This window comes from Frisingicoccus caecimuris (assembly GCF_004340975.1).
Taxonomy (GTDB): domain Bacteria; phylum Bacillota; class Clostridia; order Lachnospirales; family Lachnospiraceae; genus Frisingicoccus; species Frisingicoccus caecimuris.
Genome location: NZ_SLXA01000001.1, coordinates 56982 through 114652 on the forward strand (window position 1 = coordinate 56982; position 57671 = coordinate 114652).

Consider the following 57671-nt stretch of genomic DNA (forward strand, 5'->3'; position numbering starts at 1 on the left):
CCCTCCGGTGACCCAAGAACCACAGCCTGAATAATATCATGGCGGGATTCTGTGCCATTTGGAACCACATCAAAGCCAAGTTTCTCATAAATATTGGCTGCAAAAATGGCCCCTTTCAGGGCTCCGGCAACAACCTGAGGCGCCAGAAATAATCCCTGATAGAAAGATCGATTGACACCAAGACTGGCTCCAAGCTCTTTTCCAAGTCCAGGAGCTGTCAGTCGGTAAGCTGCCCGTTCCACGCATTCTTTTTTCCCGACAATATATCCGCCGATCGGTGCGAGACCACCGCCCGGATTTTTGATGAGTGAACCGACACACATATCCGCACCCACATCGGTCGGCTCAATTTTTTCTACAAATTCACCATAACAATTATCCACCATACAGATAATATCCGGTTTAATAGATTTTACAAAACGAATCAGCTCGCCGATCCGCGCCACGGATAACGTCGGTCGGGTCTGATAGCCTTTGGAACGCTGAATCGTTACCAGTTTTGTCCGTTCATTGATTGCTTTGCGGATATTTTCAAAATCAAAATCCCCATTCGGAAGCAAATCCACCTGGCGATAAGTCACCCCATATTCGGCCAGAGAACCTGTCTGAGGGCGGATACCGATAACGCCTTCCAAAGTATCATAAGGCTTGCCGACTGGTGAAAGCAATTCATCCCCAGGTCGAAGATTTCCGGACAGGGCAATCGTCAGCGCATGAGTTCCGCAGGTGATATGCGGACGTACGAGGGCGTCCTCTGCATGAAAAATATGCGCATAGACTTTTTCCAGCGTATCACGGCCAAGGTCATCATAACCATAACCGGAAGATGGCTGAAAATGAGCCTCACTTACTTTATTTGCCTGCATGGCCATGACCACTTTTAACTGATTATATTCTGCCACGGTATCAATGGCTTTAAACCTTTCTTCCAGACTTTTTTCAATACTTTCACAAAAGTCATAGACTTCCGGCATGATTCCGGCTGCTTTATACATTTCTCTCATTTTTGCAAACTCCATTCTCTATCGATTGTATTTAATATTTCTTTTAATATTTCCTCATCTGAGGATACAAGGCTCTTATCCAGCCACCGGACGTTCCGTTCCCGTCGGAACCAGGTAAGCTGTCGTTTGGCGAAATGCCGCGTATCCCGTTTCAAAACATAGATCGCTTCATCCAGGGTACATTTTTTTTGCAGATAAGGAATCAATTCTTTATATCCGAGTCCCTGCATGGAGACTAAAGAACTATCATACCCCTTTTTCAGAAGATTGTCTACCTCTGAAATAAGCCCGTGGTCAATCATCTGGTCAATACGTTTTTCAATGCGTTCATACAGAACCTGCCGGTCATGAGTCAGTACAAAATAGAGAAAATCATAAGGAGATTCCTTGTGACGCTCTGTTTCATTGTGGGTGGAAATCTTCTCGCCGTGCAGCTGGTAATATTCCAGCGCACGAATCACTCGTTTGACATTATTAGCATGAATCTGTTCAGCAGATTCCGGGTCCACTTCTCTCAGCTTTTCGTGGAGAAAAGCGGCACCTTTTACTTCGGCAAGTGTTTCCAGTTCTTTTCGAATCGAAGAATCCGAATCTTCTTCAGAAAAATCGATGTCATATAGAAGGGCCTGAATATAAAATCCGGTACCCCCCACCAGAATTGGAATACGCCCCCGACTGTAAATATCTTCTACGGCGGATTTTGCCAAATCTTTAAACATGGCAACGTTAAACGCCACATCGGGCTCAAGAATATCGATTAAATGATGGGGCACGCCATCCATTTCTTCCGAACGTATTTTGGCCGTACCAATATCCATATATTTATAGACCTGCATAGAATCGGCAGAAATGATCTCTCCACCGATGGATTTTGCCAGGGCTATGGATAATTCTGTTTTTCCGACAGCTGTCGGTCCTGTTAATATAATTAAAGGTTTCATATGATAATTCCATTCATTATACAATTCGTTTAAAACGTTTTTCAAGTTCTGTTTTTGTCATGGATATGATCGTCGGACGGCCATGGGGACAGGTATACGGGTTTTCGGCTCTCAAAAGTTCCTCGATCAGAGCGTCCGCTTCTTTTGATGATATGCGCATATTTCCCTTCACTGCAGCTTTGCAGGCCATCGTCGCGATTTTATCTCCTATCACATCGGTGCGCATTCTTTCAAACTCTCCTGCCAGTTCATCGAGAAGTTCGATGACCATTTCTTTTCCCGTAAAACCATACAAATCTGACGGTACTCCCCGGAGAGCATATTCTTTACCTCCAAAAGATTCAAACTCAAAACCCATTTTTTTAAATTGGTCCATGTATCGGTTCAGCAGATCCATCTCCGTCATGGATAAAGTGAGAATAATCGGTGGCTGGATCAGCTGTGTCATCGGTTGATTTTCTTTAAAACGCTTCATCAATTTTTCATAAAGCACTTTTTCATGGGCTGCATGCTGATCAATAATAAAAAGTTTCCCGTCATATTCTACGATCCAATAGGTATCAAAAACCTGTCCGATCAATTTGTGGCGCACCCGAGCTTCTTTTGTTAATAGACCGGTCTCAAATAATTCATACTGCTGTGGCTTATCTTCTACTGTCGAAACTCTCAGCGCTTCCAGACGCTTCTTTTCAAAAGGTTCCGGCAGTTTTTCTTCTGTCTCCTTTAACTCCGGCCGGATATCCGGTTTTGGGGTCGGTGTGACTTTCGGCTGTGTGACAGTCTGTGCGGCCGATCGTTCGGTTGGATGCTCGATCAGCCCCGATGTTGATCGTATAACTGGTCGTTCTATTGGCTTGGAAAGTGGTTTTGGAACGACTGCCACAGCCTGTTTAGGTTCAGACGGTTTGACTTCAGGAATCAGTTCTCTGCCAAAAAGTACTTGCCGAAGAGTTTCGTAAATAAATTTATACAGTTCCTGCCCATGGCTGAAACGCACTTCCATCTTGGTCGGATGGACGTTCACGTCCAATTCCGCCGTATCCAGAGTAAAATGGAGTATGGCAAAAGGAAATTTATGGACCATAGTAAATGTCTTATAGGCATCCTCGACAGCCTGTGTGATGACAGGACTTTTAATATACCTTCCGTTAATAAAATAATTTTCGTAAGAACGATTTCCACGACATATGATAGGCTTCCCGATAAATCCGGTCATACGGACCCCCTTCTGTCCGGCCTCAACCGGAAGCAGATTTGCTGAAATATCTCTTCCATATATATGGTAAAGAATATCCTTTAGCCGTCCGTTGCCTGACGTATGCAGGCGATTCTGACGGTTATTGATAAATTTGAATGAGACTTCCGGATGAGACATGGAAAGTCTGACCATCAGATCACTGATATAACCGGCTTCCGTTATATTCGATTTTAAAAACTTCCGTCTGGCCGGAGTGTTATAAAATAATTGACGCACAATAAAGGTTGTTCCGTCCGGACAGCCGATATCCTCCATGGATTTTTCCACACCGCCATTAATCTGATATCTGCAGCCAGTCATGGCATGGGCTGTTTTCGTCAGAAGCTCCACCTGAGCCACTGCAGATATGCTGGAAAGAGCCTCCCCCCGGAATCCAAGGGAATGAATTGTCTGTAAATCCTGAGCGGAACGGATTTTACTTGTAGAATGGCGGAGAAAAGCCATGGAAATATCATCTTTTTCCATACCACTGCCGTTATCCGTAATACGAATCAGCGAGGTCCCGCCATCCTGAATTTCCACAGTTACTGCCGTGGCTCCGGCATCGATGGCATTTTCTACCAGCTCCTTGACAACAGAGGAGGGTCGTTCCACGACCTCCCCGGCCGCTATTTTATTAATGGTTTCCCCATCTAATACCTGTATTTTTCCCATTTTATCACCGTTTCTTTATTTCGTCCTGATATTGATATAAAAGATTTATCGCTTCCAGTGGCGTCAGTCTTGCCAGATCCAATGCAGCAATCTGAGCAATGACCATCTGATCCGGGGAGGCTGCCTCCTCAACAACCTTTGGCGTTTCCTCCGGCTCGGACAGACAGGCCCCTTCCTCACTGGCAATTTCTCTGGCTTTGGCCGCAATATCTGCATCGATCAACTGCAGGACGATTTCTTTGGCCCTGTCCGTAACGGAAGCGGGGATACCCGCCAGCCTGGCCACCTGGATTCCATAACTTTTATCAGCGCCGCCCTGTATGATCTTTCGGAGGAAAATAATATCATCCCCCTGTTCTTTGACAGCAATACAGTAGTTATTTACGCCTGAAAGTCTTCCTTCCAGTTCGGTCAGCTCATGATAGTGGGTTGCAAAAAGGGTTTTTGCCCCCAGTTTTTTCTTATCACTGATATGTTCCACAACGGCCCAGGCAATACTCAAGCCATCAAAGGTTGACGTTCCCCGGCCAATCTCATCAAGAATCAGCAGGCTGTCCTTCGTTGCATTCCGGAGAATGTTGGCTACTTCGTTCATCTCCACCATAAAGGTACTCTGACCGCTGGCCAGATCATCTGATGCGCCGACACGGGTAAAAATCCGGTCCGAAATGCCGATATTCGCACTGGCTGCCGGCACAAAGGAACCCATCTGGGCCATCAGTACGATCAGAGCTGTCTGACGCATGTAAGTAGATTTTCCAGCCATATTAGGTCCGGTGATAATGGATACACGGCGTTGATTATTGTCGAGAAATGTATCGTTTGGTACAAAGGCATCATTCGGAATCATCTGTTCCACCACCGGATGCCGTCCATCTTTGATATCTATAATACCATTCTCGTTAATCTGAGGCCGGACATAGTGATTCCGTTCAGCAACGTAGGCCAGAGATGCATAGACATCCGTTTTTGCCAGTGCTTTAGCCGTTTGCTGAATCCGTTTGACTTCGCCGCCAATCCGGTCACGAATCATGGCAAATAAATCGTATTCCAGAGAAAATAATTTCTCTTCCGCCCCCAGAATCATATCTTCCAGTTCCTTTAATTCCGGTGTGATATAGCGCTCGGCATTGGCCATGGTCTGTTTTCGTGTCCAATCTTCCGGTACCAGTTCTTTATAGGAATTGGTAACTTCAAGATAATAGCCGAATACTTTATTGAATTTAATTCGAAGATTTTTAATTCCCGTTTCTTCCCGCTCTGTCTGCTCCATTTGGGCCAGCCATTGTTTTCCTTCGGTCTTGGCATTTCGGTATTTATCTACAGTTTCATTATACCCGGTCTTGATAATGCCGCCTTCTTTAATTGAAATCGGCGGTTCCTCTTCGATGGCAGTTTCAATTAATTTTGTAATGTCTTCAAGTCCATCCAGACTTTCATAAATTTCCTTCAGATCAGCCGTTTTCATATTACGGAGCAGATATTTGATCGGAGGGATCATGGAAAGTGAATTTTTAAAAGAAATCAAATCTCTTGGATTCGCGGATTTATAACTGATCTTACTCATCAGTCGTTCCAGATCATAGATCGCATTCAAATATTCGCGGATTTCATCCCGTGTAATGACATCTTCGTTTAATTCATCAAGGCTTTCCAATCGTCGTTCGATCAAATCTTTTTGGAGGAAAGGCTGTTCAATACAATTTCTTAAAAATCGGGCGCCCATAGCCGTTTTTGTTTTATCCAGCACCCAAAGGAGGGAGCCGCGCTTCTGTTTTTCACGTAATGTCTCCAGAAGTTCCAGATTTCTTCGAGTGGCCGTATCCAGGACCATAAAGCGTTCCGTGTGATAAGGAGTGATTTTTGTCATCTGAGGCAGAGCATTTTTCTGGGTTTCATATAAATATTGTAAAAGCATGCCTGCGGCAATGGTTCCCGTAGGATAATCGGAAAGTCCGAGTCCATCCAGCGATGCCACATGAAAATGTTCCTTTAATTTCTGAATACATAAGGCTTCATCTGAATACCAGCTTTCCAGGGCGGATACAGATATTCGCATTTTTTCTCCGACGTCTTCCAGATCAATACCGCACATCGGAAAATAATCATTATAGACAATTTCCGCCGGCGCATATTTTGTGATTTCATCCAGCACTTTTTTATCCGAATCCACTTCCGTCATATAGTAATCTCCGGTGGAAATATCTGCGACGCTGACGCCAAATCGCTCATCCATATAAAAAAGACACATCAGATAATTATTTTTCGTTTCATCCAGAGACTGTATACTTAAGTTTGTTCCCGGTGTGACAATCCGGATAACTTCACGTTTAACAATTCCTTTGGCAGTTTTCGGATCTTCCATTTGCTCACAGATAGCCGCCTTATATCCTTTTTCAATTAATTTACTCAGATAACCATCCAGCGCGTGATAAGGGATACCACACATCGGTGCCCGCTCTTCCTGTCCACAGTCTTTTCCTGTCAATGTGATTTCCAGTGCTTTTGATGCAATGATCGCATCATCAAAAAACATTTCATAAAAATCACCCAGGCGATATAATAAAATGCAGTCTTTATACTGTTTTTTCGTTTCCACATATTGCTGCATCATAGGTGTTAATGGTGCCATTCTTCTCCTCCGGTTTCTATAATTCTTATAACATCTTATCTTTTTCAGAAAATAATGTCAACCAAATCCACTCTCTTTCGATAAAATTCATCATCATCTGTAAAAAATGAAATTAATTTTTCTTATTCCCCACTTTTTTTGAAAAAATATTGATTTTTTATTGAAAAAAGGCTATGATAACCATAGTTTTCCATTTTTTTGACCATATTTAACCCACTGGAGTGTTTTTAGCCAGAAATGTTTAAAGCGGGGAAAGGATATAAAATGATTTTACAATTGATTAAAGAAGAAGATATCGCTGAGGTTCTCGAAATCTATGCGCCTTATGTTCAAAATACGGCGATTACATTTGAATATGAGGTGCCGTCTCTGGAAAGTTTTGCAGAGCGTGTCCACCACTATACAGAACAGTATCCATGGATTGTCGCAAAAGACCATGGCAAAATCGTAGGCTATGCCTATGCCTCCCTTTATCGCAGCCGCGAAGCCTATCAGTGGTGCTGTGAACTTTCAGTCTATCTCCGCCCGGAGGTTCAGGGAAAGGACCTTGGCCGCACACTTTACTCCGCATTGATGGACTTACTGACACTTCAGGGCTACTACATGGTTTATGGTGTGATCACACTGCCAAACGAAGCCAGTCTTGCGCTGCATAATCAGCTCGGTTTCTCCATGGACGGTATTCAGGAAAATTGCGGCTTTAAATTGGGAAGCTGGCATCATACAGCGACCATGTCAAAGCCACTGCGAGATTTTGACCCTCCCCTCTCCGAACCGAAATCTATTCACGAACTTTCGAGCGATGTGATCGATGCTATTCTCAGTAAAGGGCCGCTGCATCTATGATTTTAAAGCCATAAAAAAGACCGCTGTTCTATAAATCCTTCATATCTATAGAGCAGCGGTTTTTTTCAGTTCGTATCTTTATACGTTAAACAGTAAATCGCCGTAGGTTGGGAAAGGCCATACGGATTTATCTACAAGCATTTCCAGAGCATCGGCTGGCTCACGCAGTTCAGACATTGTTGTAAATACTTCATCACGATAAGCAATAGCCTGAGCTTTCGGCTCTTCAATGGAAGCCGCCTTATCTGTTGCAGCTTCCAGTTTTTCCAGAGCGGCATTCATAGCTACCAGATTCTTGGAAATATCAGCAAGAGACGCTTCCTGTACGGAGGCATCCGCACCAACAGCTTTTACAGCGGCTACGGACTGGGCCACAGTCGTTGTATATTTGATGACTGCAGGGATGATTTCTTTCTTAGTCATATCGATCATCGTTCTTGCTTCGATATTAATCGCCTTTGCATAAGTTTCATAACCTACTTCCTGACGGGAAGTTAATTCTACACGTGTCATGACTTTATGCCTTTCAAACAATTCAACAGCATATTCTTCAGTCAGACATCCGAGAGCATCTACCATGTTCTTGATGTTTGGAAGTCCTCTCCGTTCTGCTTCTTCCACCCATTCTTCGGAATATCCATTACCGTTAAAAATAATACGGATATGCTCACCGATCCATTTTTTTGTCAGATCATGCGCCGCCATGATCGGATCATCGGAGGCTTCCAGAACATCTGCAGCCTGACGGAGCGTCTCAGCAACAATTGTATTTAAAACTGTATTTGGGTCAGCGATGGATGCTGTGGAACCTACCATACGAAATTCAAATTTATTTCCTGTAAAAGCGAATGGTGATGTACGGTTACGGTCTGTTGCATCTTTCATAAAAGATGGTACTGTGGAAACACCGACATCCAGTTTTCCACCAACCTTGCTGGAAGTTGCTTCACCCTTTTCACAAAGCTGATTCAACACATCTTCCAACTGTTCTCCAAGGAAAATAGAGATGATAGCCGGGGGAGCTTCGTTGGCACCAAGACGATGATCATTGCCAGGGTTTGCGGCAGATTCGCGGAGCAGCGGTGCATATTCATCAACAGCCTTCAAAATAGCAGATAAAATCAAAAGGAACTGTTTGTTCTGATGTGGTGTTACACCCGGGTCTAAAAGGTTTACACCAGTATCTGTAGACATAGACCAGTTATTGTGTTTACCGGAGCCATTAATACCTGCAAATGGTTTTTCGTGAAGCAGGCATACAAGATTATGACGAAGCGCTACTTTTTTCATGGTTTCCATGATTAACTGGTTATGATCTGTAGCAATATTGGTTGTATTATAAATCGGAGCCAGTTCATGCTGTGCCGGAGCAACTTCATTATGCTGTGTTTTTGCCGTAACGCCGAGTTTCCAAAGTTCTTCATTTAAATCATTCATATAGGAAGATACACGCTCTTTGATGCTTCCGAAATAATGGTCATCCAGTTCCTGTCCTTTCGGAGCCGGAGCACCGAACAATGTACGTCCTGCAAAAATTAAGTCTTCACGCTGATTGTATGTATCTCTGTCTACAAGGAAGTATTCCTGTTCCGGGCCCACACTTGTTGTAACTTTTTGAGCTTCTGTATCGCCGAAAGCACGAACGATACGAAGGGCCTGAACACTTAAAGCTTCCATGGAACGGAGCAATGGGGTCTTTTTATCCAGAGCTTCACCGGTGTAAGAACAGAAGATAGTCGGAATGCAGAGTACCGTACTTCCACTTGGTGTTTCATGGACAAAGGCCGGAGATGTACAATCCCATGCTGTATAGCCTCTGGCTTCAAATGTTGCGCGAAGTCCACCGGAAGGGAAAGAGGAACCATCCGGTTCACCTTTAATCAATTCTTTTCCTGAGAACTCAAGAATGACACCGCCATCGTCTGTAGGTGAAATAAATGCATCGTGTTTTTCAGCGGTAATTCCTGTCAAAGGCTGGAACCAGTGAGTATAATGGGTAGCACCTTTTTCAATTGCCCAGTCTTTCATCGCATTGGCAACAACTTCGGCCACATGGCTGTCAAGTTCTCCGCCTACGGAAATAGTCTGTTTTAATTCTTTGTAAATTTTCTTCGGGAGTCTTTCTTTCATGGTTGCGTCATCAAAAACGTCTGAACCAAAAATTTCCGCTACATCAATTTTTTTTACCATTGATAATTCCTCTCCTCTATCATTTTTTTGATTCTAAGTAAAAAAAGGTGCTCTCCACGAATAGAGAACACCTTTGCTCGACTTCGTGTATAGATTAGCATACTCCGGCGAAAAAATAAATATATTTTTATAAAAAAATTGATTTTTGTTAATTTCTCATAATTCCGTCGGAAGGGCCATTCAATTTTTCGTGAAATTTTCAGGTTCACCCATATAATAAAAATTCTTACAGGATGTCAGACGAACAGGGATGAGTTTGCCGATCATGGAGACATCACCTTCAAAATGAACGACGGTATTATTGCTTAAGCGTCCTGTGACCAGCCTTTTATCCTGACGATTGATTTCTTCCACAAGGACCTCCTGAACCGTACCTTCATGGCGGCTGCATACCCGTGAGGCAATGGTCTGAACTTCTTCCAGAAGCCGGTTAAACCTGTCTTTCACTTCTGCTTCAGACACCTGGTTTTCCATCACCGCCGCCGGAGTACCGGTGCGTTTGGAATAAATAAAGGTATAGGCGCTGTCATAACCGACTTTGCGTACCACGTCCATCGTTTCGAGAAAATCTTCCTCGGTTTCTCCCGGAAAACCAACAATAATATCTGTTGTGAGGGATATGTCGGGACAGGCTGCCCGCAATTTATCTACCAGAAGAAGATAATCTTCTTTTGTATATTTTCGATTCATTTTCTGTAAAATCTTTGTGCTTCCGGATTGAAGAGGCAGATGGAGATGACGGCAGATCTTTGGCTCTTCAGCCATGACCTGAATGAGTTCGTCGGATAAATCCTTCGGATGGGACGTCATAAAGCGTATCCGGAGCAGACCAGGGATGCGGCAGATTCTTCGAAGAAGTTCGGCAAAGCTGACCGGTGTCTCCAGATTTTTTCCATAGGAATTCACATTCTGTCCGAGAAGCATAACTTCGACAACACCGTCGGCCACGGCGTTTTCAATTTCCCGGATAATATCTTCCGGCTGGCGGCTCCGCTCCCGTCCCCGCACATATGGTACGATACAGTAGCTGCAAAAATTATTACAGCCATACATGATATTAACGCCCGTTTTAAAAGCGTATTTTCGGTCATTCGGCAAATCTTCCACGATTTGTTCCGTATCCTTCCAGATATCGATGACCATCTGGTTTTCTGTAAGCCGCCGGTAAATCAGCTCGGCGAACTTAAAAATATTATGCGTTCCGAAAATCAGGTCCACATGACGATAGCTTTTCTTTAGCTTTTCTACCACTTCCGGTTCCTGCATCATACAGCCGCACAAAGCGATCAGCATGGATGGATTTTTCTTTTTTATCTGCTTCATTTGACCAAGGCGTCCATAAACACGCAGATTGGCATTTTCTCTTACTGTGCATGTATTGTAAATAACAAAATCTGCATTTTCTGAGTCAATCATTTCATAGCCGATTTTTTCAAGAATTCCTGTAAGTTTTTCTGAATCTCTGGCATTCATCTGACACCCAAAGGTGACTACCGAAGCTGTCAGTGGCCTTCCAAGCTCTTTCACCTGTTTCTCTACCCACTGGCGGCACTGTTCCATATAATAATATTGGCGTTCTGCTTCCGTAAGATTTTCTGTTAACATAGTTCCCCCTGTGTATATTATGGCCGGATCTGGCCATTGCCATAAATAATATATTTTGTCGTTGTCAGTTCCTTCAATCCCATTGGTCCCCGGGCGTGAAGCTTCTGGGTGCTTATACCGATTTCAGCCCCAAATCCAAATTCAAAGCCATCGGTAAAACGTGTGGATGCATTGACATAGACTGCCGCCGCATCCACCTCATCAAGGAATCGGCGGGCATGCTCATAATCCTTTGTTATAATGGCCTCTGAATGTTTGGTGTTATATTTATTAATGTGAGCAATGGCTTCGTCAAGATTTTCGACAACCTTTGCCGAAAGTATATAGTCCAGATATTCCCGTCCCCAGTCCTCCTCAGTCGCCGGTACGATCTGACCGTTTAACCGGCAGCAGTTTTCATCACCGCGGATTTCCACATGTTTTCCGAAAAGCCGTTCACAGATGGCCGGAAGCACCTGTTCCACAATATCTTTATGAATCAACAGAGATTCACATGCATTGCATACGCCGGTCCGCTGTGTTTTTGCATTATCTATAATATTCACAGCCATCTCAATGTCCGCACAATCATCCACATAAATATGACAGTTGCCTGTGCCCGTTTCGATGACAGGCACTGTACTGTTTTCCACAACCGTCCGAATCAGTCCGGCGCCGCCTCTCGGAATTAGAACATCCAGATATTCATTCATCTGCATGAGCTTCTTCGCCGTTTCTCTGTTTGTATCTTCCACAAGCTGGATCGCATCCGGCGTCACACCACAGAAATCAAGCATATGACGAATGACAGATACGATAGCTTTATTCGAATGGATGGCGTCACTGCCGCCCTTTAAGATAACCGCATTGCTTGTTTTAAAACAAAGGCCGAAGGCGTCCGCCGTTACATTTGGACGGGATTCATAAATAATACCGATAACGCCCAAAGGTACGCGTTTCTTTCCGATTTCAAGACCGTTTGGCCGGATTTTTGCTTCCAGAATTTCCCCGATCGGATCTTCCAGAGCGATTAAGGAAATTAATCCCTCAGCCATAGAATGGATGCGCTGTTCGGTCAATGCCAGCCGGTCCACAAGGGATTCTGTCATTCCCTTTTCCCGGGCAATGCGTACATCTTCTCTATTTGCCTTTAAAATTGCTTCACTTTCAGCCACAAGACCGTCGGCTACAGCCCGGAGACATTCATTTTTTTTCGTTGAGTTTAATTTAAGCAGTTCCCTCTCTGCCTGTTTTGCCTGAATTCCCAATGTTTCCAATGTCATTTTCCACTCATCCTTTCCATTAATTTTGTTTCTGTAGCAATATAATCCAGCGGATAATCAACGGTTTCACAAGGCACTTGCTCCAGCATTTGGAAGTCAAAAGCCACACCACAGCTATGTAAAGGACAACCGGACAGATATCGGTCATAGTAGCCTCCGCCGTATCCAAGACGGTAAAACCGTCTGTCAAAAGCCAGACCTGGAACGATGATAAGACCTGACTGACAGAAATTCATCGGCAGACAGTCCGGTCCCGGTTCCAAAATTCCCATATACCCCTCAACAAGCTGTTCCATAGATTCTATTCGATAAAATTCCATTCGTTCTTTTGAAAGCACTTTGGGCAGTGCCAGTATTTTCCCATCAGCCAGAATCCGGCGGTTAACCTCCCGCGTATCCACTTCACTTCGAAAGCTGGAATATGAATAGACTACCGGAGCCTGACGGAAAATATCATGCTGGCAAAGCCGGTCAAATATGCGCTGACTCGACCGAAGTATTTCTCCGTAATTCAGCCGGTTCCGGCAACGACTCATCTCTTTTCGTAATGCCTTTTTATCAAGCATTTTTTTCTCAGTTTCCATACTTCTCCTGATGTTTTTTCTTTAAATCAACAATGGTGCCGTCGGGCTGCTGAATCTTGATCGTATCCAACTGGCCTTTCAGATTGTTCCGCACCGATTCCAGAAAAGCACTGCGAAGGGCCGCCTGCTCTCTTCGCTCTTCTGTAGTCAATCCTTCCGGCGTTTTAGATTTTTTATAGAGTTCATTAATTCGTTGAATATCTTTCTCTGTCACTAATGTCGTTCCTCCTCAATATATCGTTTTAAATCAAAATCCTCATTCTTATGTGCTAAAAACAGTGTGCCAATGGATTCGCCGTAGACGATGCCATGGATACTGCGGAAATCTTTTCCGTTTGCAATGATCATATCGCATCCCGCATCGGTGGCGATCCGTGCCGCATCGATTTTTGTCACCATACCTCCGGTACCGAAATCACTGCCGGAGCCTTTAGCCATATTGTACAGGCTTTTATCGATTTTTGGAACACATTCAATAAATTTTGCTTCCGGATTTTTGTTTGGGTCGTCTGTATATAAACCATCAATATCCGACATAAGGATGAGCAGATCCGCACCGGTCAATGCAGCTACCACCGCGGACAAGGTATCATTGTCTCCAAATTCAATCTCATCGGTAGATACGGTATCGTTTTCATTGACAATCGGGATAACTCCCATTTTAAGCAACTGGTCAAAGGTATTTCTCGCATTAAAAACACTTTTTTCCCGAATGATCGTATGTTTTGTCATCAATATCTGAGAACTGACCTGATGGTATTCATTAAATAAACGCTGATACAGACCAATCAGAGCGCCCTGACCAACGGAGGCACAAGCCTGTTTCATGGGTAATGTGGAGGGACGTTCATTTAACCCAAGCACTTTTCTTCCGGCGCCGATGGCTCCGGAGGAAACAAGGACAACTTCCTTTCCCTGGTTCCGCAAATCACATAAAATGCGTACCAGCTGTTCCAGTTTAAATAAATCTGTTAATCCGGTTTCCTCATGGACAAGAGACGATGAACCGACCTTGACCACAATACGTTTTTTCTGCTTCAAAGAAGCTCTGTCACACATATTTGATTCCTCCACTTATCTTTTCTTCTGTTCCTTATATGACTCGTCCATCGGACGGTAAACTTTCCTTATGGCCTCGGCAATCCGAAGACCATCCATGGCTGCCGATGTAATACCACCGGCATACCCGGCACCTTCACCACAGGGATAGATCCCTCGGATTTCCGATTGGAGTTCCCCGTCTCTTTCCATGCGTATCGGAGAGGAAGTCCGGGTTTCTACGCCAGAAAGAATAGCATCTTTCCGGTCATATCCCTGAATCTTATCCCCAAAGGCTTCGATAGCTTCTTTGAGGCTTTCACAAACATAAGTTGGAAGGCACCGATTCAGATCGGCAAAAGTAGTCGCTCCCTTATGTACCGGTCTTACTTCACCAAAATCCTGAGAAACCCTGCTTTCGCAAAAATCACCATATAACTGAACAGGAATCCGGCCTTTTCCTTCCGTGTAAGCCCGCTGTTCCCAAAATCGCTGAAACTCCACACCGGCCATCACATCATCCGACGGAAAATCTTCGGGTGTCACCGTAACAATGACCGCGCTGTTGGCGTTTCCCGAATCCCGTCCATGGTAACTCATTCCATTGACCACACAGCCGCCTTCCTCAGATGAAGCGTTGACCACATATCCGCCGGGACACATACAAAATGTATAGACACCTCGCCCGTTGGAGGCAGTATACGTCAGTTTATAGGCAGCACTGCCTAAAATATCATCTCTGTCCATACCATATTGGGACTGGTTGATCATCTCTTGCGGATGTTCAATCCGGACGCCGATGGCAAAGGATTTTGCTGTCATTGGCAGGCCCCGTTCTTTAAGCATCTGAAATGTATCTCTGGCGCTGTGTCCTACGGCCAGCACAAGACATTCACAATCTATCCAGCTATGATCATTGACACAGACAGACGTGAGCCGCCCTTTTTCTGTACGTATGTCTGTCAGTTTGGATTCAAAACACACCTTACCGCCAAGAGCGATGATTTCTTCACGCATCGCTTTGACGATATGACACAGCACATCCGTGCCGATATGGGGTTTATTTACATAGAGAATCTCAGGTTCTGCTCCAAATTCCACAAAAAGCTCAAGTACCTTTCGATGACGGCCAAAAGGGTCCTTTACCAGAGTGTTTAACTTTCCGTCTGAAAAGGTTCCGGCGCCGCCTTCTCCAAACTGAACATTGGTGTCCGGCTGAAATTCTCCAGTTTCCCAAAACCGCCCTACCACATCCTGACGCCGCTCAACATCCATGCCCCGCTCTAAAAGAATCGGCCGATAGCCATAGCGAGCCAGCATCAATGCACAGAATAGTCCGGCCGGACCACTGCCTGTAATAACGATCGGATGCTTCAGCAAACCCTCGCCGGCTTTCGGAAATTCATACGCTTTATATTCAATCTTTTGTATATTTTTATTTCGATTCCGTTTAAGAAAAGCATTTTCATGCTTTAATCTAACATCCACCGTATATACGGACATGATCTCATGTTTTTTTCGGGCATCGATGGATTTTTTATAAATTCTCCAGGACAGCATTTCCTGCTCCTGTATATGTAATTTCTTTAAAAGCGTTGTATATATTTTACTGTCCCCATCCCTGTAGGGAATTTTAATCTGTCCGATACGAAGCATGACATTCCTTTCCGGCAGCACTACCGGCCAGACAGCCGGTGGCCCATGCCCATTGAAGATTATATCCGCCGCAGATACCGTCCGCATCCAGCAGCTCGCCGATAATATATAAGCCGGGATGGATCAGAGATTCACAGTTTTCCGGTCGTATTTCCGCCAGATCCACACCCCCAGCACATACCTGAGCCTGAGCAAAGCCCCTGCTTTCAATGATTGTTGCCGGAAAATGCTTGCATATTTCTGCCAGATACTCCATCTTCGGCAGTCTGCTCCCCTGTCCGCCGGCTAACTTGATACATTCGTGTATGAGCTTGCGATTTAAAAGTCCGGTCTCAAACACTTCACCAGGGCGCCCCTGGAAATGATTTTTCCGATCTCTTAAAAACTGTACCAGCTGCTCTTTCGTCCAATCTGGAAAGAAATCTAACATACAGACGACTTTACGCCCATAAAGCAGGCCATAGGCCGCCTGTCCGCTGAGCTGGAACACGGGAATTCCTGAGATACCATAATCTGCCAGCTGCACCTCTCCCCGATGCGCATCAACCATTTTGCCATCAATAAATAAACTTACTGAGGCCTCTGACCGTATTCCGGTCAACGCCTTATAGACTCTTTCCTTCGCCTTAAGCCCTGTCAGCGCCGGGACGACGGAGATCACAGAATGACCAAGGTTCTCTGCAAGGCCATAGCCGCTGCCATTGGAACCAAGCTTTTCCGAAGCTTTTCCGCCGCAGGCCAGAATAAGCCGACGACAATGAAAGGTTTCTCTTTCGGATATCACCTGGAAGCCTTTGCCTTTTGTCTTTATATTCTGAACATCCGTGTCCGTCAAAATGGTTACATGGAGACGTTCTAATTCGAAGCGCAGCGCATCCAACACCGATGCGGCCTGCATGGAATTCGGATAGACATATCCATCCTTCTCTTTTGGAAGGATTCCAAGTTCCATAAAGAAATCTTCGACTGCCTTTTCATCAAAACGATGCAGGATAGTTTTGACAACTGACGGCTTTTGGCTGTGATAACATTCACCGTTCATCCATCTATTTGTATAATTGCATTTTCCATTGCCCGTAGCCAGCAGCTTTTTACCTGCTCTTGGCATTCGTTCCAAAATAAGGACCGACGCGCCCTGTCGGGCAGCACAAATGGCGGCAGCCATACCCGACGCGCCGCCGCCGATGATAATAATGTCTGATTTCATCAAAAAAATCTCCTGAATCTGATATTAATAAACATCCGTATCCCATGATACCATGTTTTTACGATTCGGAAAAGACTCTTATTTCTTAACTGGAATAGTTTTGTAAAAAACTATACAGCTCGGTCTCATCCTTCATTTCCTTTCCGGAAAGAATTTCACACCGCAGATCAATAGGCAGATCCCCAAGTTTAATGTCCGGGTATTCAAAAACTGTTTTACGGTCACTATAGTAGATCACGATACGTCCCTGACGATAAATGACATAGTATTTTTGATAATTCTCGTCAGGATAATAGGTTTTTCTGAGAACAACTTCATTCGTAGAGTAAGACTCGATATCAAAGCTGACAAGTCCGTTTTCCAGTTCGTTTAATGGCAGATCTGTCATATAATCGTTTAATTTGGACAATAGCTCTTCCCTTTCCAACCCCAGATACATGGCCGGCATGGGACTCTCATCCATCACTTTTTCTCCGGTTTTCAAATTCAATGTCTCCGTTACAAGACGTGTTTCCGGTAAAATAAAATTCTCTTTTCCTGCGGTCACAGGAAGTACCTCCGGCATTTCGTCGGTCCGAACCTCCGACAATGGCCAGGCAAAGCATAAATAGCCACCGCCATAAGAGAGGGCAATGACAAGCAGCCACAAGAATAGGCAGATACATTTTCTCTTCATGGTTTCACCCCTTTGAAAAAAGTATCTGCCTTTTTCTGATTTTTATTCACTTTTACTTCTATAAAAGATGCATCCGATATAAAAACCGTACAATGGCATCCCCCTTCGGGAAAGCATACAGCTCTTCTTCAGTCACACCATGGGTGATGACCATCAGAGCCGCATAAATAACAACAGCGACCAGCACAGCGATCAATGTGGAAACCGTATTGGAATGGATTAAATATAAACATCCCCGATACACAAAATAAGTACCTGCTCCCATCACCGCTGAGGCTATAGCAGGAGCACCGGCCATCTTAACTATATCCAGCCGGTAATTGACCAATTTTGCCAGTGAACGCAGATTCAGCACGCACATGCTGAAGGAAAATACAATATTTCCGTAGATCAATGCAAAAATATGTAAGTCGGCAAAGGCCAGAAGCACAACGGTAAAGACGACATGAATTCCCAGCGAAATAGCTGCATTGATCACCGGAACGCGCATGTGGTTACTGGCCTGTAAAATGGTTGACGTCAGTGTTGATAATGCATAAAAGATAATGGTCACTGCACCAACAGTCAGCATACGTCCCGGAAGGGTTGTTGCATCCCGGAACAGCATCTGCATGATCGGACCGCCCATGACAGCCACCCCCACCGCACACGGCACGGCGATCAGCATGGTCAGTCGAATGACCGTATCCATCTGCTCCCGAACCTGTTCATGACGGTTCAATGCGATAGCGCCAGCGATTCCCGGCATCATAGCCACTGTCAGAGCAGAAGTGATACCAAGAGGCAGGTTGATCAAAAGCTGATATTTGGAACTGTAAATTCCATAAAGTGAGCTGATAAAAGATGATTGATATCCAATGATCTTTAAAATGTTACTGAACAAGGCTGAATCCAACAGACTGCTGATCTGATAGATAGAAGATGTCAGCACCAGAGGAATAATGGTCAGGCCAATCATCCGATAAATTGTTTTGTTTTCCAGAAGTTTCTGAGTCGGATCTTTTTTCATCCGCCGTGCCAGCTGAGGCCGATAAGATGAATAGACCAGATACAGGAACACGAGGCTGGAAACAGCTCCCATGAAAGTACCGAGTGTACCTCCGGCGGCGCCAAAAGCCGCCCCTCTGGAAATCAAAATAGCTGCGGCGGCCACGGATACGACCGCATTAAACAACTGTTCAACAACCTGTGAGAAGGCTGTCGGGGCCATATTTCCAAGTCCCTGGGTATAACCTCTGAATACCCCCATCACCGCACAGACAAAGACTGTTGGAGCCAGAACCCGAAGCGCCGGAGCCACTTCTGTAATGCCCCCGAACATGACCATTGATATCCAGCGGGCACCGACAAATGTGAAAAGTGCCAATGTTCCGCTTAAAACTGCTGCAAAGATAATGGAACACTTAAATATAGCCTGTGCATTTTTATACTCATGCCGCGCCACCCTGGCTGCCGTCAGTTTCGATACGGCGACCGGAACCGCATTGGTTGCGAGAATGACAAGAATCTGGTATACCTCAAAAGCAAATCCATAATATCCCATTCCCTCATTTCCCACAATATTTGTCAGTGGAATTCGATAAACAATACCAATCAAACGCACGATAAGCGAAGCGATCGCCAAAACACTTCCCTGGACGATCAGATTTCTGCCAGCGCGTTGTTTACTGTTGCCCATAGCACACCTCTTTCATGATGTCTTTTTTAGGTCCCTTTTATTTTGACTCACAGGTGACCGATAATTCCGAAGGCACTACGGCGATATAGGATTTTCCGACATTTAAATAAACCGGGGTGCCATCTTCATAATAATAAGCCGTCCGGTCGCCCTCTGTCTCACGTTCCCATGTGATCTTAACGGCTTTTCCGTCGGTGATCATAAGACCGCTGCCACTGCCGATGAGTTTGTAATCCTGATGATCCTCACCGCTGATAACACTTCTTTCAGCATACTGAATGATCAGATTTTTAAATGTGAGCTGTTTATTATTTTCCACATCGATATGGGGTTCACCATACTGGAAACGATAGTATAAGCCGTCCTCTTCATTGTATTCAAACCATGGGTTATTGACATTAAACGGCATAGTCACTTTTTCAGCCGTATCACCTGTTTCAGGCACAATATCCTCGTCATTGAAGTTTAAACGGCCTTTGTAGTTTTCCGGATAATCCCTGCTGATCCCTGTGGCTTCCAATCCGGCCAGGAGCCCGTCTTTCGAAGAATAGACGTTATGTGGAGCTTCCCTGTCGCCTGTACGGTAAAATACGGCTTCACTGTAGCCAGACAGACCACTGATCGTCGGATATCCCTGATTGATCCGTTCTTCCGCAAAGATAGACTGTCCGAAATGAGTATAAATCGCATCATCATCCTGAGCCAGATCCATATAATAATGGCGGGCGCTTCGGATCGAACCCACTTTATTCAGATCTTCTATATTCTGAAATTCGCACATTAAACGGGTGATCCCTGATTCCACCAGGCATTCATACATGATCTCCGCCTGACTGATTCCGCTCTGCGGAATCGCTTCCTGGATATTATTGATCATAATAGCAAATGGTCGCTGTGAACCGATCGCCTCATCGACCGTTTCACCGGTCAGATAGCTATACATCTGTCCTTCCGCCAGTTCTGGTCTCGCCTTTTTTGTTTTCTGAACAGATTCAGTTTCAACAGACGTCGTCTGTGTTTCTGTTTCGGTTGCTGCAGTTGTTTCTGTCTTGCTGCCGCAGGCTGTCAGGCCGAGAAGCATACTCAGGCCAAGTATTGCAATAATTCCTCTTTTTTTCATAATAGACACACTCCTTTATCTGTTGTATTTAACGATATAAGCCCAGGGACGCCAAAATCGTCTCCTGCTTTTCTTCCATGTCAATGCGCTCTTTCTCTTCCATGTGATCATATCCGAAAAGATGGAGCATACTGTGGGCTGTCAGAAAGCCCAATTCCCGTTCTTTGGAATGGCCATAGGTTTCAGCCTGCTCAATGACCTTTTCTACGGAAATAATAATATCGCCGAGAATCAATTCCCCCGAATCCGGATCAAAACAATCTTCGGCAGACATGGTCTCCACCACAGAAAAATCGCCCGGCGTTTCGTAAGAGATCATCGGAAAAGACAACACATCGGTCGGTCTTGCCAGATTCCGATATTCTTCATTGATCACCGCAATTGACGCATTATCTGTTAAAATCACATTCACTTCCGCTGCATAGGGACATTGGTGAATCTCCAAAGCCTTATCGATCACTTTTGTAATGACCGGTTCAACATCGAAGCCAAGCGAAAGCTCTGTTTCATATTCTATATGAATTGCCATAATTTATCAACTCCTTTTCGACTTTTTCAGACGAGAAGCTCTCTGTGCCCTCTGTTCATACTCATCATAGGCCTTTACAATTTTCTGTACCAGCGGATGCCGTACCACATCTTTACTGGAAAGCATACTGATACCGATATCATCAATATTCTTAATAACCTTTAAGGCCACATCCAGTCCCGAACTCTGTCCGGCCGGCAGATCTTTCTGACTCAGGTCCCCGGTGACGATCACCTTTGAACCAAAACCCACACGGGTCAAAAACATCTTCATCTGGGCCGGAGTAGTATTCTGAGCCTCATCCAGCACGATGAAAGAATTATCCAGTGTACGGCCGCGCATATAAGCCAGGGGCGCCACTTCAATAAGTCCTTTTTCCATATTCCGCAGATAAGCATCTGCCCCCATGATCTCATAAAGTGCATCATAAAGAGGTCTCAGGTAGGGATCAATCTTACTTTGAAGATCACCCGGAAGAAATCCAAGCTTCTCTCCGGCCTCAATGGCCGGCCGGGTCAGAATGATCCGGTTGACCTCGTTGTTTTTAAATGCTGTGATCGCCATAGCCATGGCAAGATAGGTCTTGCCGGTTCCTGCCGGTCCAATCCCGAAAACAATCATTTTTTTTCGTATCTGATCCACATAAGCTTTTTGACCAAGAGTTTTCGGCTTGATCGGTTTCCCATTGACTGTATGGCAGATCATATCCTGATTCAAAGTGACGATCGAAGATTCCTTATCATCAAAAGACAGAGATAAAGCATAGTCCACACTTTGTTCGCTGATCGGCTCCCCCCGTTTTGAAAGTTCCAGCAGATTGAGAAATACACTTTTCCCCTTGGCAACGTGACCAGATTCGCCGATTATTTTGATCACATTGTCACGGACAATGACCGTAACATTCAATGTACGCTCGATCTTTTTAATATAAACATCATACTGTCCAAAGACATTCCGGGTGTGTTCTGCCGGAATATCAATCATCGTTTCCGTTATACTCATCTGTCTCTCCAATCTCATCATTTTGAGTATCTTCCGGGAGAATATCCGTACCTTCGCCGATCGGTTTGATCAGAACAAAATTTCCGGCAGCTTCCACCCGGTCCTCATACATTAATATTTTAACATTATTTTCTAGAATTTGTACCCCTTTTTCCTCGAATTCATGAATTAAATCCGACAATTCACTTTCCGCACGGGATTTGAGTTGGGAAAATGACGTCCAGGAGGGAATATTCGTGTAAGGCCGAAAAATGTCTGCCTGGACATAAATTCCCGGCCACCAGTTATAAAATTCTGTCAGATGATCGTAACTCATCTCTCCGTCATTTTCATAGGGATTTTTCCCAAAGGTCACTGTGTGCCCACCGATAGAAAGGGTAAATTTTCTGACAGCCCGGCCATAGTTCCGGCTTTCCTGAGATGCCGGATAGGTTTTCGAATAATTTTCTGTCACTTTTGCCCATATATCTCCATCTGCACCAACCGGAATGGATTCAGCCACGGTCATGGATTCATCGAGGATCTCCATGACTCCATCGATCATTAATTCTCCTTTCCGGACAGTATTTCCGATCGTCACCTCAGGGACGCCGCTCCGGGTGACCATAGATACGATTTCCCCTTCTTCTGAAGCGCATATATACCGGGGCAGCACCTGTTCTCTGGCCGATGCATCATATTTGACCATCTCTTCCAGTTCGACGATCAGGGAAGTTCCTTCCATACGAACAGATACCCAGGAAATATCAGGAAAGGTCAGTCTTAAGTTTTCTTCCAAAAGGGGACCGTCAATCTTTGTTTTCCATATGCCAAAAGAAATTCCCTCCGCTGCATCCAAATATTTTGTCAGACGCTCATCCGTGTAGTAGGAATTGCCATAAAACTCCATTTTCCATATATGGGCAGACAGAAAACAAAGGATAGCGATACATCCTGCCATTCCGATACACCAGCCTTTTCTTCGTCTCAGAAAGTTCATAAAAAAAGCCAGGCCACAGCGTTTTTCAATCCGTACCCTGACTCTGGTCTTTCTTGCAAAAGGCCGTATTTTCCAAAAATCTTCCAGATACATACAGCATCTGCATACCCCTTCTTCAAAGGACATATCCCAACATTCAATTCCCTGATAACGGCACAGATTAAAGAAACGTTCCATGTCTCCGCCCTTCAGTCGGCATGTCAGATAACTGCGCAGCCATCGGAATATCCATTCCATTTACAGCACCTGCTTTCATCCACCTTGATAGGTTATCGAAACAATATGTCCCCGAATGCAGATTTCATCCGCATTGAAATAATTGATATCCAAATGATCCCCCTGGACGACAAGCCGCTGACTTTTCAAAAGGAGTACCATTTCTTTTGGACTGTATTGGATAATTTTTTTATAATTCTGAATCTTTATTTCGTTCTGCCCAAGTGCATATAAAACGGGGACATCCGCACTCAGTTCTTCAGGTACAATCTGATGATCCTGCAGCCAATCCGCAAACAAGGTGACACTCCGTTTTTTTCTACATTCTATGCAGCTTCAGATGTTTATATACCCCCTACACATATTGAAAAAAGCTATAACATACGTTATAGCTTTTTATATCCAGGTATCCGAAGATTATTTATATTTGCGCTTTCTAGCAGCCTCTGACTTTTTCTTACGTCTAACACTTGGTTTTTCGTAATGCTCTCTCTTACGAATTTCCTGCTGAATACCAGCCTTTGCACAGTTTCTTTTGAATCTGCGTAAAGCACTGTCCAATGTTTCGTTTTCTTTAACGATTACGTTTGACATAGCTCACACCTTACCTCCCTCCAGTTGCGTATTGTGCCTATACAACTGTGGGTATATTTTCACATAGCACTACAAGTAGTATAGCATATATTCCAAATTCGTCAACCTAATTTTTAAAAATTTACCACATATGTATTTTCTGAATACTGTCCTGTCAGACCAGTCCCCTCTAAAAGGCCCGGGATAATTTCATCACAGGCCGCTTTCACGCGTTCCAGTACGGTTTCATCGGTCACATCCGAGAAATTGTCCTTGTTATTTTTTACTTCTGCCGCTGGAAGGACGAAAACATCATCTTCTGTATAGGTAATACATGTCGGTGTTAAACGAATTCCGGAAATTCTGGCCTTTTTATTGCCTTCTTTATCTATGATGACATCGAAAATTGCTCCGATATCATTATCAATACCGGCGCTGCCATAAGTCTCACTTCCGAGGAAGGTTCCAAGAGAATAAATGGCCACACCCTTCTTTGATGTTCCATTCGTATCTGTCAGATCGCGGATTTCTATCGGCTGCAACGCATAAGGTTCTGTGCCGATCACAATATCCGCACCGGCCTCAAACAAATGATTAAACAATGCCTTCTGATTCTCATCCGGCTCCGTATTATAGGCATCTCCCGCATAGACCATTGCAACGATAAATTCGGCACCGTCCCGGCGGGCTGCCCGTACATCATTGCACATCTGCTGAATCTTGCTTTCATCATAATTATCCAGCGAATTGATCGCATAAGCATCTTCTTCATCCAGCTCCGCATTCAGATCATTGGTGTAGGCAACAAATCCGATTTTAAGACTGTTGACCGAAGCAATGGTATAACGTTTGTCATTGGAAGATTTCTGTGTTCCCACAGATTTAATGCCGGCGCTGTCTAAATGGGACAGGGTGGATTTTACACCGTCAATACCAAAATCACCGGAGTGTTCATTGGCTGTCTGAAGAAGGGAAATTCCGGCAGCTTTCATATTTTCTGCCGCAACCTCAGGGATATTGTAAAGAAATCCCGCCGTACCATACTGGTCATAGACGTCTTCATAATTCTCATCCGGTCCATCCATGACACCTTCAAAATCAGCCGCCACATAATTAGAAGCTTTTAAATATTTAGTAATATATCGAAAGCTGTTCGTAAAATCAAAGCTTTCAGTTGAAGAATCATAATAACGATCCAACTGGTCTCCTTCAAAAGTGATATCCCCTAAGAAGGAAAGCCGGATTTCCTGCCGGCTGACGGTGGAAACATAATTTCCAACTTGATTTTCCAGAGAAAGACTGTCCATCGTAACCTTTTCATTTGAGGTTAATTTACTGTTTCCGGAACTGATCTCACTGGCATATTTTCCGACCGCCTCACCGGCATAAAAATCTGAAAGTATATAAAGTCCTATAAAGAAAACTGCACATACAACTACATAAAGAAGTCGTTTTACATCTTTCATGTCTTTTCTCCAACTTAATGAATCTGGGATTCAAGAATGTTTTTAGCCTCTTCCAGAGCTGCATCGATACCCTGCGGATTCTTTCCTCCGGCCTGAGCCATATTCGGACGTCCACCGCCGCCGCCGCCGACATGTCCGGCAATGGCTTTGATCAGATTCCCAGCGTGTGCGCCCTTTGCCATAGCTCCATCAGTCGCCATAGTGATCAGATTGACCTTGCCGTCTACGGCTGAAGCAAGGGCGATAACGCCTTCACCAAGCTTCGCTTTTAACTGATCGCCCAGATTGCGCAGACCGTTCATATCTACATTATCCAGTTTCACGGCAAGAAGCTTCACTCCGCCAACTTCCACAACCTTGTCCATCACATCGCCCATGGCATCCTTTGCCATCTGATTTTTCAGTTTATCATTTTCTCGCTGCAATTCTTTGATTTCATCCTGAAGTCCTTCGATACGTTTTACAAGTTGAGAAGGCTCGCATTTCGCTGCTGAAACAGCCGCATTGAGTTCTGCCTCCACTTTATTATAATAATCAATAACCCCCTGACCCGTCAGTGCTTCAATACGGCGTACACCTGCTGCAACGCCGGTTTCAGAGATGATTTTAAACAAAGCGATATTTGCTGTATTGGCAACATGCGTACCGCCGCACAATTCCTTTGAAAAATCTCCCATAGAGACAACGCGGACATTGTCGCCATATTTCTCTCCGAATAAGGCCATGGCGCCTGTCTTTTTGGCATCTTCGATATTCATGACCTTTGTCAGTACAGGAAGTCCCGCACTGATTTCTTCATTGACAATATTCTCTACCTGCTGAATCTCTTCCGGAGTCATTGCGGAAAAATGGGTAAAGTCAAAACGAAGATGTTTATCATTATTGCTGGAACCGGCCTGCTCTACATGATTGCCGAGGACAATTTTCAAAGCCTTCTGAAGCAGATGGGTCGCACTGTGATTCTTTCGGGTCGCATTCCGTTTCGCTTCATCAACTGACAATGTGACCTTGTCGCCCACTTTAAACATACCAGAAGTAACTACGCCCACATGACCAATCTTGCCGCCCTGGAGTTTTATCGTATCTTTTACCTCAAAGACATTGTCTCCAATGGAAATAATACCATTATCCCCTTCCTGACCACCGCTGGTCGCATAGAACGGTGTCTGTTCCGTGAAGATTGTCCCCTGTTGTCCGTCAACGAGTGCCTCCACCACTTCACTTTCTGTTGTCAGCACGGTGATTGGTGACTCGCAGGTCAGATAATCATAGCCGACAAACTCCGAAGTAACAGCCGCGTCAATGGACTGGTATACTGTCACATCCGCACCCATATAGTTGGTTGTTTTTCGGGCTTTACGAGCTTTTTCTTTCTGTTCTGTCATAGCCGCCTGGAAACCTTCTTCGTCAATGGTGATGCCGTCTTCTTCCAGAATTTCTTCTGTCAGATCCATCGGAAATCCGTAGGTATCATATAATTTAAAAGCATCGTTGCCTGAAAGAATTTTTTCTCCTTTGGCGATAAGCGCTTCTTTCATCTCCGCCAGAATATTAAGCCCCTGATCAATTGTTTTGTTAAACTTCTCTTCTTCCTCGGTAATTACCCGGGTGATAAATTCCTGACGTTCTTCCAATTCCGGATAACCGTCCCTGGATACTTCGATCACCTTACGGCTTAAGCCGGAAAGGAAATTGCCCTCAATGCCGAGAAGACGTCCATGTCTTGCCGCACGGCGAAGCAAACGGCGGAGGACATATCCCCTGCCCTCATTCGATGGCATAATGCCGTCAGAAACCATAAAGGTTACAGAACGAATATGATCCGTGATCAGACGGATCGAAACATCCTTGTCTGCATCTTCTTTATAAGTACAATTTGCCAGACGACAAACTTCTTCACGAAGAGCCTTTAACGTATCCACATCAAAGATGGAATCCACATCCTGAACAACCGAAGCCAGTCGTTCCAGCCCCATACCTGTATCAATATTTTTATATTCCAGTGTGGAATAATTACCATGTCCATCGTTGTTGAACTGGGTAAATACGTTGTTCCAGATTTCCATATAACGGTCGCAGTCACAGCCTACCGTACAACCTGGTTTCCCACAGCCGTATTTTTCGCCGCGGTCATAATAGATTTCAGAACATGGGCCACAAGGTCCGGCACCATGTTCCCAGAAATTATCTTCTTTGCCAAAACGGAAAATTCGTTCCGGCGCAATACCGATCTCCTTATTCCATATCTCAAAAGCTTCATCATCGTCCTGATAAACGGATGGATAAAGCCGGTCCTCCTCAAGACCTACGACCTGAGTCAAAAATTCCCAGGACCAGGCGATGGCTTCGTGCTTGAAATAATCTCCAAAAGAGAAGTTACCGAGCATTTCAAAAAATGTTCCATGACGATCCGTCTTGCCAACATTTTCGATATCGCCGGTACGGATACATTTCTGACAAGTTGTCACCCGATAGCGCGGAGGAATCTCCTGACGGGTAAAATAAGGCTTTAATGGAGCCATGCCCGAATTAATTAATAATAAACTGTTGTCATTATGAGGGATTAAAGAAAAACTGTTCATCTTTAAATGCCCCTTACTTTCAAAGAAATTGAGAAACATACTTCTCAATTCATTCAAACCATACTGTTTTCTCACCTGTTTCAGCCTCCTGTATATTCATTCAATTCTTTTCGCAATAAAAAGAAAACCAGCAAAAATAAACTCTGCCAGTTTTCTATTATAAAATTATTTAGATTCTTTGTAAATAGTATTTCTCGATTTTCTTAATGCCGGCCCGCCAGTTCTTTTGTAATTTCTTTCCAGGTCACCCCGCGTTCGGCCATAAGCACCATCATATGATAGAGAAAATCACAGATTTCGTATTTCAGCTCGTCACTGTCCGGGTTTTTAGCGGCAATAACAATTTCTGTCGCTTCCTCCCCGACTTTTTTTAGAATCTTGTCGATCCCCTTATCAAAAAGATAATTTGTATAAGAACCTTCCTTTGGATTTTCCTTCCGATGAATGATCGTCGCCATGACTTCATCAAAAATCGTCATCGGATTCGTCGTATCGTAGGACCTGGATATCAGATTTGTAAAGAAACAGCTTTCATTACCTGTATGACAGGCAGCACCAATCTGGACAACCTTTGCCAGGATCGTGTCCTTATCACAATCAATATCCAGGGATTTCACATACTGATAATGACCGGAAGTATCTCCTTTTTTCCAAAGCTCCTGACGGCTCCGGCTCCAGTAGGTCATCCGACCGCTTCGTATGGTCTCATTAAAGGCTTCTTCATTCATATAGGCAACCATGAGGACTTTGCCTGTTTTATATTCCTGAGTAACGACCGGAATCAGTCCGTCACTGTTTAATTTAAATTCACTGAAAGGAATCTGGCTCTCAAACCGGTTTGTGGCAATACCCATACTTCCCAATTCATACTTTAAACTCATCAAATCCATAGGATCCGTATAGAATTTTTCAGAAATAATTCCACGGACGCCGTCAGGCTTTAATACAGCCGTGATTTCTTTTGCGTCGGTCATATTCCGCACCGGAAGTACCGGAAGATGATAAGTCGTAAAAAGTTCCGTATCCCTGTTTTCAACGACACAGGCGCTGGCCCCATTCTGTTGAACAGCGCTGGCCAGAGCATCTGTCACCGGCTGGCTTTCAGGTATCCAGGCGAGAATCTTATCCTTTCCAAAACGCTCACTGGCTTCCACCATCAGATGAAAATCTGCCGCTAAAACCACATCCATGACTACCCGGGTATCTCCGGCATAGAGAATTTTTTTCACATCTTCCAAACGCTGATAATGACGTTTGACCAGCAACGGAATATCCGATTTTTCGCTGACCGATTTAATCAATTTAATCAACTTTTCTTCATCCACTGGCATTGAATCGTCGATCAGGAGAACGCCGTCGGTTCCGTTGTTTTCCATCTGGATGATCTGATCAGCCGCCACCGGTTCTCTATCTATCCGTATACATCCTATGATTTGTTTATCATTCAACTTGTTCACCTCGTTCATAAAGCATTACTGCTTCTTTTAATTTAATTTTATTTGTATATAATGCAGCACCGATCATCACGCCACCGACTCCCGCATTCCTCATATTTTTCAAATCCTGCAGGGAAGCAATACCGCCCGAATATATAATATCCAAATGGGTATGGTCGATTAACTCTTTTGTGTTGATAATATCCGGTCCCTTAACCTGATTGGCACAGACAATGTCTGTATAAACAACAGTTCGAACACCCAGCTTCTCAACTTGTTGAGCCAATGTCAGTGAATTAAAATTGCTGACTTTTCCCCTGCCTTCAATAACGACCATTCCCTGGTCCGCATCGATACCGACAAGAATCTTTTCCGGTCCGAAAATCTGAAGGGCTTCTTTTAAAAAATTCGGACTATATATGGCCTGGGTACCAATGATCACTCGGGAAGCGCCCATATTTAAGAAAGAATCAATGTCTTTAATTGAACGCAGTCCGCCGCCATATTGCACCGGAATATGTACTACATCTAAAATGTCTTTAATGGTTTCCTCATTGACCGGGTATCCCATAGACGCTGCATCCAAATCAACAATATGAAGATAGGTAGCTCCCATTTCCTGCCAATGTAACGCCAGCTTTACCGGGTCCAAAGTCAAAATATTATTTCTCAGATAATGTAGATCATTCGGATTGACGGATTTCCCGTCGGAAATGTGAATACCTGCGTATAACTGCATAAAACCACCTTTTATTATAAAATTCGTTTAAAGTGACCCTTTTGTCGATAAAACGTCTGTAATTCTTGCATCATAAGATACCGCTTCGTCTAACGCTTTTGCAAAAGCCTTAAACGCCGCCTCGATGATATGATGATTATTGACGCCATCCATCAGCTTTAAATGCAGATTCATACCACAGCTGTAGGATATGGCATAGAAAAATTCCCGTACCATTTCCGTATCCATCGTTCCGACCCGTTCCACGGTCAGAGGAATCTGAAAATTGAGATAAGGCCGGCCGGACAGATCCAAGGATGCAAGAACAAGCGTCTCGTCCATCGGAAGAATAAAATAACCAAAGCGTTTGATTCCTTTTTTATCACCAAGCGCTTTTTTTATTGCCTCACCCAGAACAATACCCGTATCCTCAATGGTATGATGACTGTCCACCTCCAGGTCTCCGTGTACCCTGACATACAGGTCAAACAGGCCATGCCGTGCAAAACTGTTCAGCATATGGTCAAAAAATCCTATACCTGTATCTGCCTCACATTTTCCTGTGCCGTCCAGACATATGCAAATTTCAATTTCTGTCTCACCTGTTTTCCTGGAAACTTCAGCTTTTCGGATGTCCATCTGCCTTACCCCCTTCAATCATTGTGTTTTATTTTTCAAAGCGAACCCGAATGGAATTGGCATGTGCTGTCAGTGATTCGGATTCAGCAAATTTGATGATCTCATCCTTTACCGGTTCCAGAGCCTGTCTGGAATAGTAAATAATACTGGATTTCTTTATAAAGTCATCCACACTCAGAGGTGAGAAAAACTTGGCGGTGCCATTCGTCGGGAGTACATGATTAGGTCCGGCAAAATAGTCTCCCAAAGGTTCCGAACTGTACTCTCCAAGGAAAATGGCTCCAGCATTCTTAATCTGCGTCATCACTTCAAATGGATTCTTAGTCACGATCTCCAAATGCTCTGAAGCAATCGCATTGGCAATATCTACCGCCCCGTTTAAATCTTCAGCAATTAAAATGTAACCATAATTTTCAAGAGATTTTTCCAGAATCGTTCTTCTGGAAAGTTTTTTCACAAAGGCATCCACTTCCTCAGATACCTGATCTGCCAGCGATTCACTTGTCGTCACAAGGATGGCCGAAGCCAGTTCGTCATGCTCTGCCTGTGAAAGCAGGTCTGCTGCTACGTAACGCGGATTGGCTGTTTCATCAGCGATAACAAGAATCTCGCTCGGTCCTGCAATGGAATCAATGCTCACATAACCGTAAACTGCTTTTTTCGCCAGAGCAACAAAAATATTACCCGGCCCTACGATCTTATCCACCTTTGGAATGGATTCGGTACCAAAAGCCAACGCTGCAATAGCCTGAGCTCCGCCGACTTTATAGACCACATCGGCTCCCGCCTCTTTTGCCGCCACTAAAGTCCCTGGATTGACTTTTCCATCCTTTCCCGGAGGTGTGACCATGACAATCTGTTCAACACCAGCCACCTTGGCTGGAAGAATATTCATAAGTACAGAAGATGGATAGGCAGCTTTTCCGCCCGGAACATAAACACCAACCCGTGTAAGCGGCGTCACCTTCTGACCGAGAATCGTTCCATTTGGTTGAGAATCAAACCAGCTGTATTGTTTCTGTTTCTCATGATATGTACGAATATTGACAATAGCCTTTCGAATAACTTCCAGTACATCCGCTGAAACGACTGCATAGGCTTCCTCAATCTCCGCATCAGATACAATAAAGTTTTCTGGCGTTATATCCGCACCATCAAACTTTTTCGTATATTCAAATACAGCCGCATCACCGTCTTTTTTTACGGTTTCGACGATTTCATTTACTGCGTCTGTATACTGCCCATAATTATTGGGGCTCCTTTTTAATAAATTATCCAAAAGGCCGTCCACTGCGTCCTTCGTCAATTTTATCTTTCTCATTATAAACCTCCTGGTTTCTTCTTTTAATATACCAGATTTTTCTTTATATGTAAAATGATGTTAAATATTTCACATTACTTTTTTCAGTGCATTCAAAATTCCGGTAATCCGCTCGTTTTCCATTTTCATACTTACCTGGTTGACCACCACCCGGGCTGACAATGGACATATTTCTTCTAAGACCATCAGCCCATTTTCTTTTAATGTGGTTCCCGTTTCAACAATATCAACGATCACTTCGGCAAGTCCGACGATCGGAGCCAGCTCTACCGAACCGTGCAGCTTAATGACCTCCACGGTCTGATGCTTGATATTGTTAAAATAATCCTTCGCAATATTCGGATATTTTGACGCCACACGAATCAGCTGTTGATGCTGTAAAAGTTCTCGGGCACTTTCCGGACCACAGACACACATTGTACATTTGCCAAATCCCAGATCCATAACCTCATAGAGCTTTCGTCCCTCTTCAAGAATCGTGTCCTTCCCAACAACACCGATATCTGCCGCACCATATTCTACATAGGTCGGCACATCGGAAGCCTTCGATAAAAACATCTTGATTCTTAAATCTTCATTGACAAAAATAAGCTTCCGGGTATCCGGATCCTTCATCTCTTCCATTTCAATCCCCATCTTCTCCAGATAGGTCAGTGTCTTCTTCGCCAGCCGGCCTTTGGCCAACGCAAATGTCAGATATCTCATGGCTGCACCTCCAAAATTTTCATTTCCCCTGTCGGATTAAAATAGAGAATGTCGGCAATATGAAAACGTTTTGCATAGGCCATATAATCCTCTAATTGCTGTTCTGAATCCATTCGGTTCATTTGAACGCAGCCGCCTTTTTCACGAAGTTCTTTTGCTTTTTTTAAGGCCTCAGAATGCTTGCTCCCCGAATACAGAATCATCGTCACTGGTTCTCCTTCATCCACATCAATTTTCTGACGGCTGAGGGCAATGAGAAGTTCATCCACCGCAACAGCCAGACCTACGGATGCCGCATCTTTACCAAATTTCTGCAAAAGTGTATCATATCTTCCGCCTTTGACCACCGCATCACCGGTACCATAGGTATAGCCTCTGAAAATAACCCCGGTATAATAATCATATTGGGTCAGCATTCCCAGGTCAAAGGTAACATATTTTTGAAGCCCATATTCGCCAATAATCTCATAGAGCCGTTCCAGACGGGTAATTGCCACCAATGCTTTCATATTCGAAGTCAGCCGTTTGGCCTCTTTTAAAATATCCTGAGAGCCAAACAATTTCGGCAGCCGGATCAGTGCCGGATTATCCGTCATAGCTTCCACACCAAAAAAGTTTTTATTCTCAATCAACTCTCTGAGCTCCTGGGTCTTTTCTTCATCCATTCCGGCCTCTTCGATCAAACCTTTAAAAAATCCCACATGCCCCACATCAATCTGAAACTCAGTCAAGCCAGCCGCCAAAAGCAGATGAATCGCCAGGGCGATCATCTCAGCATCTGCATCAATACTGTCATCCCCGATCAACTCAGCACCCATCTGAGTGGATTCCTTCATACGTCCCTGCAGGCTGGAGTTATTAATAAAAATATTTCCTGTATAAGAAAATCGCATTGAAAAATTCTCTTCACTAAAATATTTGCTGACTGCCCGGGCAATGGACGGTGTGATATCTGGCCGAAGAACAAGGGTATTTCCTTCTCTGTCGAAAAATTTGTACATCTGATTCGATGGCAATGACCCTTTATCCTGATTAAAAATATCGAAAAATTCGAAGGTAGGCGTCTGAATATCTCTGTATCCATAGGATTTTAAAATATCTTTCATCCGGTCGGATAAATGATTTTTTCGGGCACACTCCCCGTTATAAATATCCCGTACCCCCTCCGGTGTATGAATACGTCTCTCTTTCATTTCTTATAGCCCCATTTCATCCATATTTTGCTTTATCAAATCAACGTGCTACTAAATTAGCACACAGAATTTTCATTAATTATATCACAGGAATCCCTCTTGTCAAGTCCTGTGGTTTAAATCTGCCTGAATGGCCGGCAGATAATTCAGGTAATATCCGTGACATTTTATTTCAAAATTCCTATCCAGTTCTTCCATATGAAAGCTTTTTGCATGTCCTGTTCTGGAACGGTTCCAAAAATCTACCAACTGGCTGAAAGGCAGATAAAAATAGCGGTTTTCGCCTGAAAAATAAATCAACAAAAAGGCTATCCCGCCCTGGTCTTCAAAGTCCTGCATAAATAGTACCTGATGTTCATGAACATTTTGAATAGGAAATGTTCTGGAACGGCATTCCTTGGCATCAAAACAAACCGGAATGCCCTGCACGGTTCCGATATAATCTACCGTACTGCGCTGATCAAAATAGGCCAGGGTTATGTGTCGGGTCGCCTTATCAATCTGAATAGGTTTGATCGGCGTCGGAATTTTCTGAATCAGAGCCAGTTTCTTTTCCCTGTATTTTTCATTGGTCAGATTAATCATCTCTTCCAGCTCAGACCCGCGAAGGCCTCTGGAATTCCATGTCGCCATAATCATCTCTCCATTATATTTTTTAATACAATCTCTGCATTTTTTTGAAGCTGCTTTTTTCCCCGCCATCCGGCGGCGGTTGCCTGATAATGCATTTTAAATTGTTTATTGCTCATCGTCAGAAGTTCTTCCAGAGAAACTTCGGTTCCCGTCGTATACCCCGCCGGAACGGTCGGCCGATTGAGAGGGCAGACGTTCTGACAGACGTCGCAGCCGTAAATCTGCCGTCCCATTATCCTTTCCTCCTCCGGGCTGAGGGGTTCCTTTTTTTGGGTCAGATATGACACGCAGCGATAGCTGTTCATCCCCGCTTCAGTGATCGCTTTTCCGGGACAAAATTTCTGACATGCCGAGCATGTCCGGCACCGCTCAAACCATGGATCTTCATCATCCCGCCGAAAAGGCAGTCCATAAAAATCTGCCGGACGGTCACTGAGGATCAAACCAATATAGCACCTGGAGCCAAATTTTCTCGAATAAAACAGACCGTTTCGCATCAACCGTCCAAGACCGGCCCGGATGGCCACATGCTTTTCCGAAAAAGGCGAATTATCCACATAGGCCAGCCGCCTTCCATCCGGGTCGGCTGCTTCCAGAGCAGACATCAATCCAGACAGTTTTCTGCGTACAATCCGATGGTAATCCTCGCCACTGGCTGCCGGAGAAATATTCCCGTACAATCCTTCTCGAACTTTATACACCGACGGTTCGTAATGTTCTAAAATAACAATAAAACTCTTCGCTCTGGCCAGGGTTTCTTCCGGGCAGACCCGCCTGTGTATATCTGTTTCAACAAAGGGCGGCAGGATTCCAAGTTCCACATCCTTTTTCAAAAGCTGTTCCACACTGTTGAATTTTTCTGCATGACAGACCGCAATATCATCAATATTCAGTTCTTCTGCAAGTCTGTATAAATCGACCACAGCTGTTCCTCCTTGAGAATCCGTTCAAACTCAGGCCAGAGCGGCGCTGTCAGCTTTCTTTCATCGAACACCATCCGCCAGGAATGAAGCAGCTGGTGCTTTAAATGATAATTCCGGCGAAAATAGTCGTTTACCGTTTCCGAACCATATTTTCCATCCCCTACAATACTGTGGCTGACAGAAGCAAGATGGGCACGAATCTGATGGGTTCGGCCTGTGATCAGTTCTACCTTTAACAGCGTGTATTTTCCATTGTTTCCGACAGGTTCATAAAAGTTTTCTATATGATGCCCTCCACTGACAGGCTGTCCGGATATGCTTACCTTATTGGTCTGCTCGTCTTTTATAAGATATCCCTGAATATGTTCCGGTGTTTTCACAACGCCCTCCACGAGACAGAGATAATACTTTTCCACAGTCCGGTCTTTTAATAAGACCGACATATGCTGTAATCCCGAGAGGCTTTTTCCAACGATCAACAGACCACTTGTATTTCGGTCCAGCCGATGACAGACGGAAGGTTTGAAAACTTCCAGTGATTTTTCCGTAATCACCTGATGGTCAAGCAGATAGCTGATAGCTTCTTCATTGACCGAAATATCCTCCGGTTTCGCCTTCTGGGATAAAAGACCGGCCGGCTTATTGACAGCCAGAATATCGTCATCTTCAAAAACCACCTTAAAATGTTTCGGTACACGGGCAAAGCGTTTTGTCTCCCGGAACTTGTCAATCGTCTCATCTGCCAGCCAGAAGCTGATCTCATCACCGACAAAGATTTTTTCTGATCCATCACATTTTTTGTGATTCAAAGTTATATTTTTTTTTCGGAGCATTTTATAGATAAAGCTTTTAGGTGCCAGATTTAAATATTTAAACAACAGCTTGTCCAGCCGCTGGCCTGCCTCGTTGGGCGTCACAATAAATTTCTGCATATTTTCCTCTTTTATATACAATTTGCCTTCAGACCTGCAAATATGCTGCCTGCTTCCATCGGAGCGGACGGCTCATTGGCCGACAGCATCATGATCATTTCTTCGAATTCATCAAAGTTTTCGTGAACGACGGGTTTCTTATGGGTGACATCTGTTTCCATTAAAAGATTCGTCAGATAAGCCTCTATAGCTTCCCGGCTCTTTTTTTGCTTTGGTGCATAACCGTAAATATTGCCGTTACAGATAACGATCATGTTGAACACCATGTGACCGCTTTCACTGGCCAGTACCATATCTGCTGCCAGTACCATCCAGCTTTTTCCCTCCACATAAGAGGCGATTTTTTCATATTCTTCCCGACTGCCGCTGTGAAAACCTGCCATTGATATATACTGGACCGCCTGTCTGGCTGCCGGAAGTACCATAACAATGGCTGCCACAGTAAAGGCATTGTACTTTGTATCCAGAATCACCATTGGAATCAGGATCATCGCCACGATAAAAACAGCCCACAGGATAATTGTGATCAGCTTTGTACGTTTCCAATCGTCAATATATCCGTAATTTCCCTTTACCAGTTTGGTTTCTCCCATATTTTCACCTTATTTCTTTTTCTTCTTATGTACATTTCGTATGGTTCTCTTTTTCGTCTGTCTACGTTCTTGTGTCTTTACCTGCTCGCCACGTCTCGGACGAATCAGACATTTTTTATCAAATCCGATCAGGTCGGTCCGATGAGCCGTTTCCAGAGCTTCTCTTACCAGATCATAATTCTTTGGATTGCGATACTGAATCAACGCCCGCTGCATGGCTTTCTCATGAGGATTTTTCGGAACATAAACCGGCTCCATCGTCCTGGGATCGAGTCCAGTGTAAGACATGCAGGTCGACAGGGTTGCCGGGGTCGGATAAAAATCCTGAACCTGCTCCGGCATATATCCCAAATCCCTCAGATATTCGGCCAGGGCAATGGCTTCCTTCATCGTAGAACCGGGATGCGAAGACATGAGATAAGGCACGAGATATTGTTTCTTACCAAGTTTTTCGTTCATGTTCTTATAATCCTGAACAAACTTCCGGTAAACCCGATTCCCCGGTTTTCCCATCCGTTTCAATACCGGGTCTGCCACATGCTCCGGCGCCACCTTTAACTGACCGCTCACGTGGTACTCACATAATTCTCTTAAAAATGTCGGGTCCGGGTCTGCATTCACATAATCAAAACGGATACCGGAACGTATGAACACTTTTTTAACGCCCGGAAGTGCCCGGAGTTTGCGGAGCAGTTCAAGATAATCCTGGTGATCCACATGAAGATTTTTACATGGTTCAGGAAAGAGGCACTGCTTATTTTTGCAGACGCCCTTTTTCAACTGCTTTTCACAGGATGGATGGCGGAAATTGGCCGTCGGTCCGCCCACATCATGAATATAGCCTTTAAAATCCGGGTCCCAGGTAAATGCCTTCGCTTCATTAATAATGGATTCATGGCTGCGGGTCTGAATAATTCTTCCCTGATGAAAGGTCAGGGCACAGAAACTGCAGCCACCGAAACAACCCCGATTACTCACCAGACTGAATTTAACCTCTTCAATGGCTGGGACACCACCGGCCGCTTCGTAAGACGGATGATAGGTCCGCATATAATTCAAGCCGTAAACCCGGTCCATTTCCCCCGTTGTCAACGGTTTTGCCGCCGGATTCTGAACGACATAGAGATGTTCCCCATAACTTTCCACCATACGCTGACCACTGAAAGGATCCGTATTAATGTACTGAGTATAAAAGCTTTCCGCATATTTTCGTTTATTCTCTGTAATATCCTTAAAAGAAGGGAGTTGGATAGCATCATAGACGGAATCCAGCGATTTTGTCTTGTAGACAGAGCCCGGCACAAATGTAATGTCCCGGATATCCAGACCGCTGTCCAGAGCATCTGCCACTTCCACGATCGAACGTTCACCCATACCGTAGAGTAAAAGGTCAGCGCCTGAATCCAGGAGAATGGAACGTTTGACCGTATCGCTCCAATAATCATAATGGGCCAGACGTCTCAGGCTCGCCTCAATGCCGCCAATAATGACAGGAATATCCTTATATGTCTGTCGAATCAGATTTCCATAAACCACCGTGGCATAATCGGGACGTTTCCCATAGACGCCACCCGGCGTAAAAGCGTCATTATGCCGACGTTTTTTTGATACCGTATAGTGATTGACCATAGAGTCCATATTTCCCGCACTGATAATAAATCCAAGCCTTGGTCTGCCATAAATATCAATACTTTTTTTGTTTTTCCAGTCCGGCTGAGAGATGATTCCCACCCGGTAATTATTGGCTTCCAGAATCCTGCTGATGATGGCATGACCAAAGGACGGATGATCCACATAGGCATCTCCGATCACATAAACAAAATCTACGCTGTCCCATCCCCGGGCTTCCATATCTGCTCTGCAAACCGGTAAAAAGTCTTTAATCATAATAGTTCCTCATAACTCTTTATATAAAAATCCGCAAGCCGGATTTTTTCTTCCATATCCTTCATTGAATAAGCATCTTCGACAGCGCATACCGTCATCCCTGCCCGTTTTCCGGCTATGATTCCAAAGGGAATATCCTCAAAAACAAGACAGTGTTCCGGTGCAACACCCATTTTTTTTGCTGCTTCCAGATAAACCTCCGGGTCCGGTTTGCCATTTGTGATCTCGTCGCCAGTCACCATTACCGAAAAATAATTTTCCACCTGATGGCTTTTTAAGATTGCCTCGGTCAGTATCCGCGAATTACTTGTAGCAATGCCACAGGGAATATTTTTATCTTTTAACCCATTCAAAAAGGCTCTTGCACCGGGTTTTAACGGGATTTCTGTCGTATATTTTTCGTAGGCCATTCGGTTCCATTCATCCATAATTTCTTCCAGACTGTCTTCGATGGCGAAATTTTCTTTAAAGTAAACAGCCGTCTGATACATGCTCAGACCTTCGATGGCCTTCTGCAGTCCCTCCGGCACCGGTATATGGAATTTCTTCAAATAATCCACATCAATGTCGCCCCACATGGACATGGATTCCACCAACGTTCCGTCCAGATCGAACAGAACAGCTTTAATATCATTCAGCATACAGTTCCTCCAGTTCATTGGTTGTTAATAGACGATATTCTCCGGGTTTCAGCGTTTCATCCAGCACAAGGCTTCCCATGGAAAGACGTTTAAGGTAAATGACCTCTTTGCCTACCGCCTGAACCATGCGTTTGACCTGATGAAACTTTCCTTCAAAAATTTTTAATTGAATCTCTGATATGCCTTCCGGATGAAGCTTAAGAATTTTCAATTCTGCCGGTAAGGCGGTCAGTTCTTCATCTACATGGAGACCTTCGGCAAAAAGAGCAACATCCTCTTCTGTCATTATTCCTTTCACTCTGGCATAATAATTTTTTGCCACATGATGACGCGGCGATAATAATTTGTGGGCCAGCTTTCCGTCGTTTGTCAGCAAGAGCAGCCCTTCCGTATCCTTATCCAGCCGTCCTACCGGAAACAGGTCTTTCCGGCGTCGGTCCCGGATGAGCTCAATGACGGTTTTCTCTCTGGCGTCCTCCGTAGCAGAAACGACACCTGCCGGTTTGTTCAGCATAATGTATTCATATTCAACATAGGTTACCGGTGTGCCTTTCCAGAATACAAAATCCTTATTGGACACCTTGAATTCCGGGCGAATCACTATCTCATCATTGACTTTTGCAAAGCCTTTGCGAATGCCCAGTTTCACTTCACTTCGGCTGCCCATACCCATTTCTGTCAGATATTTATCCAATCTCATCTCACTGCCACCGCCATCCCGAAGGATATTTATTCTTTAAGGTTCCACCGGATACCTTCCCCCATCCGAGAGAATATCCGCAAACACCGACAATATACCATCCGTTTGGCAGTTCAGAAGATACTTCCAGCGTTTCACATTTTAAATATTTTATGACACGGGCATCGGATAATTCCAGATCAATCCAATGACCACATTCAAAAGGTCTCAGTGCCCGGGCAAAAAAGCCGGACGGTTCAAATCGTTTTTTCTTAATATCTCCCAGATACCAACCGGTCCGCATTCGGCGCAGTTTTCCAAGGGGCGGCGCATTTTCCGGAAGATAACTCAAGTGATCTCCCTGTAAAATCAGTCGGGCCGGATCAAAATCCAGACGAATATCCCCGTCCTTTAAGAATTGAACAAATTCCTCCGGCAGTTCCCTCATACCTTTAGACTCATCCGACAGCCGCATTTTACTTAATCCCTTGTCTCCATCCTCTGCCCCATCCTTCCTGAGCAGTGCAGTAAAATGTCCTTCACCCTTTACATAGTGTGGCCAGAGTCGTCTCGCATATCGAATCTCTTCCGGCCCGTCTACCCATTCCGGATGGGCTGGCATCAGGCCCTCCCCCTTCTGTTCAATCGGAATCACATGCATCTCCGGATAATTGTCTAAGATATATTTTAACGTTCCTTCATTCTCCTCCACTGAAAAGGTACAGGTCGAATAGACCATCATCCCGCCGGGTTTTAACATCCGAACACCACAGTCGACAATTTCGCGTTGAAGTTTTGAAAAGAAATCCGGTCCATTCTTTTCCCAGGCCCGCATCATAGACGGTTCTTTGCGAAACATTCCTTCGCCAGAACATGGTGCGTCAATGAGTATTTTATCAAAATATTCCTCAAAAGGACCTGCCAGATGTTTCGGGTCCTCTGTCAGGACAATGCTGTTGCGTATACCGCTGGATTCAATATTTTTAAGCAATGCCTTTGCTCTGGATGCACTGATATCATTGGAAACAAGAAGACCCGTTCCCCGCAGCTTTGCAGCCAGAGCTGTGCTTTTTCCTCCCGGCGCGGCACACAGATCCAATATATGATCGCCTGCTTCTACAGGAAGTACCTGGGCCGGGAACATGGCACTTGGTTCCTGGATATAATAAAGTCCGGCGTGATAAAGGGGATTTTTAGAATATTCTCTGCTTCCATTATAGTAAAAACCCGTCGGACACCAGGTCACCGATTCTAATGCCTGATCTGTCATTTTTAAATATTCCTCCGGCGTTATCTTCAATGTATTCATACGCAGCCCGGCATAGATATTCTCATCATAACTATTTAAAAACACCGGATATTCATCATTGAGCAGCCTTTCCATTCTTTCAGCAAATCTCTCCGGCAGTTGTTCCTTTAATGATTTTTTCATGCTATTTCATCCCTCATTACTCTGTTATCACATCTTCAATCAAATCATCGCTGTCGGCTGCTGTCGTAGCCAGGGCATCACATCGTTCATTCTGGAGATGGCCGTCATGACCTTTGACCCAGTTCCAGGTCACTTGATGCGGTCCAGCCGCCTTTAAAAGACGCTTCCACAAATCCACATTTTTTACAGGCTCATTCTTTCCTCGTTTCCAGCCTTTTTTTATCCATCCTTCAATCCAGTGCTTATTAAACGCATTGATCAGGTACTGGGAATCAGAAAAAACGTCCACCTGACATGACCGGTTCAACGCTTCAAAACCTACGATGGCCGCCATCATTTCCATACGGTTATTCGTCGTTTTTACATATCCCTGCGACAACTCTTTCACATGAAGCTGTCCCTTTGTATCTATATATTCTAAAATCGTTCCGTATCCGCCGGGACCATCAGGATTTCCCCGTGCAGAGCCGTCCGTATACATCATCACCTTCATCATGCTCATTCACCTCATTCCAGGTCATATTTCAGGGCGTACATAGTTTATATTAACATTATTAAAGGAGAAAGGCAACTGTCCCACCATAGAAAAAGGGACTATCTGCATCTGCAAATAATCCCCCACCGATTTTATATGATAACAAAAATAACGCCGCCATTACTGTCATTAATAATCTTCTGGAGCGTTTCCTGTAATTTCGTCTGACTGGCATCTGTCATCCGCGCCACCTTTGTCTGAATTCCTTCTTCCACCAATTGGCCGACCGATTTACCAAAGATCAGAGTATTCCACATTTCACCCTGGCTTTCCCGGCTGTTGGCCCGGATATAGCGTATTAAATCTTCCGCCTGCTCCTGAGTGCCGACGATCGGTGCGATTTCCGTCTCGATCGTTGCCTGAATCATATGGATAGAAGGCGCGTGGGCTTTAATATTCACCCCGTATTTACTGCCATGGCGAATCAATTCCGGTTCTTCAAAAGTGACCTCCTCGGCTTTTGGCGTTACCATTCCATACCCCTGGCCCTTAACAGCCGCAACCGCCTGAGCAACCTTCCCAAATTCATCCCTCTTATCCGCCAGCTCTTTAATCATCCGATAAAACTCATATTCCCCCTGAACTTCACTTCCGATCAGTTCTGAAAGCATTGCGTAATAAAATTTCATATCCAGGTCCATATGAACTTTAATACGGCCGCTGGACATATCCATCTGTTCTACGTAATACTTTTTCAACCAGGGCTGCTGAAATAATTCCTCGTTCTTTCGAAAATCCCGCATCGATCGGGTATTTCCGATCAATTCTTTCAGCATTTCAATAATCTGCCCTTTCAGCTCATGGGTTTTCGGAAGCACATCCAGCCATCTCGGAAGAAAAAACTCTATGTCCGCCACCGGAAATTCATAGAGCAAAGACTGCATCATCATATCGACATCCTGTTTACGCAGCTGGTCACAGTTCAATGCCACACACTGTACCTGATATTTATTTTCCAGAGATTGCCTGAGCTCCTGAGCCTCCTCTGAGTAGGGTTTTATGGAATTGAGGAGGATCAAAAAAGGCTTGCCGATTTTTTTCAGTTCCCCGACAGCCTTTTCCTCCGCAGGTACATAATGATTTCTTGGAATATCCCCAAAACTTCCGTCTGTGGTCACCACCAGCCCAATGGTCGCATGTTCCTGAATCACTTTTTGAGTGCCGATTTCCGCCGCGCGGGTAAATGGGACAGGCTCATTGAACCAGGGTGTCATCACCATCCGCTCTGCCCCGTTTTCCTCATGGCCGGAGGCTCCCTCCACCATAAACCCCACACAGTCAATACAGCGGATTTTCACCTTTACCTGATCGTCCACGGGAATTTCCACCGCTGTCTTTGGAATAAATTTGGGTTCGGATGTCATGATCACTGTACCGCCGCTGCTCTGGGGCAATTCATCTTTGGCTTGTTCCCGGCTATGTACATCTGAAATTCTGGGAATTACCATCATATCCATAAACCGTTTAATAAAGGTCGATTTACCGGTCCGGACCGGACCAACAATGCCAAGATAAATTTCCCCGCCGGTCCTGGCCTGGATATCTTTATACAGATTAAACTGGTCCATAAAAAACCTCCTCACATATACTGCTATAAATATATGCAAGGAGGAAATTTATAAGAACATAAAAATTGATAATCCCGGCCACCCAAAATAAGCGGATAGAATCCGTCCGCCCCACAGCATACTGATGATAATACCTGCAGCCAGATAGGGCCCAAAGGCCAGACGCCGCCCGCTCCCGGCAAAAACCATGCGGAACGGATGAATCAAAATCGTCAGAAGGGCGCCGATAAAAAATGCCAGGATATTCTTCTGCCATCCAAGCATCAGACCGGATACCGCCATAAGTTTAATATCCCCGCCCCCGATGCCTTTCCCTTTTGTAAATATATAGAGAATTCCTAAAAAGAGACTGACGGAAAAAAATCCGGCAACGGCATCCAGCCGATGACCCGCATCAATCCCCATCCGTATAAGTCCCAATATACCTATAAAAATATTCAGACGGGAAGGAATTTTTAACGTACAAAAATCAATAATACTCAGGAGTATCAGTGCCAGTGCCATCAGAATATACAGGCACAGGAGTACGCCTTCTGTTACCCCTTCATCCGGCTTAAAACCGTCCGAAGGAGACGGTAAGTCCGTTCGACGGACGATATGCTTAAATGCTCATCCGGTGTATGGATATCCATAATGTCCGGCCCAAGGGCAACAATATCCAGTTCCGGCATCTTCTCCGATATAAGGCCGCACTCCAATCCGGCATGAATCGCCTCAATGCTTGCATCTTTGCCGAATAACTCTTTATATACAGAAGTGACCATCTCCCGAATCGGCGAATGACTCCGATAAGACCAGTGCGGATATTCACCATCATACCAGTAGGTTCCTCCAAGGAACTCCGTCAGATATGCCAACTGGTCACTAATAAAAAATTTAAGACTCTTTTTACTGCTCCGTACAGCCCAGGAAAAACATACGCCATCCGTTTCTGTACGCACGATTCCCATATTCAATGAACTTTCAACCAATCCCGGCAATTCCATACTCATCGTTTGAATACCGTTTGGCGATTGTACATACATAAATAAAATACGTTCCATATCTGCCGGATGAATGATTGAAAATTCTTTTTGCTCATTACTTTCTATATCGAATTCAATCTTAATCTGTGGATCGGCAACCGAAAATTCATCCCGAATATCTGCCAAAAAGCTTTCTTTAATTTCTATGGCCCGCGCTGCATCCTCCGGCTGCAGAACAATTTTTGCCTGAGCCTCCCTCGGAATGGCATTGTCCTTCATACCGCCGCTGACATCACAGACACCCACATTTAATTCTTTATCCAATGCAAAAAGCAACCGTCCGAGCAGCCGATTGGCATTGGCTCTGCCACAATGGATTTCCGCACCTGAATGACCGCCTTTTAGTCCACTGATTTTTATATCAGCGCTGATTCCCTGCCATTCAACACGACGGATTGGGAATTTTGCACGACTTTTCATTCCTCCGGCGCAGGAAGTCAGAATCTGCCCCTCGCTTTCATTATCCAGATTCAACAGATAACTCGCTTTCAAATCACTGACATCCAGAGCATGGGCCCCCTTCATTCCAACTTCTTCATCCGTTGTGATGACCACTTCCAGTTCCGGATGCTCAAGGGTGTCATCTTCAAGAATAGCCAGAACGTAAGCAACGGCAATGCCGTCATCTCCTCCGAGGGTTGTTCCTTTTGCAGAGACAAAGTCCCCCTCCACCTTTAATTTCAGGCTATCCTTTTCAAAATCAAAATCAACATCACTGTTTTTTTCGCATACCATATCCATATGACCTTGAAGCATAACAACTGGTGCGGTCTCATACCCCGCAGAAGCCGGCTTACGAATAATCACATTATTCGCCCCATCCTGTCTTACCCACAAATCATGTGATCTGGCAAAGGCCACACAGTAATCACTGATGGCCTTTTCATTTCCTGATCCGTGGGGAATAGCACAAATTTCTTCAAAGTAATGGAACACTCTTGCCGGTTCCAGTCCGCTTAAAATATTCGACATTTTGATTCCCCCATCATTTTAATTTTTAAAACTGTGAATTGGAGCCGGAATACGTCCGCCACGATTCACAAAAGCATCACAGCCAAAACGATTCACCGGCATAACTGGTGCATAACCTAAAAGGCCTCCAAATTCAACCATTTCACCGACATCTTTTCCGATTACTGGAATAAGGCGTACGGCTGTTGTCTTCTGATTGATCATGCCGATTGCCATTTCGTCCGCAATAATACCGGAAATTGTCGTTGCCTTTGTGTCCCCCGGAATAGCGATCATATCCAGACCAACAGAGCAGACACAGGTCATGGCTTCGAGTTTCTCCAATGTTAAAGCATTTGCTTCGACGGCATCAATCATCCCCTGATCTTCAGAAACAGGAATGAACGCTCCGGAAAGACCGCCTACATAGGAGGATGCCATAACGCCGCCCTTCTTTACCTGATCGTTCAAAAGCGCCAGAGCTGCTGTGGTTCCGGGTGCCCCTACAGACTCAAGGCCGATTTCTTCCAGAATCTCTGCAACACTGTCGCCCACCGCCGGTGTCGGAGCCAGAGATAAATCGATAATGCCAAACGGAACATTCAGACGTTTTGAAGCTTCCTGAGCGACAAGCTGACCCACACGGGTTACTTTAAAAGCTGTCTTTTTAATTGTCTCGCAAAGTGTTCCGAAATCCTCACCGCGGACTTTTTCCAAAGCGCGTTTGACAACCCCCGGCCCGCTGACGCCCACATTTATGACCGCATCGCCTTCGGTAACACCGTGAAAAGCTCCGGCCATGAACGGATTATCATCCGGTGCATTGCAGAAAACAACCAGTTTGGCACAGCCAAGGGAATCTGCATCCTTTGTCAGTTCAGCCGTTTCAAGTATCTTCTCACCAAGAAGCTTTACCGCATCCATATCAATTCCTGTTTTTGTAGAACCTACATTTACAGAGCTGCATACCCGTTCTGTGGATGCCAATGCCTTCGGAATGGATTCAATCAATAAACGGTCACTGTCCGTCATTCCTTTCGACACAAGAGCCGAATATCCACCGAGAAAGTTCACTCCTACTTCCAGTGCCGCCCTGTCAAGTGCTTTCGCAATTTTTACATAATCATCTGTTGTTTTACAACAGGAACCGCCAACCAGACTGATCGGGGTTACGGAGATCCGCTTGTTTACAATCGGAATACCGAACTCATTTTCAATCTCACAGCCGGTGGATACGAGATTTTTTGCCTGAGTTGTAATCTTATTATAAATATTTTCACAGACTTTATCTACGTCCGTATCACAGCAGTCTAAAAGACTGATACCCATGGTGATGGTCCGCACATCCAGATTGGACTCCTCAATCATCTTATTGGTTTCCTGAACCTCATACAAATTTATCATGACATCACCTCATTAAATTCTGTGCATACAATTAAAAATGTCTTCGTGCTGCATTTTAATCTTTACACCAATCTGTTCGCCCACTTCTTTCAACTCTTTTGAAAGAATTTCAAATTCCTTAGAAGCCGCATTGGTATCTACAATCATCATCATATTAAAATAATCCTGTACGATGGTCTGGGAAATATCCAGGATATTTACATTATTGTCTGCCAGATAGGTACATACTTTTGCAATAATTCCTACGGTGTCTTTTCCAATTACAGTGATAATTGTTTTTTTCATTTTTCTTTCCTCCAATATTCCTATAACGCCAGGTCAAATAAATGTCCCGCATGATCCCTCGGGGCCACCTCAACTTTTACTGAATCTCCCACTTCATTTTTCACCGTCGTCAAAGCAAGATCCGGATAATTATTTTCCTTGCTCAAATGACCAAGGATTACCTGATCAAGCCTTTCATTTACCAGTTCTGTAACAAGCTGAGCCGCCATTTCATTACACAGATGCCCACGTTCACTCAAAATACGCCGCTTCAGATAATAGGGATAAGGTCCTGCCTGAAGCATATGTATATCATGGTTCGCTTCCACATAGAGTAAATGGGAATCCTTCAGCCGTTCTACAATAGCTTCATCGTAATAGCCAAGATCCGTGACCATTCCCAGTTTCCGCCCGCCATCCTGAACCAGATAACTTACCGGGTCCACAGCATCGTGAGAAATAGAAAAAGAAGCCACAGATAGACTTCCTATCAAAAACTCACGTCCGGCCTCAATAGGCTGAAACAATTCCCGATCAATCTTCCCCAGATTTTCCATTTCCGAAATCTGATGCAGTGTTTTATCCGTACCATAAATCGGTATATGAAACTTCCGGGAAAGCACACCAAGTCCACAAATATGATCCGTGTGTTCATGCGTGATCAATATTCCCTGAATGTCCTTACCTTCCAGTTCGAAGGTTTTCAATCCCTCACAGATACGTTTACAACTGATTCCGGCATCGATAAGAATGTGAGTGTCTTCATTTCCGGCATACAGGCAATTCCCGCTGCTGCCGCTGGCAATGGTGCCAAACTTCATGGTCATCTTCCTCTCTTGTAATCCACAGCCTATTATAATACGAAACCCCAAAAACAGCAATACAGAAAAAGGACCCTGAATGTAAATTTAATCACATTCAAAGTCCTTTGAATCCATATTAAGCTTGTTTATTTTTTAATAGTTGTAAAACGTATGGCCGCCGATCACTAAATATTCGCTTACACTCGACGTGTCCACATAGCCATTAAAGTAATAATAGGCACCAATATTATTCACACCTGCCAGCGCTTCATTTGCCGCACGTATACAGGATTCACTTGGGCCGCTGGCAAGAACATTATCAAGGACTCCATTGTGGGCTCCCGGGAACTGACCCGGTGCATAAATAACTCCGGCAATGGTATTATCAAATCTTGGATCCCTCACACGGTTTAAAATGACATTGGCCACAGCCAGCTGCCCTTCATAGGATTCAGCCCCTGATTCCACATAGACCATACAGGCCAGTAGGTATGCTTCATCTGAACCGACGGATACAGGCGAAGATGCCGGTACGCTTTCTGCCGATTTCCCGGAATTTTTGGCATCGGACGTCTCTTCATTCGTCTCTGTTTCAGCAGGCGACGCTGCCATTTCCTCCATTGCCGCTGCTTCTTCTTCGGCTATGGATATGGCTTCATCCAGCTCAATGCTTTCTTCCACATATTCACTGGCAACAAATCCTTCCCCACTGCCATAATCAATCCGTGTCCATTCTTCTCCAGTCTCAACTACCGGAAAGCTTTCGCTCTGAATGGCTGTCGTAAGTACTTCACTGTCTGTATTCGCCTCCTGACGGATATTCAAAGAATCAGCTGTCACCGTTACTTTATGGTGTCCGATTTCTTTTGCCAGTTTCTCGGCGTCATAACCAATCGAAATATCTTTTGTGGAAATATACCCTGTAACATTTCCCGAAGAGACTTTTGTCCACTCCGGTCCCCATTCTTCAACCACACCGCCGGAAGCCGGGTAAATCTTACCGGCAACTTCACTCTCAATGTTGTCCGCAGAATAAATTTCCAAATAAGGTTCTGTGTTTACCACAAACTTTCCTGAAAATTCACCATTGTAGAACAGACGGGTGACCCCCACCAGATTGTTCAATACATCGGTATTATTCAATGTAACATTTTTCAGTCCAACTTCAGGTGCCTTTTGGGAAACAAGCTTTTCTGAATTCGGTGTCATTTCCGCATCCGATACGGCAGTAGCAGTTTCTTCACTTTTTGTTTCTTCAGCAAATACACATAATGCATTACCGAACATCAGCGAGACTGTCATCACTGTACCTATCATATGTAGCATGACATTTCGTAATTTCTTACCCATATTTCACCTCTTTACTTGTAATGTGCCCGCTCAGCGAACACATTCGGTATAAGTGTTTCATACAGGCGTATTTTATCAAAATATTAAATTCTTGTCAAATCAAGGGAATCTACACAAGATTTCGACTTTTCTTATTTTCATTTCCCCATATATTGTATTTTCACTCTATAATCTATGAATTTTGTTAATTTTTTCTTTCAATTTTTCGTGATTATTTATATTTTTTGTTAATATTTTTGTAAAAAATTATCAATATTTTTTTGCCTTTCCTCCACTTTGGTGCTATTTGCATAGGGAAATTAGCTGTTTTTCTACATTTTCAAGGTCAAAATTGTTATCGATCACCACATCGCATCCATTAAAAAACACTGACTCCGGAAGCTGTGAAGCAAAGATGGCATCCATTTTTTCATCACTATAACCCCGTGAAATACGCAGCCGTTCCCGGCGAATTTCCGGCTTCACATGAACATACCAGCAACTTTCGCAAACGCCGATTTCCTTTAATTCATCCATCAGGGCTGCCTCTACAGCAATCATGGAATAACGATTCTCTGTCCGCCACTCACGGACTTTATTTCGAACCCATTCATAGACCTGCGGATGGGTACACTGATTCAAAGCCTTTCGCTTCTCTTCATCTTCAAAAACAATCGAAGCAATTTTCGGTCGATCCAGGTTCCCTTCCCTGTCAAGAATCTCTTTTCCAAAGACCTTTACGATCATCTCATAACTTTTTTCCCCCGGCTCGCATAAGCTCCGTGCCACATCATCCGTGCGAATCACACCGCAATTAAATTTTTCTTCAAGAAGACGTAATACTTCTGATTTTCCACTGCCTACGCCTCCTGTAATTCCAATGACCTTCATCCTGTTTCATCCTTTTCTTTTATACAAAAATCTATTTTGCCTCATACCAGTCCGTACCTGTATTTATGTCTATTTCCAACGGCACCTTAAGTTTTGCCGCATGGCTCATTTCGTCATGAAGAATCTGCTTCACAGTCTCCACCTCATCCATCGCCGCCTCAATCAACAGTTCATCGTGAATCTGGAGAACAAGCCGGGATTTTAACCCTTCTTCTCTTAGTCTCCGATCCACATGAATCATGGCAATTTTTATAATATCTGCTGCTGTTCCCTGAATAGGAGAGTTCATCGCAACCCGTTCGCCGAAAGATCTCTGCATAAAATTACTGGAAAACAGTTCAGGAATCGGTCGTTTTCGATGAAACAATGTATATACACTGCCTTTTTCCTTTCCCTCGGCAACAAGCCCATCAAGGAAATCTTTAATCTTTGGATAAGCCGCAAAATATTGTTTGATATAAACCTCTGCTTCTTTTCGGGTAATGCTCAATCCCTGACTCAGTCCAAAGGAACTGATGCCATAGATGATGCCAAAATTAACCGCCTTCGCATTGCTCCGCTGTTGGCTGGTGACTTCCTCAAGCGGTGTATGGAATACCTGTGAAGCTGTCATACGATGAATATCTTCCGCCTGTTTATAGGCTTCGATCAAGTTTTCATCCCCGGACATATGAGCCAGAACACGAAGCTCAATCTGAGAATAATCCGCATCCACAAATACACAGCCATCCTTCGGCACAAAAACCTTCCGAATCCGTCGGCCAAGTTCCACGCGAACAGGGATATTTTGAAGGTTTGGCTCCGTACTGCTGATTCGTCCGGTAGCCGTGATCGTCTGATGGAACTTCCCATGAATTCGTTCGTCTTCTGAAATAAAATTAGCCAGACCGTCCGCATATGTTGATTTTAACTTTGTCAACTGTCGATATTCCAGTACCAGCCGCGCGATCGGCTTTTCGTCCTGAAGCTTTTCCAGTACTGATGCGGAGGTAGAATACCCGGTTTTTGTCTTTTTACCATAAGGCAGATGAAGCTTCTCAAAAAGAATGGTTCCCAGCTGCTTCGGTGAAAGAATATTAAATTCTTCGCCAGCCAGGGCATAAATCTCCTGTTCAAGCTCCTGAATCCGTCCAACCAGATGGTCTCCATATTCTCTCAGAGCCTCCCGTTCCACACGAATTCCGGCTATTTCCATTCGATATAAGGAAAAGCTCAGCGGCAATTCTATTTCCCTGTAAAGTTCCCACATATTTTCTTTTTCCAGCGCTGCTCTAAGTTCCGGCGCAGCTTTTAACGGCAGGGAAGCATAGTATCCGAGCCATGTCAGCGCCTTCGTTCTATCCTCCGAAAAAATCTCAGATAATTTCTTTTTTCCATACAGATCTGCTCTGGAAGGCAAGGTCATGCCAAGATAGTCTCTGGCAATATCATCATAATCGTAGGAATCCTTTAAAGGATTCAGAAGATAAGCCATGAGACTGATATCCAGCACATTATCCGACTCCTTTAACGGAAAATAATGAAGTCTTTCTTTTAAATCCATGACCGCCATATCCGGATGCCCGTCAAACCATCCGGCCATTCCGTTCAAATCATCCGCAGATTTTGTCGGCATCCAGAAACACTTATCGTCATATGCCATGACCAGACCCCATAAACCATCTTCGCATATCGGATATGCACTGAACATCGGCCGGCTCATAGCCTCAAATATCTTTTGCTGCTGCTCATTCCTGTCTGTCAGCTCCACAGCCGCCGACAACACCGGGACAGCTACGTTTTCCTGATCAAAACGATTTAATATATTTTTAAATTCCAGCCGCTTCATCATCTGATAAGCTGATTGAGAATACATATTTTCCAGGCCTGCCGATGTGTCTGGTATTTCAATCGGTGCATGTGTATCAATGGCCGCCAGTTTTTTACTCATAACCGCCATGTCATAATGTTCTCTTAAATTATTTGCCGCCCTCGCCGGTTTGATATCATCTACATGGGCATGAGCTTCCTCAATACTCCCATAGGCCGTAATGATTTTTGTCGCTGTCTTTTCACCGATTCCCGGCACTCCCGGAATGTTATCCGAAGCATCACCCATCAATGCTTTCAAATCAATAAACTGGGTCGGTGTCACCTGATATGTCTTTAATACATCTTCGGCATAATAATTTTCCACCTGAGTACCGCCGGCTTTCGTTTTCGGTATACTGATCTTAACCTTTTCCGTGGCCAGCTGCAATAAATCTCTGTCTCCGGAAATCACGGTGACATCACAGCCCTGTTCCTCATATATGCGACTGAGACTGCCAAGGATATCATCCGCTTCATACCCTTCCTTTGTGACGATCGGAATTTCCATCGCCTGAAGCACTTCTTTAAGCACAGGCACCTGCTCATGAAGTTCCTGAGGCATCGGCTTCCGTGTTCCCTTATAAGCTCCATACATTTTATGCCGGAAGGTCGGCGCTTTTAAATCGAAAGCCACGATCAGCGTTTCGGCCTTTTCTTCCTCAATAGCTTTAAACATAATATTCAAAAACCCATAAATTCCATTGGTATGTAGCCCCTCAGAATTTGTCAGTATGGGCACACCATAGAAAGCCCGGTTTAAAATGCTGTGTCCATCAATCAATACTACTTTTTTGCTTATCATCTCATCCAACCTTTCTTCGGTCTGGCCGCCTTTCTGCTGTCAAATACATCCATTCCAGGCATCCGAACCGAATACACAAGTTTTAAATTGTCACCATCACGAATATAAAGAAACTTGTCCGTTATCCGTTCTTTCCGATGAAGATTCAACGGATTATAAATACCACTGCTGACCGTTACTGTCAGGTGTTTTTCATGTTCTATATTTCCTGCCAGAAACAGGATCATACTGGACAGGAGAAATGAAGCTATTATAAAAGCTGTTGCACCTATCATTTTTTTGAAAAACCGGGTCCGACGCTGCTGACGCAGCCAGGCTTCCTTTTCCTCTATCCGATGATCCAGGGCTTTCAGATAATCGGATGTTTCTTCCTTTTCATCCAAAAGTCTTATAACGGCCATGACCGTGTAGGTTGCTTCCAGGTCATCATAACAGGACGGACAATGCTTCACATGTTCCAAAAAATCTGTCAGTGCCTTTTCATCCAGTTTATCATCAATAAATCGATTAATTAATCCCTGTGCTTCAATACAATCCATAGAACTTATCCTTTTCTTAGTATATAGCATTTACCAAAAAAAGATACCGAAAACCTCTCCGATATCTTTTTCTGCTGATTAATAGTTGACAATCTCCATAATATTGCTGACCAGAGAAGATGTTGTGGCCGCAGAAATATTATTTATAAATATAACATCTTTAATATTTCTTTCCTGTATCAGAGTTGTCAATCCTTCTGGATAATACCGATAATCCACCACATATACATTTTCGTAATGGTCTACTAAAAATGGTACAAAAGCGTTGCCAAAGGATTCTTTAATAACAACGCAGGAGCTTCCATCATTCATATTCGGGTTGTGAATCTCTTCAAAAGGTTGATCTCCCGCAATAAAGCAATTGTATTTTGAATCCGAATTCCAGTCGGAAACATCATAGATAATATCATAATCAACCACATTCCCATCCACATCCGTATAGGTCATCTTATTTGTTGCCAGAGGAATATAGGCGGTAACCACATCGGGATTTTCAGCGAGAGACGGTGTCTGATTACTTGCCGCATAAAGGGTCCCGATAAAATCATCGAAGACCATAGTCTCATATTCCCCCAAAGATGTCGGCGTTATTCCCTTTTCCTTCATAAGCTGGCTGTAGGCGTAGTATGCGCCAAGAGCCGTCCAGTGATGGTCCGTTCGGAAATAGAGATATTCGTCCGAATGATTTTTCAAGGCGGTAAAGGCATCGATGGTCACAACTTTTTTATCCATATTATCATATATATATTGGATTGCTGCCTGCTCATCGCTACAGCCCAATTCTTCCTGAAGTTTCTCATCCAGATATATTCCCGTACTGATCGGAACGACAATATCATAGACTGTCACGTCGCTGGACACTTTATTCGCCAGCGCACTGACCGCATCAATATATTGATTGGCCGCTTCCTGGGTAAAACCATAAAGACTAAAGGCCGTATCATCCGCCACATAGACTGAACCCACCTGCTCCGGAACATTCGTAATCTGCCGCCGTTTAGCGCCGCCATTGGCCGCATCGGCCGCTCGCTGAGTTTCAATACGTTCCTTTATACTCTCCTGCAAGCTGTCCATCTCCTGCTGAATATTCGGAAGCACGATATCCATCAGAGATATACGCTTTGCCGGCACCTCGTCAGCTGTCTGGATGGAACCGTGAATCTGATTATCCTGAATTCCGTAAAGCCCCCTGTAACGTGTATTTCCCGTCAGCAACGCTTCCCGAAATGGAAATGTATCCGCATACCAGGTACTGACCCCGTTAAGGAATTCCCCGTTTAAAAAGCTTTGCACAGAAAACGCCGGAAACTTTGTCAGAGTTCTTTTCTCGACTTTTGATTCCTTTGGTCGAAGCGGAATAATCAGCGCTATGATGGCCATTAACATCAAAACGGCTGAAAAGACGTAAATCTTATATTTCATATATTTATAATTCTTTTTCTTTTTGCGATTTCTTCTCTTCTCCATAATGTCTGATCTATCCTTTTAAAACTGAAAATACAAAAACGGGTTATAGCTATTTCCCACCAGCGCCATTGTAGCGAGCATCAAAAGAAATACCGGTCCGACAATTTCAATCACACGGCGTAAATACTTAAAAACAGCCACTGTCTTGCATTGTCGGCACATCCATTTATATCCATTGGAAGCCAGCGGGGTACAGGCAATCAACGCCACAATAATAAAGAATATATTATTTTTAAAAGTCATTGCAACTTCCAGACTAATAAATCCATTATGATTTAGCCCAAACATCCCTTTGAGCATAAGCCCCACACGAGACAGGTCTGTAAATTTAAAAATAATCCATCCAAAATAAACAACAATCAATGTATAGATATGATGTACTGCCTTTGGAAGATGTTCTATCTTTTTCAGAAGTATCTTCTTTTCCAACACAAGGAATATAAAATAATAAAGCCCCCAAAGTACAAAATTCCAGCTTGATCCGTGCCAGAGACCGGTCAGAGCCCACACAATAAATAAATTAAGAATTGTTCTTTTTTCTCCTTTACGGTTTCCACCAAGAGGTATGTAAACATAATCCCTGAAAAAACTGCTCAGCGAAATGTGCCACCGTCGCCAAAATTCCGTTACTGTATTCGATATATAAGGATAATTAAAGTTTTCTTTATAGTGAAAACCAATCATAAGTCCCATACCTATAGCCATATCTGAATAAGCTGAAAAATCCAGATAAATCTGGAGCATATACATCAAAGCGCCAAGCCATAATCCAAGCGCCGGTACAGAATTAAACCTTATTACAGCCTCCGGAAGCATCATATCCGCAATCTGTGCACAGGAATTTGCAAACACAGCCTTTTTAACAAGTCCGATAGTAAAGCGGTTGATTCCCCGTCCAATCTCCGGAATCTTCGGTCTGCGGTGTTCTATTTCCCTGGCCACATCTTTATACCGAACAATAGGTCCGGCGATGCACTGGTGAAAAAGACTGCAGTACAGAAGCACCAGCCAGTACTTCTTCTGTGGTTCCACCTCTTGCCGATATACATCAACCACATAGGAAATCAGCTGAAATGTATAAAATGAAATACCGATAGGCAATACAATTTCCGGAATCACTTCCGGAAATCCTGTAATCCGCTTCACATTTTCAAGAATAAAACCAGCATATTTAAAGTAGCCGAGCAAAGCGAGCTGGAGTCCAATGCCGATAACGAGACACAGACGTTTTAATAATAAATTGTTGCGGAAGTGATGGATCTGCAGAGCCGAAAACCAACTGATCAGAGCCATGAGCAACAAAAGAACAAGATATTTTGGTCCTCCCCATGCATAGAAAATCAGCGAAGAAACTAATAAAACCACGTTCTTTTTCTGAATCGTGCCAACATAACAATAGATGAACATGGTCACTGCAAAAAACAGATATATAAATAATAAACTCGAAAAAACCAAGATACTCCCTCCAAAAAGCCCTAAACGCTCTGCTTTTTTTATGTCGAATGTTTTACAAAAATGTCGTTCAACTCTATTTATTCTAATATGATTGTTTTCAATATTCAAGGGGAATCCCGGAAAAAAAACGAAATTAACAGTTTTGTAATATTTTGACGAAAATCCTTATTTTTTCAGGACAAAGCTAACAAAAAATTCTGTGATACAGGTTACTTCCTCACAAATTTCCAAAAAAAGATTTGTTCAATATGTACAAACACAAATATGCAGAAAAACGCATCATCAACACGCCTTTCTGCATACTTTAACATTAAAACCCGGCCTGATTTTTCAGACCGGGTTGAACTTTAAGAGTTTTCAGCTCCTGAATATTCTCTTTGATGAACAAGAATACTGCTGTTCTCAGGGCGATAAACCAATATACAAACAACAACATTCATGGCCAGTGCAAGTACCACATCTACAACGGTATGCTGCTTCAAAAACATGGTTGCAGCTACAATGGAAATGGTTAAAACAAATGCTCCCCATACAACCCAACGCTTGTTTTTTAATGCCTTACACCGGGCAATGGCAATAAATGCCGCAATCGAATTATACACATGAATACTCGGCAGAACATTCGTCGGTGTATCAATAGTATAAAGGAACCGGACCATATCTGTAAATATATTCTCCCTCGGAAATTCGATCGGCCGAAGCAGATGGCCGTTCGGATAAATCCATGAAACAAAGATAAACACAGTCATGCCGATACCTAAATTAAATATCAACTGCAGATATTCTTTCTGGTCCTTATTTTTAAACATAAACCACAGCACCGTAAAAGCAATGTAGAAAAACCATAAAAAGTAAGGAACTACAAAATATTCACAGAAAGGCACCATCTTATCAAAGCTCGAATGAATCACATGAAAACGATAGTTCACACGGTTCTCAAGGTAAAAAAAGGATACCATATAAAAAACCATGAACAAAGGAACCAATAATTTTGTTCCATGCTTTCTTAAAAATTCTCTTGTCATACGCACCACGCTTTCCAAAAAACGTCATCAACTATCTTTATGGAATTATAGCACCCGATTTTTCCATCTGCAAGCATCTTAAGCGATTTTTAAGAAAGTTCATTAAAATTAAAGTATTTTGACTGCTGTGCCATAGGCAATGACCTCCGCTGCGCCGCTCATGACCGACGCGGATGCATAACGTATGTTGATGATGGCATCTGCTCCAAGCTGTTCCGCTTCATCAACCATCCTTTTCATTGCAATCTGACGGGCTTGATTGAGCATTTCCGTATAGCCGGTAATCTCACCTCCGACAACAGTCTTTAATCCTGACATAATATCTTTTCCCA

General features: G+C 44.0%; 52 protein-coding genes (2 of these 52 cut by a window edge). 1 reads left to right on the forward strand and 51 read right to left on the reverse strand.

What is annotated here, in order from left to right:
• The 4 genes in view from EV212_RS00340 to mutS are tightly spaced (at most 16 nt apart) and all read right to left on the reverse strand, a layout consistent with a single transcriptional unit that may run on beyond the window.
• On the reverse strand, positions 1 to 1004 hold the 5' portion of the coding sequence (locus EV212_RS00340; protein ID WP_243115415.1) for a methionine gamma-lyase family protein. It extends 292 nt beyond the left edge of the window; 1004 of the gene's 1296 nt are visible here — the first part of the coding sequence; the start codon lies at positions 1002 to 1004; the stop codon falls past the left edge of the window.
• Complete coding sequence (miaA, locus tag EV212_RS00345; RefSeq protein ID WP_132087172.1) at positions 1001 to 1945, reverse strand: tRNA (adenosine(37)-N6)-dimethylallyltransferase MiaA; 945 nt, start codon at positions 1943 to 1945, stop codon at positions 1001 to 1003. Before miaA ends, EV212_RS00340 begins: the two co-directional genes overlap by 4 nt.
• A 16-nt stretch (positions 1946 to 1961) precedes the next feature.
• Positions 1962 to 3857, reverse strand: coding sequence for a DNA mismatch repair endonuclease MutL (gene mutL, locus EV212_RS00350; protein ID WP_132087175.1), 1896 nt, complete (start codon positions 3855 to 3857; stop codon positions 1962 to 1964).
• A 4-nt stretch (positions 3858 to 3861) separates the two neighbouring features.
• Positions 3862 to 6489, reverse strand: coding sequence for a DNA mismatch repair protein MutS (mutS, locus tag EV212_RS00355; RefSeq protein WP_132087178.1), 2628 nt, complete (start codon positions 6487 to 6489; stop codon positions 3862 to 3864).
• Positions 6490 to 6753: 264 nt separating this feature from the next.
• Here mutS and EV212_RS00360 point away from each other — a divergent pair, with 264 nt between their 5' ends.
• Positions 6754 to 7335, forward strand: coding sequence for a GNAT family N-acetyltransferase (locus EV212_RS00360; RefSeq protein ID WP_165873249.1), 582 nt, complete (start codon positions 6754 to 6756; stop codon positions 7333 to 7335).
• Between the two features lie 78 nt (positions 7336 to 7413).
• Here EV212_RS00360 and EV212_RS00365 read toward each other — a convergent pair whose 3' ends face one another.
• From EV212_RS00365 to EV212_RS00595, 47 genes are all read right to left on the reverse strand, one after another.
• Positions 7414 to 9525 carry a glutamine synthetase III family protein gene (locus EV212_RS00365; protein WP_132087184.1) on the reverse strand — a complete coding sequence of 704 codons (2112 nt, stop codon included), beginning with the start codon at positions 9523 to 9525 and terminating at the stop codon, positions 7414 to 7416.
• 180 nt (positions 9526 to 9705) lie between these two features.
• Positions 9706 to 11130 (reverse strand): tRNA (N6-isopentenyl adenosine(37)-C2)-methylthiotransferase MiaB, encoded by a 1425-nt coding sequence (gene miaB / locus EV212_RS00370; RefSeq protein WP_132087187.1) that lies wholly within the window; start codon positions 11128 to 11130, stop codon positions 9706 to 9708.
• 17 nt (positions 11131 to 11147) lie between these two features.
• A complete protein-coding gene (locus EV212_RS00375) occupies positions 11148 to 12392 on the reverse strand; it encodes a glutamate-5-semialdehyde dehydrogenase (protein ID WP_132087190.1) in 1245 nt (414 codons plus the stop codon).
• Complete coding sequence (locus EV212_RS00380) at positions 12389 to 12958, reverse strand: 5-formyltetrahydrofolate cyclo-ligase (protein WP_165873250.1); 570 nt, start codon at positions 12956 to 12958, stop codon at positions 12389 to 12391. The genes EV212_RS00375 and EV212_RS00380 overlap by 4 nt, the downstream gene beginning before the upstream one ends.
• A gap of 7 nt (positions 12959 to 12965) precedes the next feature.
• The gene (locus EV212_RS00385; RefSeq protein ID WP_132087197.1) at positions 12966 to 13190 is read right to left on the reverse strand and encodes a DUF896 domain-containing protein; all 225 of its coding nucleotides are present in this window, start codon (positions 13188 to 13190) and stop codon (positions 12966 to 12968) included.
• Positions 13190 to 14035, reverse strand: a complete 846-nt coding sequence (proB, locus tag EV212_RS00390; RefSeq protein ID WP_132087200.1) for a glutamate 5-kinase — start codon at positions 14033 to 14035, stop codon at positions 13190 to 13192. The genes EV212_RS00385 and proB overlap by 1 nt, the downstream gene beginning before the upstream one ends.
• Before the next feature lie 15 nt (positions 14036 to 14050).
• Positions 14051 to 15670, reverse strand: coding sequence for an NAD(P)/FAD-dependent oxidoreductase (locus EV212_RS00395; protein WP_132087203.1), 1620 nt, complete (start codon positions 15668 to 15670; stop codon positions 14051 to 14053).
• Positions 15648 to 16877 carry an aminoacetone oxidase family FAD-binding enzyme gene (locus EV212_RS00400; protein WP_132087206.1) on the reverse strand — a complete coding sequence of 410 codons (1230 nt, stop codon included), beginning with the start codon at positions 16875 to 16877 and terminating at the stop codon, positions 15648 to 15650. The genes EV212_RS00395 and EV212_RS00400 overlap by 23 nt, the downstream gene beginning before the upstream one ends.
• Before the next feature lie 85 nt (positions 16878 to 16962).
• Positions 16963 to 17553: a hypothetical protein gene (locus EV212_RS00405; protein ID WP_132087209.1), complete on the reverse strand. Its 591-nt coding sequence runs from the start codon at positions 17551 to 17553 to the stop codon at positions 16963 to 16965.
• Between the two features lie 58 nt (positions 17554 to 17611).
• Positions 17612 to 19231, reverse strand: a complete 1620-nt coding sequence (locus tag EV212_RS00410; protein WP_132087212.1) for a putative polysaccharide biosynthesis protein — start codon at positions 19229 to 19231, stop codon at positions 17612 to 17614.
• A gap of 37 nt (positions 19232 to 19268) precedes the next feature.
• Positions 19269 to 20351, reverse strand: coding sequence for a DUF3048 domain-containing protein (locus EV212_RS00415; protein WP_132087215.1), 1083 nt, complete (start codon positions 20349 to 20351; stop codon positions 19269 to 19271).
• Positions 20352 to 20379: 28 nt separating this feature from the next.
• A complete protein-coding gene (ybeY, locus tag EV212_RS00420) occupies positions 20380 to 20880 on the reverse strand; it encodes an rRNA maturation RNase YbeY (RefSeq protein ID WP_132087217.1) in 501 nt (166 codons plus the stop codon).
• A gap of 6 nt (positions 20881 to 20886) precedes the next feature.
• Positions 20887 to 21882, reverse strand: coding sequence for a PhoH family protein (locus EV212_RS00425; protein ID WP_132087219.1), 996 nt, complete (start codon positions 21880 to 21882; stop codon positions 20887 to 20889).
• Positions 21857 to 23098, reverse strand: coding sequence for a sporulation protein YqfD (locus EV212_RS00430; protein ID WP_132087221.1), 1242 nt, complete (start codon positions 23096 to 23098; stop codon positions 21857 to 21859). The genes EV212_RS00425 and EV212_RS00430 overlap by 26 nt, the downstream gene beginning before the upstream one ends.
• Positions 23099 to 23113: 15 nt before the next feature.
• Positions 23114 to 23377, reverse strand: a complete 264-nt coding sequence (locus EV212_RS00435) for a YabP/YqfC family sporulation protein (protein ID WP_165873251.1) — start codon at positions 23375 to 23377, stop codon at positions 23114 to 23116.
• A 117-nt stretch (positions 23378 to 23494) separates the two neighbouring features.
• Positions 23495 to 23671 (reverse strand): 30S ribosomal protein S21, encoded by a 177-nt coding sequence (rpsU, locus tag EV212_RS00440; protein ID WP_008400815.1) that lies wholly within the window; start codon positions 23669 to 23671, stop codon positions 23495 to 23497.
• A 113-nt stretch (positions 23672 to 23784) separates the two neighbouring features.
• Positions 23785 to 25116, reverse strand: coding sequence for a CapA family protein (locus EV212_RS00445; RefSeq protein WP_132087225.1), 1332 nt, complete (start codon positions 25114 to 25116; stop codon positions 23785 to 23787).
• A gap of 14 nt (positions 25117 to 25130) precedes the next feature.
• Positions 25131 to 27737 carry an alanine--tRNA ligase gene (gene alaS / locus EV212_RS00450; RefSeq protein WP_243115434.1) on the reverse strand — a complete coding sequence of 869 codons (2607 nt, stop codon included), beginning with the start codon at positions 27735 to 27737 and terminating at the stop codon, positions 25131 to 25133.
• A 164-nt stretch (positions 27738 to 27901) separates the two neighbouring features.
• A complete protein-coding gene (gene hisIE, locus EV212_RS00455) occupies positions 27902 to 29155 on the reverse strand; it encodes a bifunctional phosphoribosyl-AMP cyclohydrolase/phosphoribosyl-ATP diphosphatase HisIE (RefSeq protein WP_408609152.1) in 1254 nt (417 codons plus the stop codon).
• Positions 29139 to 29873 (reverse strand): 1-(5-phosphoribosyl)-5-[(5-phosphoribosylamino)methylideneamino] imidazole-4-carboxamide isomerase, encoded by a 735-nt coding sequence (locus EV212_RS00460; RefSeq protein WP_132087230.1) that lies wholly within the window; start codon positions 29871 to 29873, stop codon positions 29139 to 29141. The genes hisIE and EV212_RS00460 overlap by 17 nt, the downstream gene beginning before the upstream one ends.
• 27 nt (positions 29874 to 29900) lie before the next feature.
• On the reverse strand, positions 29901 to 30491 hold the full coding sequence (gene hisB / locus EV212_RS00465) for an imidazoleglycerol-phosphate dehydratase HisB (protein ID WP_132087233.1): 591 nt from the start codon (positions 30489 to 30491) through the stop codon (positions 29901 to 29903).
• A 28-nt stretch (positions 30492 to 30519) separates the two neighbouring features.
• A complete protein-coding gene (hisD, locus tag EV212_RS00470) occupies positions 30520 to 31812 on the reverse strand; it encodes a histidinol dehydrogenase (protein WP_132087236.1) in 1293 nt (430 codons plus the stop codon).
• A gap of 69 nt (positions 31813 to 31881) precedes the next feature.
• Positions 31882 to 32517: an ATP phosphoribosyltransferase gene (hisG, locus tag EV212_RS00475; protein WP_132087239.1), complete on the reverse strand. Its 636-nt coding sequence runs from the start codon at positions 32515 to 32517 to the stop codon at positions 31882 to 31884.
• Entirely contained in the window at positions 32514 to 33710 is a 1197-nt protein-coding gene (gene hisZ, locus EV212_RS00480; RefSeq protein WP_132087242.1) for an ATP phosphoribosyltransferase regulatory subunit, read from the reverse strand. Before hisZ ends, hisG begins: the two co-directional genes overlap by 4 nt.
• A gap of 102 nt (positions 33711 to 33812) precedes the next feature.
• Positions 33813 to 34343 (reverse strand): Holliday junction resolvase RecU, encoded by a 531-nt coding sequence (locus tag EV212_RS00485; RefSeq protein WP_132087244.1) that lies wholly within the window; start codon positions 34341 to 34343, stop codon positions 33813 to 33815.
• Positions 34344 to 34345: 2 nt separating this feature from the next.
• Positions 34346 to 35266, reverse strand: coding sequence for an epoxyqueuosine reductase (locus EV212_RS00490; RefSeq protein ID WP_132087247.1), 921 nt, complete (start codon positions 35264 to 35266; stop codon positions 34346 to 34348).
• Positions 35233 to 36198: an RluA family pseudouridine synthase gene (locus EV212_RS00495; RefSeq protein ID WP_132087249.1), complete on the reverse strand. Its 966-nt coding sequence runs from the start codon at positions 36196 to 36198 to the stop codon at positions 35233 to 35235. Before EV212_RS00495 ends, EV212_RS00490 begins: the two co-directional genes overlap by 34 nt.
• An 11-nt stretch (positions 36199 to 36209) precedes the next feature.
• Complete coding sequence (locus tag EV212_RS00500; RefSeq protein WP_132087252.1) at positions 36210 to 36791, reverse strand: hypothetical protein; 582 nt, start codon at positions 36789 to 36791, stop codon at positions 36210 to 36212.
• Positions 36792 to 36800: 9 nt separating this feature from the next.
• Positions 36801 to 38678: a YgiQ family radical SAM protein gene (locus EV212_RS00505; protein WP_132087255.1), complete on the reverse strand. Its 1878-nt coding sequence runs from the start codon at positions 38676 to 38678 to the stop codon at positions 36801 to 36803.
• A complete protein-coding gene (locus EV212_RS00510; RefSeq protein ID WP_132087258.1) occupies positions 38675 to 39319 on the reverse strand; it encodes an HAD family hydrolase in 645 nt (214 codons plus the stop codon). The genes EV212_RS00505 and EV212_RS00510 overlap by 4 nt, the downstream gene beginning before the upstream one ends.
• Positions 39309 to 40019, reverse strand: a complete 711-nt coding sequence (locus EV212_RS00515; protein WP_132087262.1) for a pseudouridine synthase — start codon at positions 40017 to 40019, stop codon at positions 39309 to 39311. Before EV212_RS00515 ends, EV212_RS00510 begins: the two co-directional genes overlap by 11 nt.
• A gap of 1 nt (position 40020) precedes the next feature.
• On the reverse strand, positions 40021 to 41430 hold the full coding sequence (locus EV212_RS00520) for an RsmB/NOP family class I SAM-dependent RNA methyltransferase (protein WP_132087265.1): 1410 nt from the start codon (positions 41428 to 41430) through the stop codon (positions 40021 to 40023).
• Positions 41431 to 41446: 16 nt separating this feature from the next.
• A complete protein-coding gene (gene rnhA, locus EV212_RS00525) occupies positions 41447 to 41923 on the reverse strand; it encodes a ribonuclease HI (protein WP_132088258.1) in 477 nt (158 codons plus the stop codon).
• A 134-nt stretch (positions 41924 to 42057) separates the two neighbouring features.
• Complete coding sequence (spoIVA, locus tag EV212_RS00530) at positions 42058 to 43533, reverse strand: stage IV sporulation protein A (protein WP_132087268.1); 1476 nt, start codon at positions 43531 to 43533, stop codon at positions 42058 to 42060.
• Positions 43534 to 43581: 48 nt separating this feature from the next.
• Positions 43582 to 44037: a prepilin peptidase gene (locus tag EV212_RS00535; protein ID WP_132087272.1), complete on the reverse strand. Its 456-nt coding sequence runs from the start codon at positions 44035 to 44037 to the stop codon at positions 43582 to 43584.
• 32 nt (positions 44038 to 44069) lie between these two features.
• Positions 44070 to 45530: an aminoacyl-histidine dipeptidase gene (locus tag EV212_RS00540; protein WP_132087274.1), complete on the reverse strand. Its 1461-nt coding sequence runs from the start codon at positions 45528 to 45530 to the stop codon at positions 44070 to 44072.
• Positions 45531 to 45548: 18 nt separating this feature from the next.
• Positions 45549 to 46913: a PFL family protein gene (locus EV212_RS00545; protein WP_132087277.1), complete on the reverse strand. Its 1365-nt coding sequence runs from the start codon at positions 46911 to 46913 to the stop codon at positions 45549 to 45551.
• A gap of 12 nt (positions 46914 to 46925) precedes the next feature.
• Positions 46926 to 47198 carry an ACT domain-containing protein gene (locus EV212_RS00550; RefSeq protein WP_132087280.1) on the reverse strand — a complete coding sequence of 91 codons (273 nt, stop codon included), beginning with the start codon at positions 47196 to 47198 and terminating at the stop codon, positions 46926 to 46928.
• A 20-nt stretch (positions 47199 to 47218) separates the two neighbouring features.
• A complete protein-coding gene (locus tag EV212_RS00555; RefSeq protein WP_132087283.1) occupies positions 47219 to 47998 on the reverse strand; it encodes an MBL fold metallo-hydrolase in 780 nt (259 codons plus the stop codon).
• Positions 47999 to 48133: 135 nt separating this feature from the next.
• Positions 48134 to 49330 carry a cell wall hydrolase gene (locus EV212_RS00560; protein ID WP_132087286.1) on the reverse strand — a complete coding sequence of 399 codons (1197 nt, stop codon included), beginning with the start codon at positions 49328 to 49330 and terminating at the stop codon, positions 48134 to 48136.
• A gap of 282 nt (positions 49331 to 49612) precedes the next feature.
• The gene (coaE, locus tag EV212_RS00565; protein WP_132087289.1) at positions 49613 to 50200 is read right to left on the reverse strand and encodes a dephospho-CoA kinase; all 588 of its coding nucleotides are present in this window, start codon (positions 50198 to 50200) and stop codon (positions 49613 to 49615) included.
• A gap of 31 nt (positions 50201 to 50231) precedes the next feature.
• Positions 50232 to 52853 carry a DNA polymerase I gene (polA, locus tag EV212_RS00570; protein ID WP_165873252.1) on the reverse strand — a complete coding sequence of 874 codons (2622 nt, stop codon included), beginning with the start codon at positions 52851 to 52853 and terminating at the stop codon, positions 50232 to 50234.
• Complete coding sequence (locus EV212_RS00575) at positions 52850 to 53392, reverse strand: zf-HC2 domain-containing protein (protein ID WP_165873253.1); 543 nt, start codon at positions 53390 to 53392, stop codon at positions 52850 to 52852. The genes polA and EV212_RS00575 overlap by 4 nt, the downstream gene beginning before the upstream one ends.
• Positions 53393 to 53470: 78 nt before the next feature.
• The gene (locus tag EV212_RS00580; protein ID WP_165873254.1) at positions 53471 to 54814 is read right to left on the reverse strand and encodes a DHHW family protein; all 1344 of its coding nucleotides are present in this window, start codon (positions 54812 to 54814) and stop codon (positions 53471 to 53473) included.
• 63 nt (positions 54815 to 54877) lie between these two features.
• Entirely contained in the window at positions 54878 to 56314 is a 1437-nt protein-coding gene (locus EV212_RS00585; protein WP_132087298.1) for an MBOAT family O-acyltransferase, read from the reverse strand.
• A gap of 347 nt (positions 56315 to 56661) precedes the next feature.
• Entirely contained in the window at positions 56662 to 57339 is a 678-nt protein-coding gene (locus tag EV212_RS00590) for a phosphatase PAP2 family protein (RefSeq protein ID WP_243115417.1), read from the reverse strand.
• A gap of 108 nt (positions 57340 to 57447) precedes the next feature.
• On the reverse strand, positions 57448 to 57671 hold the 3' portion of the coding sequence (locus tag EV212_RS00595) for a YbjQ family protein (protein WP_132087301.1). It continues 88 nt past the right edge of the window; 224 of the gene's 312 nt are visible here — the last part of the coding sequence; the start codon falls outside the window, past its right edge; the stop codon is at positions 57448 to 57450.

Bases quoted from the DNA above. Each gene is read 5' to 3' on its own strand.
- polA (WP_165873252.1), bottom strand. From the start codon at position 52,853: ATGATAAGCAAAAAAGTAGTATTGATTGATGGACACAGCATTTTAAAC.
- EV212_RS00445 (WP_132087225.1), bottom strand. From the start codon at position 25,116: ATGAAAGATGTAAAACGACTTCTTTATGTAGTTGTATGTGCAGTTTTC.
- ybeY (WP_132087217.1), bottom strand. From the start codon at position 20,880: ATGGCAATTCATATAGAATATGAAACAGAGCTTTCGCTTGGCTTCGAT.
- alaS (WP_243115434.1), bottom strand. From the start codon at position 27,737: ATGTTTCTCAATTTCTTTGAAAGTAAGGGGCATTTAAAGATGAACAGT.
- EV212_RS00555 (WP_132087283.1), bottom strand. From the start codon at position 47,998: ATGAAGTTTGGCACCATTGCCAGCGGCAGCAGCGGGAATTGCCTGTAT.
- EV212_RS00560 (WP_132087286.1), bottom strand. From the start codon at position 49,330: ATGGGTAAGAAATTACGAAATGTCATGCTACATATGATAGGTACAGTG.
- hisG (WP_132087239.1), bottom strand. From the start codon at position 32,517: ATGAGATATCTGACATTTGCGTTGGCCAAAGGCCGGCTGGCGAAGAAG.
- EV212_RS00535 (WP_132087272.1), bottom strand. From the start codon at position 44,037: ATGGCACTGGCACTGATACTCCTGAGTATTATTGATTTTTGTACGTTA.
- EV212_RS00430 (WP_132087221.1), bottom strand. From the start codon at position 23,098: ATGGAATGGATATTCCGATGGCTGCGCAGTTATCTGACATGCCGACTG.
- EV212_RS00400 (WP_132087206.1), bottom strand. From the start codon at position 16,877: ATGAAATCAGACATTATTATCATCGGCGGCGGCGCGTCGGGTATGGCT.
- EV212_RS00425 (WP_132087219.1), bottom strand. From the start codon at position 21,882: ATGAGTATAACGGAAACGATGATTGATATTCCGGCAGAACACACCCGG.
- EV212_RS00495 (WP_132087249.1), bottom strand. From the start codon at position 36,198: ATGCAGAAATTTATTGTGACGCCCAACGAGGCAGGCCAGCGGCTGGAC.
- EV212_RS00515 (WP_132087262.1), bottom strand. From the start codon at position 40,019: ATGAGATTGGATAAATATCTGACAGAAATGGGTATGGGCAGCCGAAGT.
- hisZ (WP_132087242.1), bottom strand. From the start codon at position 33,710: ATGAAAGAGAGACGTATTCATACACCGGAGGGGGTACGGGATATTTAT.
- coaE (WP_132087289.1), bottom strand. From the start codon at position 50,200: ATGAAGGTCATTGGAATTACAGGAGGCGTAGGCAGTGGAAAATCAGAA.
- EV212_RS00415 (WP_132087215.1), bottom strand. From the start codon at position 20,351: ATGAAAAAAAGAGGAATTATTGCAATACTTGGCCTGAGTATGCTTCTC.
- mutS (WP_132087178.1), bottom strand. From the start codon at position 6,489: ATGGCACCATTAACACCTATGATGCAGCAATATGTGGAAACGAAAAAA.
- EV212_RS00550 (WP_132087280.1), bottom strand. From the start codon at position 47,198: ATGAAAAAAACAATTATCACTGTAATTGGAAAAGACACCGTAGGAATT.
- EV212_RS00500 (WP_132087252.1), bottom strand. From the start codon at position 36,791: ATGGGAGAAACCAAACTGGTAAAGGGAAATTACGGATATATTGACGAT.
- hisB (WP_132087233.1), bottom strand. From the start codon at position 30,491: ATGGACATCCGAAAAGCTGAAGTTTCCAGGAAAACAGGTGAGACAGAA.
- EV212_RS00545 (WP_132087277.1), bottom strand. From the start codon at position 46,913: ATGATAAATTTGTATGAGGTTCAGGAAACCAATAAGATGATTGAGGAG.
- miaB (WP_132087187.1), bottom strand. From the start codon at position 11,130: ATGTTAACAGAAAATCTTACGGAAGCAGAACGCCAATATTATTATATG.
- EV212_RS00395 (WP_132087203.1), bottom strand. From the start codon at position 15,670: ATGCTTCGTATCGGACAGATTAAAATTCCCTACAGGGATGGGGACAGT.
- EV212_RS00485 (WP_132087244.1), bottom strand. From the start codon at position 34,343: ATGGCGACATGGAATTCCAGAGGCCTTCGCGGGTCTGAGCTGGAAGAG.
- EV212_RS00580 (WP_165873254.1), bottom strand. From the start codon at position 54,814: ATGAAATATAAGATTTACGTCTTTTCAGCCGTTTTGATGTTAATGGCC.
- EV212_RS00365 (WP_132087184.1), bottom strand. From the start codon at position 9,525: ATGGTAAAAAAAATTGATGTAGCGGAAATTTTTGGTTCAGACGTTTTT.
- miaA (WP_132087172.1), bottom strand. From the start codon at position 1,945: ATGAAACCTTTAATTATATTAACAGGACCGACAGCTGTCGGAAAAACA.
- EV212_RS00375 (WP_132087190.1), bottom strand. From the start codon at position 12,392: ATGACATTGGAAACATTGGGAATTCAGGCAAAACAGGCAGAGAGGGAA.
- EV212_RS00410 (WP_132087212.1), bottom strand. From the start codon at position 19,231: ATGGGCAACAGTAAACAACGCGCTGGCAGAAATCTGATCGTCCAGGGA.
- EV212_RS00405 (WP_132087209.1), bottom strand. From the start codon at position 17,553: ATGAAGAGAAAATGTATCTGCCTATTCTTGTGGCTGCTTGTCATTGCC.
- spoIVA (WP_132087268.1), bottom strand. From the start codon at position 43,533: ATGGACCAGTTTAATCTGTATAAAGATATCCAGGCCAGGACCGGCGGG.
- EV212_RS00460 (WP_132087230.1), bottom strand. From the start codon at position 29,873: ATGCAGTTATACGCAGGTATTCACATTTCCGACGGGAAATCCGTCAAT.
- EV212_RS00520 (WP_132087265.1), bottom strand. From the start codon at position 41,430: ATGAAAAAATCATTAAAGGAACAACTGCCGGAGAGATTTGCTGAAAGA.
- hisD (WP_132087236.1), bottom strand. From the start codon at position 31,812: ATGAGAAAGATAAAATTGACGAAGGACGCAGTGGACGGCCTTTTGGAT.
- EV212_RS00505 (WP_132087255.1), bottom strand. From the start codon at position 38,678: ATGATTAAAGACTTTTTACCGGTTTGCAGAGCAGATATGGAAGCCCGG.
- EV212_RS00380 (WP_165873250.1), bottom strand. From the start codon at position 12,958: ATGCTTGATAAAAAGGCATTACGAAAAGAGATGAGTCGTTGCCGGAAC.
- proB (WP_132087200.1), bottom strand. From the start codon at position 14,035: ATGTGTGACAGAGCTTCTTTGAAGCAGAAAAAACGTATTGTGGTCAAG.
- EV212_RS00540 (WP_132087274.1), bottom strand. From the start codon at position 45,530: ATGTCGAATATTTTAAGCGGACTGGAACCGGCAAGAGTGTTCCATTAC.
- rnhA (WP_132088258.1), bottom strand. From the start codon at position 41,923: ATGAAGGTGATGATGTATACGGACGGCTCTGCACGGGGAAATCCTGAT.
- mutL (WP_132087175.1), bottom strand. From the start codon at position 3,857: ATGGGAAAAATACAGGTATTAGATGGGGAAACCATTAATAAAATAGCG.
- EV212_RS00590 (WP_243115417.1), bottom strand. From the start codon at position 57,339: ATGACAAGAGAATTTTTAAGAAAGCATGGAACAAAATTATTGGTTCCT.
- rpsU (WP_008400815.1), bottom strand. From the start codon at position 23,671: ATGTCAAACGTAATCGTTAAAGAAAACGAAACATTGGACAGTGCTTTA.
- EV212_RS00360 (WP_165873249.1), top strand. From the start codon at position 6,754: ATGATTTTACAATTGATTAAAGAAGAAGATATCGCTGAGGTTCTCGAA.
- EV212_RS00575 (WP_165873253.1), bottom strand. From the start codon at position 53,392: ATGGATTGTATTGAAGCACAGGGATTAATTAATCGATTTATTGATGAT.
- EV212_RS00510 (WP_132087258.1), bottom strand. From the start codon at position 39,319: ATGCTGAATGATATTAAAGCTGTTCTGTTCGATCTGGACGGAACGTTG.